Raw genomic sequence first — 45,049 nt, forward strand, 5'->3', positions numbered from 1 at the left:
GGGTCACGGTCTTGGTGGGCGGTGCGGGGGTGGCGGGCGGGGTCTGCGCGGCGCGGGTGGATGTGGAGTTGGCAGCGGCTGCCGGGGTGGCGATGCCGGGGTGCACCACGGCGTCGCGATCATTGAGCGGGGTATCGGCGCAGCCCACCAGGGCGATCGCACCTGCCACTGCAGCAGCGAACGCACACAGCCGGCTGCTGAGGAGGTCAGAGATTCGTCGGATCACGGGATCGTCTTGCTTTGGAGCGTAAGGGGTTGGCAAAGGTCTGCCATGATAGAGGAAACCCATGCGGCAAAGTTCCGAAATCTCCCGACTTAAGGGTTCTACCCGAAGTGAATGCATGCGGGATGTGCAGCAGAGTGCAGCACAGGGCAGCGTTTTGCCCGGCCGCACGGACCGCCCGGGGATGGCGGCGCGAGGGGTGATACACGCGTGAGACACGAGCGAGGCCGGCGCGGGTGCCAGTGAGGCCCGCCACGCAATGCGCGGCGGGCCTCCTGGTGTTCAGCGCCCTCAAAGGCGAAAACGCTGAATCCGCTCAGATCGTCTTGACGAAGGCCTTGAGGTCATCCAGCAGCGCGTTGAGGTCTGTCTTCAGCTTGCCGAAGCCCGCGTTGTGCACCAGGCCGACTTCGTCCATGTACAGCTTGCGGTTGATCTCAAGCTGCAGGCTGTGGCGCTTTTGTGCCGGCTGGCCCACCACGCGCACGATTTCCACGCCCTTGTAGGGGTGGTTGCGCCAGACGTCGTAGCCCATGTCCTTGAGCACGCCTTCCACGCGGTCCGTGAAGCGCGTATCGCAGGTGKTGCCGTCGCGGTCGCCCACCACGAAGTCCGGATGCTGCAGCCCGGGATGCTCGGTGGCGTACTGCGCCGCCTGGCTGGGCATCGAGTGGCAGTTGATGTGCCAGGCGCTGCCGTGCGTGGCGATGGCCTGGTCGGCCAGCTTTTGCAGTTGCGCGTAGTAGGGCAGGTAGTACTGCGTAATGCGCGCCTGCACCTCGGACACGCTCAGCTTGCGGTCGTAGATGGCCTCGCCGGTATCCAGCACACGCCACACCAGGCCCTTGCCAAGACGGGTCTTGGAGGTTTCCTGGCGCGGGCCGGGCCAGGGTGCGTCGAGCACGGCTTCGTCGATTTCCTCGATGCCGCGGTTGGCATCGAGGTAGCTGCGCGGGAAGCCCGCGCACAGCAGCGCAATGCCGCGTGCGGGAGCGTCGGCGTACAGCTCGTCGACGAAGGTGTCTTCGGCCTGGCGCAGCAGCGGCAGGGGCAAGCCGGCCGCCGGCCGGAAATCGGCCGGGTAGCTGGTAGCGCTATGCGGCGAATCGAGAAAGAGCGGGCTGCTCTCGCCTTGCGGCAGTTGCAGGAGGTAAGGGCTGAGCCCGGTCTTTCGGTCTGCTTCCGTCATGATGTGCGTCGTTTAATCCAGGGTGATCTTGGCTGCGGCGGCGATGCGCTTGTTCTTCGCCACTTCGGACTTGATCTGCGCGGCGAATTGCGCCGGCGTGTTGCCAACCGGCACCGCGCCCAGCTTTTCCAGCTTAGCCTTTACTTCCGGCAGCGCCAGTACCTTGACGGTGGCGTCGTGCAGCTTGGCTTGCACGTCGGCGGGCAGGTTGGCCGGTGCGATCAGGCCAAACCAGGCGGCGTCGTTGACTTCAGGCAGGCCGAGTTCGGCAAACGTCGGCACGTTGGGCAGGGCCGGCACGCGCTTGGGCGAGGCCACGGCCAGGGCGCGCAGCTTGCCGCCTTCGATGAACGGCAGCGAGGACGGCAGGTTGTCGAACAGCACCTGCACCTGGTTGGCCAGCGCGTCGTTGAGCGCCGGTCCCACGCCCTTGTACGGCACGTGCAGCAGCTCGGTCTTGCTGCTCATCTTGAACAGCTCGCCCATCATGTGCGAGACGCTGCCGTTGCCGGCCGAGCCGTAGGCCATCTTGTTCGGCTGGGCCTTGGCCAGCGCGATGAAGKCCTTCATGTCGTTGGCCTTCACCGCCGGGTTGATGCTCATCACGTTAGGCACCGAAGCCAGGTTGGTGATGGTGGTGAAGTCCTTGGTGGCGTCGTACGACAGGCGCGGGTACACGGCCGGGTTGATGCCGTGCGTGGAAGCGGTGGCGATGCCCAGGGTGTAGCCGTCCGGCGCGGCCTTGGCCAGGTAACCGGTACCGATGCTGCCGCCGGCGCCGCCGCGGTTGTCCACCACCACGGTCTGGCCCAGTTGCTGGCCGAGCTTGTCAGCCACGATGCGCGCCACGATGTCGGTGGTGCCACCTGCCGGGAACGGCACAACCAGCGAGATCGGCTTGGTCGGGTACGTGCCCTGGGCAGCGGCCGACAGCGACAGGCCGGCGGCGGCGGCGCCAGTGGCGGCGGCAAGGAGGCGGAGCATGTTACGGCGTTGCATGGTTCGGTTCCTGAATGGAGGGAGGAGAGGAGGAGAGAAGGAAAGCAACTAAAGCAGTGAAAGCGGGGAAAAGAACGGCTTCCCCGATTCTGCTTGTTCGTGCAGGCACACCGCAAACGAAATAAAATCGTGCGATCATTCCGTTTGGTAGTGAAGTAAGGGGTTATCTATGCGACGCTTATGTCCGTCGCTGACTGAATTGCAGGCCTTCGAAGCTGCCGCACGCTACAACAGCTTCACCACCGCAGCGCGGGAGCTCCACGTCACCCAGGGCGCCGTGAGCAAGCAGGTGCGCAGCCTGGAGGCCTTCCTCGGCGTGGAACTGTTCGAGCGCGTGCGCCAGCGCCTGATGCTGACCGATGCCGGCCAGCGCTACCTGGACCGCATCCGCCCGAGCCTGACCGAGATCGAGGCTGCMACGGTGGAACTGATCGCCAAGCAGGGCCGCGGCGGCACCCTGCATATCGCCAGCATGCCCACGCTGGGCGCCAAGTGGTTGATTCCGCGCTTGCCGCAGTTCTTCGAGAAGCATCCCGATGTCAGCCTTGAATTCGTGCCGCACGCGCAGGGCTACGATTTTTCCCAGCCCGATCTCGATGCCGCCATCCGCTTCGGCGACGGCATGTGGCCTGGCAGCCTTGCCGACTACATGACTGGCCGCGAAGTGCTGCCCGTGTGCCGCCCGGCCCTGCTGGCCGGCGAGCCGGAAGGCATGGCGCGCGTGCCCTCGGCGCTGCTGCGTTTTCCCCTGCTGCATCACACCACCGTGCCCGAAGCCTGGCCCGACTKGTTCGCCGAGCTTGGCGTGGCAACCCGCAAGGCGTGGAGCGGCGCGCGCTTCGACCAGTTCTCGCTGCTGACGCAGGCGGCGATGTCGGGGCTCGGCATCGCGCTGATCCCGCGCTGCCTGATCGAGGAGGAGCTCGCCACCGGCGTGCTGGTGGTGGCGCATCCGGCGCGGGTGCTGAGYAAGAAGGGCTACTACCTTTGCTATCCCGAGCAGAAACAGCATCTGCCGGCGCTGCAGACCTTTCGCCAGTGGGTGATGGAAGGCGTCGACGTGGTGGCGTGAGCCGCGCGCCGCCGCTGTAATCAAAACTTACGTTTTTCCGCGACGGTTTTTTCCGCCCGCCTGCGTTTAAGAGACATGACAGACATGACAAGCCTGCGTGCAAGCCGCGCCGGGCTGTGGATTGTGGACTGGAGGTTCTCATGCGCAGATCAGTGCCCCTCTCAGCTAGCCTTGCCCGCCTGGGCGTCGCCGTGACGGCGGCGTTCGCGCTGGCGCCGGCATTCGCACAAACCATCGTGATCGCACCCACGGCGCCCCCGCCGATGCGCCGGGAGGTCCTGCCGCCCGCGCGCGGCGGCTATGTCTGGGATCCGGGCCACTGGCAATGGCGCAATGGCGCCTACGTCTGGGTGGGCGGCCACTGGCGCCCGGCCAGGGCGGGCTACCGCTGGGTGCCGGGGCACTGGCTGGCGCGTGGCCCGCAATGGCGCTGGGTCGAAGGGCATTGGGCGCCGTGACCGGCACGACCGCCGTGAGCGGCATGACATGCTTCAAGTGCGATGGCAGTAACCACAGCAAGGGGTAACCGATGAAAAGCCTTCTGATCGCGGCGCTTGTCGCCGTCACGTTGTCTGGCTGTGTGATCGTGCCGGCCCGGCCTGCCTACTACCACTATCGCGCGCCGGTTTTTGTTTACTGACGAGGCAAGCCGCACCCGCCCGGGGGCGCGCGGCTTGCGAGAAGGACGAACCGGCAACGCGGAACCACACCCATTGAGCGACACAAGCGACACAGATCCGGACGATGCGCTGCTGGCGCGGGTCGGCAGGCAGGATGCAGCCGCGGTGCGCGAAATGGTCTCGCGCAAGCTGCCGCGCGTGCTAGCGCTGGCCACGCGCATGCTGGGCGACCGCGGCGAAGCGGAAGACGTGGCGCAGGAAGTCTTCGTGCGGTTGTGGAAGCAGGCCGCGCGCTGGCAACCCGGCCGGGCGCGCTTTGACACCTGGCTGCATCGTGTGGCGCTGAACCTTTGCTACGACCGCTTGCGCGGCGCGCGCGAGCAGGCCATGGAGCCGGTGCCCGAGCAGGCGGCGCCCGGGGCCGGGCCCGAGGAAGCGCTGGATGCGGCGGCGCAGGGCGTGCGCGTAGGCGCGGCGCTGGCGAAGCTGCCAGCGCGCCAGCGCGAGGCACTGGTGCTGCAGTATTACCAGGAGTTGCCTAATGGCGAGGCCGCCGCGCTGATGGGCATCAGCGTCGAGGCGCTGGAGAGCTTGCTTGCGCGCGCGCGCCGCAACCTGCGCGATTTGCTCATGCAAGACGGCCATCATGAGGATTTGCGATGACACCTGAGAGATTTCGCGCACTGACCGAGAGCTATGGTGCCGACCCCGCACGCTGGCCCGAAGGGGAGCGAGCCGCGGGCCAGGCCATGGCTGCCGCGCCCGGGCATCTTGGCGCGCTGGCCGAAGCCGCCGCGCTCGACCGCTTGCTGGCCGCGCATCAGGTGGCGGCCCCCGATGCGGCGTTACAGCGCCGCATTGCGGCGAGCGCGAGCGCGCCGCGTGCGCCGTGGTGGTGGTCCGGGCTGGGCCTGGCCGGCGTCGGCCTGGCCGGCACCTTGGCGGGCGCGCTGCTGGTCTCGGCCGTGCTGGCCACGGTACCGGCGCCGGCCGCTATCGATCTGCCCTACGCCCCGACCGGCTTCGGTGGCATGGCGCATAACGGGAGCGAGGAATGAACGAGCGTACGCTGAAGCGGCTCAAGGTAGCGCTGGCGGTCTCCGTGCTGGTCAACGTGTTCCTGCTGGGCGCGATTGGCGGTGGCGGCTATCGCTGGTACACCGTGGAGCGCCAGGCGGMCGCGCAGCCGCGCGGCCTGCGTTTTGCCGCCGACGGGCTGGAGGCCGAGCAGCGCAGGCAATTCCTGCAAGGCTTGCGCGCGGCGCGACGTGCCGCGGCGTCGGACGTGGACGCCGCGCGCGACGGACGCCACCAGGTCGAGCAATTGCTGCGGCAGCCGCAGTTCGAACGCGACGCGCTGGCGGCGGCATTGGCCCGCACGCGCGAGGCCGATGCCGCGGTGCGTGCCCGGCTGGAAGGCAGCGTGGTGGATTTCGCCGCCACGCTGTCGCCCGAGCAGAGGCAGATCCTGGCCGACGCACTGGTCCAGCGCGGCCCGCTGCGCACCGGCCAGGCGCGGCCTGCGAAGGCGGCGCCATGATGCAGCAATCGACAACCACAACCACAACCACAACGATAGCGATAGCGATAGCGATAGCGACAAAGCCAACAGGTACTTCCCAGGGGAGCGACGCATGACAAACACCGCCATGACGGCCGCGGCTGTCGCGGTCAACCGGTTCGGGCTGGGCGCGCGCCCGGACGAGCCGCTGCCGGCCGATCCGCGTGGCTGGCTGCTGGCCCAGTTCGAGCGCTACGAGGCCAGGCCCGCGGCCTGGAGCGCGCAGCCGGACACGGCCGCGCTGGCCGGCGAGTTCGGCGCCCAGCAGCGCGAGGTGCGCCAGGCGCAGGCCGATGCGAAGACCGCGGCGCGCCAGCAATTGCAGCGCGAGACGCGCGAGGCCTATCGCGATGCCGTCGACGCGCGCGTGACCAGTGCGCTGGTCACGCAAGCGCCGTTCGTCGAGCGGCTGGTGCATTTCTGGTCYAAYCACTTCGCGGTSTCGGTSGAGAAGCCGGCSGTCGCCRCGCTGGCCGGCGCMTTCGAGGCCGAGGCGATCCGYCCSCAYGTGCTYGGRCGCTTCGAGGACATGCTGGTCGCGGTGGAGCGCCATCCCGCCATGCAGGTCTTTCTGGACCAGGTCCGCTCGATCGGCCCCGACAGCGTGGCCGCGCGGCGCGCTCCCGAGCGCCAGCTCGGATTGAACGAAAACCTCGCGCGCGAAATCATGGAGCTGCATACGCTCGGCGTGCGCAGCGGCTACCAGCAGGCCGACGTGACCGAGTTCGCCCGTGCGCTGACCGGCTGGAGCATCGCTGGCCTGGGCGCGCGCGAAGACGGCGAGCCCGGGCGCTTCCAGTTCCGCGCGCGCGTGCATGAGCCTGGCACCCGCACTATCCTCGGGCGCAGCTACCCGCAGCAGGGCGAGGCGCAGGCGCTGGCCGTGCTGCACGACCTTGCGCAGAGCGAGGCCACGGCCAATCACCTGGCCACCAAGMTGGTGCGCCACTTCGTTGCCGATGCGCCGCCGCCCGCGCTGGTGGCGCGCTTGTCGCAGGCGTACCTGCGTAGTGGCGGTGCGTTGCCCGACATGTACCGCGCGCTGGTGCAGTCACCCGAGGCGTGGGCCAGCGAGCCGGCAAAATTCAAGACGCCGTGGGAGTGGACCCTTTCCTCCCTGCGCGGGTTGGGTTTGCGCGAGGCGGGCGCGCAGCACTTCGCGCCCATGCTGACCCAGCTCGGGCAGCCGGTCTGGCGCCCGGGCTCGCCAGCGGGCTACGACGACATCGCCGCAAGCTGGGCCGCGCCCGATGCGCTGGTGCGCCGGGTCGAACTGGCGCAACGGCTGGCGGCGCGCGTCGGCGACCGGATCGACGCGCGCGAGCTCGGCCCCAAGCTGCTTGCGGGCACGTTGTCGGCACCAACCGCTGCCGCCATCGCGCGCGCCGAAAGCGCGCAGACCGCACTGGCCTTGCTGCTGGTGTCGCCCGATTTTCAACGGAGGTGATTGCCATGTTTTCCCGCCGAGATTTCCTCCGCGTGACGGGCGGTGCCGCCGCCATGCTTGCGTTGCCGCGCCTCACGCTCGCCAGCGTCGATTCCGATCGCCGCTTCGTCTTCGTCATCCAGCGCGGCGCCGCCGATGGCCTGAACACGGTCATTCCCTACGCCGATCCCGGTTACGCCCGCCTGCGTGGCGCGCTGGCCATCGACGTGGCGCAAGCCACCAGGCTCGATGGCACTTTCGCCCTGCATCCCGCGCTGACGGAGACGGCACGGATGTACGCTGCCGGGCAGGCGTTGTTCGTGCAGGCGGTGGCATCGCCATATCGCGAGCGTTCGCACTTCGACGGCCAGAACGTGCTTGAGACCGGCGGCGCCKCGCCTTACCAGGTGAAGGATGGCTGGATGAACCGGCTGGTGAGCCTGCTGCCCAAGCGGCCCGAGAATGCCATCGCCTTCGCGCCCACGGTGCCGGCGGCGCTGCGCGGGCCGGTGGAGGTCGGCTCCTATGCGCCATCGGCACTGCCGTCAGCGCCTGATGACCTGCTCGCGCGCGTCGGGCAGCTCTACGAGATGGATCCGCAATTGCATCCGCTCTGGAACGCGGCCATGCAGGCACGCGGGCTTGCAGGCGACGCCGGTGCGCGCCAGGACCCGGCCAGCCTAGGCCGTCTCGCCGCCGGCTTCCTGGCGCGCGCGGACGGGCCGCGCATTGCCATGATCGAGACCGGCGGTTGGGATACGCACAGCGCACAAGCGCCACGCCTGGCGGGCCGCCTCAAGGCCCTGGACACCATGCTGGCCGCACTGCGCGACGGGCTGGGCCCGTCATGGGCGCGCACCACCGTGCTGGTGGCCACGGAGTTCGGGCGCACTGCCGCGGCCAATGGCACCGGTGGTACCGATCACGGCACCGGCGCGGCGGCGATGCTGCTGGGCGGCGGGGTCAAAGGCGGGCGCGTGCTGGCAGACTGGCCGGGGCTGGCGCAGGGCTCGCTTTACCAGGGACGCGACCTGGCGCCGACCACGGAACTGGATGGGTTGATCGCCGCAGCAGCGGCACAGAGCTTCGGGCTGGATGGCGAGCGCGTGGCGCGCACGCTGTTCGGGCGCGGGGAAGGGCGGAGGGACGGGGGCGAGCAGGGGGGAATGCTGGGCGGACTGCTGCGCGCCTGAAACACAGCGGCAGCAGTCCAGACCCGGTGGCGTTACTTGGAGAGCAGGCGCATCGCCTGCTCCAGTCCGCCGAGCGTGACCGGATACATGCGCGACTTCATGATCTGGTTGATCACCGTCACCGACTGCCGGTATTGCCATAGCCCTTCAGGCTCGGGGTTGAGCCAGACGAAGCGCGGGAACTGCTCGATCAGGCGGTTGAGCCATACCGCCCCGGCTTCGGGGTTGTTGTACTCCACCGAGCCGCCGGGTTGCAGGATCTCGTACGGGCTCATGGTGGCATCGCCGACAAAGATCACTTTGTAGTCCGGCGTGTACTTGTGGATCAGGTCCCACGTGGCGATCTTCTCCGCATGGCGGCGGCGATTGTTCTTCCACACGTAGTCGTACACGCAGTTGTGGAAGTAGTAGTACTCCAGGTGCTTGAACTCGGTCTTGGTGGCCGAGAACAATTCCTCCACGCGCTTGATGTGGTCGTCCATGGAGCCGCCGACGTCCATCAACATCAGCACCTTGACCTTGTTGTGGCGCTCCGGGCGCAGCTTGATGTCGAGCAGGCCGGCATTGGCGGCGGTGGAGTGGATGGTGTCGTCCAGGTCCAGCTCGGTCTCCGCGCCTTCGCGCGCGAAACGGCGCAGGCGGCGCAGCGCCACCTTGATATTGCGCGTGCCGAGCTCGACCTGGTCGTCGTAGTCCTTGTAGGCGCGGGTTTCCCACACCTTGACGGCGGTGCGGTTGCCCTTGGACGGGCCGCCGATGCGGATGCCTTCCGGGTTATAGCCGCCGTGCCCGAACGGCGAGGTGCCGCCGGTGCCGATCCACTTGTTGCCGCCCTCGTGTTTTTCCTTTTGCTCGTCGAGCAGCTGCTTGAGCCGCTCCATCAGCTTGTCGAGTCCACCCATGGCTTCGATCTTGGCTTTTTCCTCGGCCGAGAGTTCGCGCTCCAGCGTCTTTTGCAGCCAGTCCAGGGGGATGTCGGATTTCCAGTCGACCAGGCTCTCGATGCCCTTGAAGTAGGCGGCGAAGGTCTGGTCGAACTTGTCGAAGTGCTTCTCGTCCTTGACCAGCGTCATGCGCGACAAGTAGTAGAACTCGTCGATCGATGGCGTGATGACCTCGGCCTTGAGCGCTTCCAGCATGGTCAGGTATTCCTTGACCGAGACCGGCAGCTTGGCGTGGCGCAGCGAGAAGAAAAAATCGATCAGCATGGTGGGCTCGCTTAGAGTTTCCCGGAGCGGGTGCGGCGGTTTGCGTGCGGGTTCACGAGGCGCGCCCCGGCAGGTCCAGGCGGTATTGCAGGTGGCGCTTCACCGTCGGCCATTCGCTGGCGATGATGGAGAACACCACGGTATCGCGCAGCGAACCGTCTGGCATGCGCTGGTGGTTGCGCAGCACGCCGTCCTGCTTGGCGCCGAGCCGGGCGATCGCGGTGCGGCTCTGGTGGTTCATCCAGTGCGTGCGGAATTCCACGGCGATGCATGCCAGCTGCTCGAACGCGTGCGTGAGCAGCATCAGCTTGCATTCCGTGTTCACGGCGCTGCGCTGCACGCGCTGCGCATGCCAGGTATGGCCAATCTCCAGGCGCCGGTTGGCGCCGTCGACATTGAAGTAGCGCGTCGCGCCCACCACCGTGCCCGGCACGCCATCGCGGACCTCGCGGATCACGAACGGCATCGCGCCCTGCTGCTCGCGCATCTGCAGCGCGGTGTCGGTCCACGCGCGCACCTGGTCCGGCGCCGGCACCGAGGTGTACCAGAGCTTCCACAGCTCACCGTCGGCGACGGCGGCCTGTACCTCGGCCTCGTGCTCGGGGCGCAGCGGCTCCAGCAGGGCGTGCTGGCCGCGCAGGGTGACGGGTTCGATAAAGCGTGCCATGGCGCGGCGCTCAGCGGTTGGCGCGGTTCATGAAGACCAGGCGCTCGAACAGGTGCACGTCCTGCTCGTTCTTCAGCAGCGCGCCGTGCAGCGGCGGGATCGCGGCCTTCTTGTCCGGGCTCTTGAGCGCCTCGGGCGGGATGTCCTCGGCCATCAGCAGCTTGAGCCAGTCGATCAGTTCCGACGTGGAGGGCTTCTTCTTCAGGCCCGGCAGGTTGCGCATCTCGTAGAACGATTCGAGTGCCGCGGCCACCAGCTCGCGCTTGATGCCGGGATAGTGCACGTCGACGATGCGCTGCATGGTCTCCGCGTCGGGGAACTTGATGTAGTGGAAGAAGCAGCGGCGCAGGAAGGCGTCGGGCAGCTCCTTCTCGTTGTTCGAGGTGATGATCACCAGGGGGCGGTGGCGCGCCTTGACCAGCTCGCGCGTCTCATACACATAGAACTCCATGCGGTCGATTTCGCGCAGCAGGTCGTTCGGGAATTCGATGTCGGCCTTGTCGATCTCGTCGATCAGCAACACCACTTGCTGGTCGGCCTCGAAGGCCTGCCAAAGCACGCCCTTGATGATGTAGTTGCGGATGTCGTGGACGCGGTCGTCGCCGAGCTGCGAATCGCGCAGGCGCGACACCGCGTCGTATTCATACAGGCCCTGCTGCGCCTTGGTGGTGGACTTGATGTGCCACTGCAGCAGGGGCATGCCGAGCGCCGCGGCCACCTCCTCGGCCAGCATGGTCTTGCCGGTGCCGGGCTCGCCCTTGATCAGGAGCGGGCGCTGCAGGGCGCGGGCGGCATTCACGGCCAGCTTGAGGTCATCGGTGGCGACGTATTGCTGCGTGCCTTCGAAACGGCTTTGCTGGTTCTGGCTGGCGTTGGTGGTGTTGGACATGGGGCAACCTGAAGGGGTTTATGCGTGTCGGAATTGGCCAGTATAAAAGAGCTTTCCGGTTCGCGTGTGGCTCGCCGTGCCATGCTGGACTGCCGCGTGCAGCGTGCTGTACAATGCGGCGGTTTGACGCGCCCCCCACGTCCAAGACTCCACCCCCCTCGCTTTGTCCGCCTTGTCACTCCCGCGGTCCTTGCCGGGAGGCGGCGATGACAAGAGATGGTTACAGAATGAGGCGGAGACAACGCCGAGATGCACCGGCAGCGCTAACGACGGCGCTGCGGGTATCCGGCCTACGCTGGCAGCACCGCATCTACCCGCGGGCAGATACGGTCCGGCCGGACGCATTCTGAAGCCATTTCCGACCGGTTGGGCAGGTCACGCAGGGTTTAACACTTCCAATCAGCTACGACAATGAAAAAGCTCCTCACGATGGTGGTGCTGGGCGCGGCCGCAACGGCTGCGCAAGCCCAGGAAGTCAAGGGCAATGTGGACGCCGCCAAAAACAAGGTCGCGATGTGTATTGGTTGCCATGGGATTCCCGGCTATCGCGCCTCCTTCCCCGAGGTGTACCAGGTGCCCCTGCTCGGCGGCCAGAACGCCAAGTACATCGAAAATGCGCTCAAGGAATACCAGAAGGGCGACCGCAAGCACCCGACCATGCGTGGCATTGCCGCGACCCTGACCGACCAGGACATCGCCGACGTGGCTGCCTACTACGCGCAGCAGTCTTCCAGCACGCAAAACAACACCCAGAAGTAAGAGGACCCATCCATGAATACGCTTAAGACGCTTTCGCTCGCGATCGGCGCACTCGTGCTGGGCGCCTCGGCCATCACTGCCTCGGCTGCCGACCTCGCGCGCGGCAAGGCGCTGGTGGAGAAGGGCAACTGCGCGGCCTGCCACGGCGCCGGCCTGAATGCCCCGATCACCCCGGATTACCCGAAGCTGGCCGGCCAGCATGCCGACTACCTGTACCACGCGCTGGCTGCCTACCAGATCACCACCAACCCGCAGGTGGGCCGCTCCAACGCCATCATGGCCGGCCAGGTCAACGCCAACCCTGGCGTGACGGGCAAGGATGGCAAGCCGCGTCCCTTCACCCGGGATGAGCTGAAGGATATCGCCGCCTACATCGAATCGCTGCCGGGCGGCCTGGTCCTGAAGAAGTAAGCCAGCTGGCGCCGGCCCACGCCGCGCGCGGGTCCGGAACAAGAAAAAGCCGCTGATCCCAGCGGCTTTTTCTTTGTCCGCGCGGCCCGGTGGGCAAGCCCCGGGCCGCGTCGGGTGGCTCAGTTGCCGGTGCCCTTGGCCAGGCGGCGTGCCTTGACGGCGCTGGCCAGGGTTTCGAGCACCTTTACCGAATCGTCCCAGCCGATGCAGGCGTCGGTGACCGACTGGCCATAGGTGAGGTCTTCCACCGGCGTGCCCTGGACGTGGTCCTGGCGGCCGCCCACCAGGTGGGATTCCACCATCACGCCGACGATGCGCTCGTCGCCCGCAGCCAGTTGGCGGCCGATGTCCTCGCAGACCGGGATCTGGTTCTCGTGCTTCTTGCTGCTGTTGGCGTGCGAAGCATCGATCATCAGGCGCGCGGCCAGGCCGGCCTTGGAAATCGCTTCGCAGGCTTCCTGCACGCTGGCGGCATCGTAGTTTGGCGTCTTGCCACCGCGCAGGATGATGTGGCAATCCTCATTGCCCGAGGTCGACACGATGGCGGAGTGCCCGCCCTTGGTCACCGACAGGAAATGGTGCGGCTGCGAGGCGGCCTTGATCGCATCGACGGCGATCTTGACGTTGCCATCGGTGCCGTTYTTGAATCCGACCGGGCACGATAGTCCGGAGGCGAGCTCCCGGTGCACCTGGCTTTCCGTGGTGCGCGCGCCGATGGCACCCCAGCTGACCAGGTCGGCGATGTATTGCGGGCTGATCATGTCGAGGTATTCGGTACCGGTCGGCACGCCCAGTTCGCTGATGTTCAGCAGCAGCTCGCGCGCGGTGCGCAAGCCGTCGTTGATCTTGAAGCTGCCGTCCATGTGCGGGTCGTTGATCAGCCCCTTCCAGCCCACGGTGGTGCGCGGCTTTTCGAAATACACCCGCATCACGACCTCCAGCTCCCCGGCGAAACGGTCGCGCTGGACCTTGAGCAGCTTGGCGTACTCGAGCGCGGCGCGGGTGTCGTGGATGGAGCAGGGGCCGATGATCACGATCAGGCGGTCATCCATGCCGTGCAGGATCCGGTGCATGGACTGGCGCGCGCCGTAGATCACGTCGGACGCCTTTTCGGAGCAGCCGAACTCGCGGATCAGGTGCGCCGGGGGCAACAATTCCTTGAGTTCGCGAATGCGCAGGTCGTCGGTGTTCTTCAGCATGATGGCTCCGGATTTTGTAGGGTCGTGTGTTTGGGGTGTCTGGGCTAGAGCTGGGTGCGGGCCGGTATAAAAAAAGCCGCCAGGTTCGCTGGCGGCTTTTTTTTGAATTCTGGAGGCACTTACGATCGTCCCTCTCCATCCGCCAGCGGTGCGAGATCGCTAAAAAAGTAAAAATAAAACTTAGCGGACATGGATGGGATGCGGCTCAAATGGCGTCGGTTATTTGCGGCAACGCGTCACGAGATGGCAGAAAATTGCGCTGGCCTTGCCAATTCTGCCGGCTGAGGCCGTTGACCATCGAGTAACGAAGCATCTTTATAGCGCGTTTTAAGGGGCTTGGCAAGCGTCCGGCATCGGCCCGGCCACAATTTCCGGCCGTTCCATGGCGGGGCCCGGATCCAGTTCCAGCCCGCGCATCACGGCGGCGGTGCGGTTTTCCACGCCTAGCTTCACGTACACATGCTGCAGGTGCTTTTGCACCGTGCGGGCGCTGATACCGAGCATGCCCGCGATTTCGCGGTCGGTCTTGCCGTGCGCCAGCCAGCGCAGCACCTGCTGCTCGCGCGCGGTCAGCCTGGCGAGCATGGAGAGCGCCTGGCCATCCTGGCAGCGGCTGGATGTGAGCATTGCGGCGGCCTTGGGTGGCGCGCAGCTACGCAATGCTGCGTATTGGCGCCATCCCGTGCGTGAACCAACATGAATGAGGCCAGTATAGGCGTCGCCAGCGCGCACCGCAGTGCGGCGGCGGCACCTGCACGGGTTTGCCCGGGGGAAAACAGGCGAACGCGGCGTGCCGGGCAGCTCAGGCACGCGGGGCTGAGGCGAGGGGGAGGGAAGCATCATGGCGATCGATGAGGGGAGGCTAAACGCCTTCATGGGGCAGTTCGTCCAGGATCTGGGCGCGGTGATGCATGCTGCCACCATCGTGGTCGGCGATACGCTGGGCCTTTACAAAGCCTTGGCCGAGAAACCGATGACAGCGCAGGTGCTGGCCGAGAAAACCCATACCGATGAGCGCTACCTGCTCGAGTGGCTGTCCGCGCAGGCGGCCAGCGGCTATGTCGCGTACGATCCGGCCACCGATCTGTTCAGCCTGACCGAGGAGCAGGCCTTCGCGCTGGCCCAGGAGGGCAGCCCTGCCTTTATTCCCGGCGCCTTCCAGATCGCCGTCGCGCAGTTCAAGGCGATTCCCAAGATCGTGGACGCCTTTCGCAATGGGCGCGGGCTGGGCTGGCATGAACACGATCCGTCACTGTTTCACGGCACCGAGCGGTTTTTCCGCCCGGGCTATGCGGCGCACCTGACAGCGGAATGGATTCCCGCGCTGGAGGATGTGCAGGCCAAGCTGCGGGCCGGCGCTCGCGTGGCCGACGTGGGCTGCGGGCATGGCGCCTCTACCATCATCATGGCGCAGGCGTATCCGGCATCGGAGTTCTACGGCTTTGACTACCACGAGCCGTCGATCCGCTTCGCCACCGAAGCGGCGGCGCGCGCCGGCGTGCAGGACCGCGTGCATTTCCAGGTGGCAAAAGCCAAGGAATATGGCGGCAAGGATTACGACCTGGTGGCCGTGTTCGACTGCCTGCACGATATGGGCGATCCGGTCGGCGCCGCCGCGCATGTGCGCGAGACCTTGCGCCCGGATGGCACCTGGATGATCGTCGAGCCTTTCGCCAACGACCGGCTCGAAGACAACCTGAACCCGATCGGGCGGGTCTTTTACTCGGCCTCGACCTTCATCTGCACGCCAGCGTCTCGCTCGCAGGAGGTGGGCCTGTGCCTGGGGGCCCAGTCGGGCGAGGCACGCATGCGGTCGGTGGTGCAGCAGGGCGGTTTTTCGCGTTTTCGCCGGGCGGCGCAAACGCCGTTCAACCTGATCTACGAGGCGCGGCCCTGAACGGCAAGGCGCCGCGCCCGACGTGCGGGACCTGCGGGACGGCAATCAGGCCGTGCCGCCCACCGTCATGTTCTCGATGCGCAGGGTCGGCTGGCCCACGCCCACCGGCACGCTCTGGCCTTCCTTGCCGCACACGCCCACGCCCGAGTCCAGGCGCATGTCGTTGCCGATCATGGTGACGTCCTTGAGCGATTCCGGGCCATTGCCGACCAGGGTGGCGCCCTTGACCGGGGCGGTGATCTTGCCGTCCTCGATCAGGTAGGCCTCGCTGGCGGAGAAGACGAACTTGCCGTTGGTGATATCGACCTGGCCGCCGCCGAAGTTGACCGCGTAGAGGCCGCGCTTGACGCTGGCGATGATCTCCTGCGGGTCGCGGTTGCCGTTGAGCATATAGGTGTTGGTCATGCGCGGCATCGGCAGCGCGGCGTAGCTCTCGCGGCGCGCGTTGCCGGTCACCGGCATCTTCATCAGGCGCGCGTTGAGCGTGTCCTGGATATAGCCCTTGAGGATACCGTCCTCGATCAGTGTGGTGCACTGAGTCGGGTTGCCCTCGTCGTCGAGGTTGAGCGAGCCGCGGCGGTTGGCCAGCGTGCCGTCGTCCACCACGGTCACGCCCTTGGCCGCCACGCGCTCGCCCATGCGGCCGGCGAAGGCCGACGAACCCTTGCGGTTRAAGTCGCCTTCCAGGCCGTGGCCGATGGCCTCGTGCAGCAGCACGCCGGGCCAGCCCGGGCCGAGCACGACGGTCATGGCACCGGCCGGAGCCGGACGCGCCTCGAGGTTGACGAGCGCCGAGGCCACGGCCTCGTCCACGTACTGGCGCAGCAGCTCATCGGTGAAATAGCCGTAGGCATAGCGCCCGCCGCCGCCGGAGGAGCCGATCTCGCGGCGCCCGTTCTGCTCGGCGATCACCGTGACCGAGACCCGCACCAGCGGGCGCACGTCGGCGGCGATCACGCCGTCGCTGCGCGCCACCAGTACCACGTCGTACTCACCGGCCAGGCCTGCCATCACCTGCACCACGCGCGGGTCCTTGGCGCGGGCCATGCGTTCCACGCGCTCGAGCAGCGCCACCTTTTCGGCGGCGTCCATCGAGTCCAGCGGGTCATTGGGCGAGTACAGGTTGCGCCCGCCCTGGGAGGCCATCTTGCTCGCCACCTTGACGCGGCCGCTGCCGGCGCGGCCGATGGTGCGGGTCGCGGCGCCGGCCTTGAGCAAGGCGTCCAGGCTGATGTCGTCGGAGTAGGCAAAGGCGGTCTTGTCGCCGGACACGGCACGCACGCCAACGCCCTGGTCGATGCTGAAGCTGCCCGACTTGACGATACCTTCTTCCAGGCTCCACGCCTCGTTGCGGGTGTACTGGAAGTAGAGGTCGGCGTAGTCGACCTTATGCGTGAAGATGTCCGCCAGCACGCGCTGCAGGTTGGTTTCGTCCAGGCCGTAGGGCGCCAGCAGCAGTTGCTGGGCGGTGGCGAGGTTGCGGATTCCGAGGTCGCCGGCGTTCATGGTTGTCCTTTATCGTCGTGCCGCGGTGGCGAAATGGCGCCGCCGCATAAAAATCTGGGATGCTGGCGATTCCGGGGAATCGGCCAGGTCATTGCTTGTACATGCTACAGCACCCGATGGCGCAGCGCAGGCAGGTTCTGCCGCACCTCGTCCAGGCGCGCGGGGTCGATCAGCCCGCTCACCACGCCTTCGCCTTCCGGCAGCACCCCCATCACCTCGCCCCAGGGATCGATCAGCATCGAGTGGCCCCAGGTGCGCCGTCCGTTCTCATGCTTCCCGCCCTGTGCGGCAGCCAGCACATAGCACTGGTTTTCGATAGCGCGGGCGCGCAGCAGGATCTCCCAGTGCGCCTGGCCGGTGGTGTAGGTGAAGGCGGCCGGCATCAAAATCAAGCTGGTGCCGCCGCTCTCGGCGAGCTGGCGGTAGAGCTCCGGGAAGCGCAGGTCATAGCAGACCGACATGGCGACCCGTCCACAGGGCGCCTCGAAGCTGACCGGGGTCTGGCCGGCCAGGATGGTACGCGATTCGTCGTAGCTTTCAGTGCCGCGCGTGAAGCCGAACAGGTGGATCTTGTCGTAGCGCGCCACGCGTTCGCCGCGCGGGTCGTAGACGAGCGACGTGTTGTAGACGCGGGCCTCGTCCTCGCACCACAAGGGCAGGGTGCCGCCGACCAGCCAGATCCGGTGGCGGCGCGCGGCATCGGCCAGGAATGACTGGATCGGCCCGTCGCCGTCGCGCTCGCGGATCGCCACCTTGTCGCCTTCGCGCAGGCCCATCATGCAGAAGTACTCCGGCAGCAGCACCAGCTCGGCGCCGCCCTTGGCGGCCTGCGCGATCAGCGCGTCGGCGCGGGCCAGGTTGGCCTCGGGCGAAACCCCGCTGATGGTCTGGATGGCCGCGACGCGAAAAGGGGTCGCGCCGGGGGCCGCGCTGGGTGCTGATGCGGAGGCGTTTGCGGTCATGAAGCGGTTTCCTTGGCTTGCGGCGGCTGCGCGGCGGGGCTCGGACGGCAGGGCCAGTCGCGGTTATGGCGCCGGGTAGACATGATTGAACAAACCCTGCACGGGCGGCGAGTCGGATTTATTCTCCCCCACTTTGGTGATCTGCGGGTTCGCCCAGCCACCGCTGATACGGAAGCGGCGGCTGAAGGCCTTGGAGAATTCGTCGGCGAACAGCAACTGGGCCGCCAGTGTGCCGATGCCGAGCGCGGGATTGATGAACGCCGCAGCCACCGAGGCRGAGGTGGCGTTGATGCGCGGCACTACCGTCACGTCCAGGTCCTGCGTTTCGCGCGGGATGTTCGCGCTGCCGGTCATCGAGGCGCGCAGCTGCCCGCCCTTGAGCGCGAAGTCCTTGGTGCTGGCCACGCCATTCTCGATCGTGCCGGTGCTGGTGATCTCGTCGAACACCATGCCCTGGCCCGCCACGCCGCGGAAGTCGAAGGTGGCCAGCCGCATCAGGCCTTGYAGGCTAAGCACGCCCAGCAGCTTGGCCGCGCCCGGGTCCACGCTGAGGATCTGGCCGTTCTCCAGCTGCAGCTTCATCCGGCCCGACAAGGTGGGGTAGTCGATCGACAGCGGCGAGCCGCGCCATGCGATCCGGCCTTCGAAGGTGCCGTGGCCATCAGCCAGCATATGGGGCAGGCCCATGCGTTCGAGCACCTGGCCGCCATTGCGCACGTCGAGCTTGAAGTCGAGCAGCGTGCGGCGCTCGGCGGCAGCGCCTTCGCGCATCCGGCGCGGCAAGCGCCAGCTGCCGCTGCCGGTGAATGTCGCGCCCGGCTGCTCGATGACCAGACGGTCCAGCGTCCACACGGGCTCGCCGCCGTCTTCGCTGGCGCGCGCCTTGACCCATGGTCCCCGCCACTTGGCGGGACTCGATCTGCATGTCCCAGCCAGCGCTTTCGCGGGTGGCCTCGAGCACGACATCGTCGAGCTCGCGGCCAAAAGCGTGCAGCGTGCGCGTGCGCGCGGAAATGCGCTCGGGCAGGTAGGCGGACACCGGCGCGGCATTGCCTGCACTGGCCTTGCCGGCTTCCGCCAGCAGCGTGCGCCACGCGTCCAGGTCGAAGCGGCTGGCCGTAAGCGCCGCGGTGACGCCGCTGGCGGGCTGCGGCGCGGGCTGCTCGATGCCGATCCCGCCAGCCTGCACTTCCACGGCGTCGCCATTGCGGCGCAGCAGGTAGCGCGCATTGAGCACGTTGCCATACTGCACCAGCATTTCCTCGCTGCCGGCGCGGGCGGCGGCCGGGCGCAGCTCAAAGTGCGATGGCACGGCCTGCGCCGCGCTCTTGGCCATCGGCGCGGGCAGGTTCAGCGCCAGCCCGGCCAGCTCCGACGCGACCGTGATCACGGGCTGGTGATCGCGCACGCTGATCACAGCGCTGTAGGCGGTGCTGCCTTCCAGTTTCTGTACCAGCCCGGCCGCGGGCGAGGCGCCAAACGCCTCGCGGATGCCCTGCGAGGTAAGGTTGCCACCGGCATTGACCCGGATCGTGCCGTCGGGCTGGCTGCCCCCGCCGGCGCGGATCTCGCCGCCCAGGAAGCGGGCGCGCAGGTCGTTGAGCTGGAAGCCGTGCTCGTTGAAGGCGACGACGCCCGTGGTGCCGGCCAGCACTGGCAATTGCGGTATCAGCACCACCTCGTTGCCGGGCAGCCGGAACTGGCCGTCGACCTTGGTTGCCTGCGCCTCGGTGAGGGGCAGGTCAAGCTTGAGCCGAAGCTCGCCGTTGCCCTGGGCGCGCATATCCGTCAGCACCTGGCCGGTCCAGTCGCGCACCGGGCTGGCGGCGACGAAGCGCAGGAAGCCTGCCATCGACCCGCTGGCGCTGCCGTCCAGCACCAGGCGGCCATGCTCGCCGAGGTCGGCGATGCGGCCATTGACGTCCTGCAGCGTGACGCCGGTGGCGCCTTGCACGCTGGCGCGCTGCGCGACGAACGACAGGCCGCCGCGCTCGAACAGCAAGTGGCCGCTGATGTCGGTGAAGTTAGGCCAGGCCTTGCCGCCATTGCTGGCGCTGGCGGCGCTGCCCGCCGGCGCGCTCACATGGGGCGCGATCTGGTAGCTGACATGCCGGATTGGCACCTCGACCCGGAAGTCGCCGGCGCCCTCGAACGGGCTGTGGAAGGGGAAGTGCTCCAGGTCGCCCTTGACCAGGAACTTGATGTCGCTGGCTTCGCCGCCGACCAGGGCGCCAGCCAGGTACTGGCGCGTGGAGGCGGGTATGCCCATGGGCAGGTAGCGCGGCACGCGGCTGACCTGGGCGCGGGTCAGTTCGCCGGTCAGGTCGGCAATGCCGCCGTGCCCGTCGCCACCGGCGTGCCATGTGCCCCGTACGCTGCCGGCGGTATCCGCGTTGGCGAATTGCACGCCGTCGGTGCGCACCGCCAGCTTGCCGTTGTCGTTGGTCCAGCGCACCTCGCCATTGATCTGGTCGAACGACAGGCGCGGATCCTCGAACATGCCCGGCAGCATCAGCGCGGCGTTGTTGCCTTCAAAACGGGCGCTGCCCTGGCGTTCGTCGAAACTGAAGCTGSCGGAGATCCGCGAAAAGCCCGGCACGCCCAGATGGGGCTTGCCATTCGCGCCGACGGGCGGGTTGGCGGGCTGGCCAAGCACCGAGACGCTGCGCAGCGTGCCCTGCACGTTGAAGTGGCGCTGGCCATCGCGGCGGCTCAGCATGCCCTGGCGATCCCGGGTCCAGTTCACGTCCAGGTTGTCGACATGGCCGGAGGGCTGGAGCGCGCGCAGCTGGCGCGACAAAGCGGTGTCGAGCGGCAGCGAGGTGGCCAGCGCGCGCACGGTGTTCAGGTCGAAGGTGGGTGCCTTGAGCGTGAACTTGCGCAAGGCGCCCTTGTTGTCGGTGGCCCAGCCGACCACTACCTTGCGCATGCCTTCGCGCCAGGCGCCTTCGCCGCTGGCCAGACCGGCAGCCCCGCTGGCGCCGCCGGGGGAGGCCGCGGCTGCGGAGGCCGCCTGCGCTTGCTGTGCCGGCGGCACGGCCGGCCCTTCCGCGGGCTCTGGCTGCCACAGCAGGGTGTCGATAGTGAGGATGTTGTCGCGGTCGCGCCCGGCGCGGTGCAGGACAAAGGCCTGGGCACTGGCGAGCTTGAGCGCCTCGGGCGCGCCGGAGAGCTTCAGGTCCACGCTGCTGGCGCGCAGCCGGGCCTGGCTGCGGGTGATCTGGCCACCGCGAAATTCGATGGTGCCGTCGGTGCTGAAGGTGCCGCGCGTGACCCGGTCGAAGACCGCGAGATAGCGTTGCAGCACCGGCAGTTCCAGCCGGCCAAGGTCCCAGCTGGCCTGCCCGTACCAGTTGTGCCAGTCGCCGGTGCGATGCAGGTATTCATGGCGGAAGTCCGCCTGCACCACGAGCGGGCGTGGCGCAAGCGTGGCCGACTGCGCTTCGAGCTTGAACGTGTGGCGCGAGCCGTGGCGCTGCACGCTGAGCTGAATGTCGCCCACATCCAGTTGCGGCAGCTTGTTCTTGTCGTCGAGCCAGCGCAGCTTGCCGTCGGTGAGCTCGACTTTGCCCTGGGCCAGCAGCCAGTCGAACAGCCGGTTGTCCTGCGGCTGGGCGCCGGTGGTGTCCACGGCCATGCCGGCTACCTTGAGCTTGCCGTCGGCGGAGCGGCGGATCAGCAGGTCGGTCCGGCTGGCGGAGATCCGCTGGAACAGCACGTCCATGCTGAACAGCGAGCGCCATGACAGCTTGCCGTCAAGCTCGCCCGCCGCCAGCAGCACGCGCTGCTCGGCATCGACGGCCTTGACGTCGCGGGCATGGAAAGCGGGGTGCCAGCCATCCCAGTAGGTATCCAGCTGGCCGATGCTCAAATGGGCCGCGAGCGCCACCGAGCCGCGCTGCTCGAGCCAGGTGCGGGCGGCCGAGGCCTGCGGCCAGAGCACGAAGCGGATCAGCAGCCCGGCGAGCAGCGCCAGCAGCACCAGCGCCAGGGCCAGGCGCACCAGCACGCGTCCCAGGCCGCGCCAGACGGGATGGCGCAAGCCTGCGAGCAGGGCGCGGCCGCAAGCACGCGCAAACGCAAGCGCGCGCAGGTTGCCTTGCTGCGATGGGGGGGAGCCTGCACCGGCGGCCCCTTCGAGTGCCGGCGTGCCGCCGGCGGTGGCGGCGGAKGGATCGGCAGGTGGGGTGGCGCGGCTGGACATGCGCAGATTATCCGACAATACTAGGCGCTCTCCAATTCGGTGCCTGACCGGCCGTGCATAACGCGCGCGCCGGCCCCGGGGCCGGCTCACGCGCTACCAAGTAACAGGAATGACTTCCACTGATCCGACGAGTTCCGCAGCCGCGCCCGATACCGCTGCAACCGATGGCGCTGCCAGCGAACATGCGCCCGGCAACACTTCCAGCGCTGCCAGGCAGGCTGTGGCCGACATGGCCACCGGCCCGTTCGCGGTGGTAGCCGCCGTGGAACTCGTGCCGGTCGACTGCGCCGGCATGGCATTGTACTCGCCCGCCTATTCCCATTACACCCGCCGCATGGTGCAGGCCCGTCCCGAGCTGGCCGAAATCGTCGCGCTCGCGCGCGACCAGCTGCTCACGCGCGCCTGGATGGAGGCGCGGCTCAAGGTCCTGCATGAGCCGTCGGCCGATGTGGACGACGCCGTCAAGCGCGCGCTGCGCCGCTTGCGTGCGGAAGTGATGTGCGTGGTGATCGAGCGCGATCTGCGCGGGCAGTCGACGCTGGGCGAAGTCACCGGTGCGATGACGGATCTGGCCGAGCTCGGCATCCAATACGGCCTGGCCATGCTCGAAGCGGACCTCGCCCCGACCTACGGCCGTCCAGTCGGGGAGAGCAGCGGGGAAGTCCAGGAGCTGGTGGTGGTCGGCATGGGCAAGCTGGGTGGCCGCGAGCTCAATGTGTCGTCCGATATCGACCTGATCTTCCTGTACGACGAAGACGGCGACACGCGTGGCGGGCAACGCAGCCTGTCCAATCACGAATATTTCATCCGCCTGGGACGGCGCCTGATCAACCTGCTGGCCGACGTGACCGGAGATGGCTACGTGTTCCGCGTCGACATGCGCCTGCGCCCCAACGGCGACGCCGGACCGCTGGCCTGCAGCTTCGGCATGCTGGAGCAATACCTGATGGTGCAGGGCCGCGAGTGGGAGCGCTACGCCTGGATCAAGGGCAGGGTGGTGTCGGCGCTGGATACCCCGCATGCGCAGCGTACCGCCGCGCAACTGGCCAGCCTGACCACGCCCTTCGTCTTCCGCCGCTACCTCGATTACGGCGTGATCGCGGCGATCCGCTCGCTGCACGCGCAGATCCGCGCCGAGGCGGCCAAGCGCAGCGGCGGGCTGGCGGCGCCAGGCGGCGGCCAGCGCGTCAACCAGCGTGCCTTCAATATCAAGCTCGGCCGCGGTGGCATTCGCGAGATCGAGTTCATGGCCCAGGTCTTCCAGCTGATCCGCGGCGGCCAGGACCCGGCACTGCGCATCCGGCCCACCCTGGAGGTGTTGACGGTGGCGGTGGAGCATGGGCTATTGCCTGCGGGCCAGGCCGAGCAACTGGCGCATGCCTACCGCTTCCTGCGCCAGCTCGAGCACCGCCTGCAGTATCGCGACGATGCCCAGACACACCACCTGCCAACCTCGGAAGAGGAGCAACTGGCGGTGGCGAAGATGATGGGCTGCGCCGACTGGCCGGCCTTGCTCGAGCGGCTGGCGTCGCTGCAGGATCCGGTGGCGCAACAGTTCGAGGCCACCTTCTCGGACCCCGATGAAGCGCACGCACCGTGCGAGGCGTTGTGGCCGGCGTTGATACAGGAAGAACAGGATGAACCGCCGTGCGAGCGCCTGGCCTCAGCCGGCTTCGGCGATTGCACCGGGCTGCTCGACCGCTTGCGCGCCATCGGCGCCTCGCTGCGCTACCGCGCGTTGTCCGAGCCCAGCCGCGTGCGCTTTGACCTGCTGGTCAACCGCGCGCTTGACCTGGCCTCGCGCCAGGAAGATGCCGACCGCACCATCGCCCGCTTTGTCGATTTCCTGGATGCCATCAGCCGCCGCGCGTCCTATCTGTCGCTGCTTTCCGAGTACCCGCAGGCGATGGCGCGCGTGGCCGACACGCTGCACGCATCGAGCTGGGCCGCCGCCTACCTGACCCGCCACCCGCAACTGCTTGACGAACTGCTCGACAGCGATGCCCTGGCGGGCGCGCCTGACTGGACCGGCTTTCGCAGCCGCCTGGCCGCGCGCCTCGACGCGGCCGACGGGCAGATCGAAGCGCAGATGGACATCCTGCGCCGMGAGCACCACGCCGAGACCTTCCGCATCCTGCTGCAAGACCTGCAAGGCATGCTGACGGTGGAGCAGATCGCCGACCGGCTGTCGGACCTGGCCGACGCCATGCTCGACGTGACCCTGCAGGCGGTCTGGCGCCAGCTTGCCACGCGGCACGCCGAGCAGCCGCGCTTTGCCGTGATTGCCTACGGCAAGTTGGGCGGCAAGGAGCTGGGCTATGCCTCCGACCTCGACATCATCTTCCTCTACGAAGACGAGCACGAGCGCGCGCCTGACGTCTATGCCGCCTACGCGCGCCGCCTGATCACCTGGCTGACCAGCCATACCGCCGCCGGCACGCTGTTCGATGTCGACACGCGCCTGCGCCCCAACGGCGAGGCCGGGCTGCTGGTGACCAGCTTCGAGGGCTTTCGCCGCTACCAGCAGCGCGAGGGCGACAACACCGCATGGGTGTGGGAGCACCAGGCCCTTACCCGCGCGCGTTTTTGCGCGGGCGACCCCGAGATCGGCGCGCATTTCGAAAGCCTGCGCGACGAGATCCTGCGCCAGCCACGCGACGCCGCCACGCTGCGCGGCGAGATCGTCGCCATGCGCCACAAGGTGGCCGATGGGCATCCCAACCCAAACGGATTGTTCGACCTCAAGCATGATCGCGGCGGCATGGTTGACATCGAATTCACGGTGCAATACCTCGTGCTGCTGCACAGCCACGATCATCCCGCGCTCACGCGCAATGCCGGCAATATCGCGCTGCTGCGCACGGCCGGCGAAATCGGCCTGATCGATGCCACGCTGGCGCGCGAAGTGGGCGACGCCTATCGCCTGTTCCGTGCCCGCCAGCACCAGTTGCGCCTGGACGGGCAGGTCCACGCACGGGTAGCGCCGGCCGCGGTGGCGCCGCAGGCGGAACACGTGCGCACCCTCTGGCAAGCGGTGTTCGGCGAGCCGGTTGCCGGCGGCGGCAAATGAACGCGCAGGCGGCTGGCGCGGCGCGCCAGCCGGGATGGCCGGGCGTGCTGGCCGTATTGGCGCTCACGGCCGCCCTGGGTGCCGCTTTTACCTTTATTCCGTGGCTGCACGCGCACGGGCTCTATCTGCGCGATGCGGTCATGGGCCGCGGCGTGGGGGGCCAGTGGTGGCGGCTGCTGACGGCAATGTGGGTCCACCTTGGCTGGCAGCATTGGCTGGCGGACCTGCTGGCAGCAGCGGGCCTGTTCCTGCTGATCGGCCGCGAGGCGCGCGCCGCCGCAATGCTGGCGGTCCTGCTCGCCTGCGGCGTCGCGGTGCAGCTGGCGTTATGCCGGGTGCCGTCGGTGGGCTGGTACGGCGGGTTGTCCGGCGCGCTGCACGGGCTGGCCCTGTGGGGCGGGCTGAGGCTGCTCTATGGCAGCGGCGTGTCGCGCGTGCTCGGCGTGGCGCTCTGCCTTGGCGTGTTGGTCAAGACCTGGCTTGAGCAGTCGTGGCTCGCGCCCGTGGTGTTCGACGCGCAGTGGGGGTTCGGGGTCGTGCGCATCTCGCACGCGGCCGGCGCGCTGGCCGGCCTGGGGCTATGGCTGGTGCAGGAGTGGTGGCAGCGCCGCCGGGGCGAGCCGCCGGCATAGGCGCGCGGGCAAGGGGCGCGGCCGGCGCAGGCCGGACGGTGCCCCGTGGTCGCCGCAAATTCAGCGCGGTCTTTGCGTGGTTTCGGCGTGTTTTCGGCGTGGTTTCAGCGCGACCGCGCCGGGCGCCGGGCGCCGGCGGCGTCCGACCCAGTTCAGCAGCAAGCCAAGCGCGCCCAGCCCGAGCGCGAGCGGCCACGAAATCGCGCCACCACCACCACCCGACGAGGCGGCGGGCGCGGCGGGCGCCGGCTGGACCACCTGCGTGCCGGCGGCCACGGCGGCATTGGCATCGAGCAGGCCCGCGCCGCAGATGCCGGCATTGGCTGCGGCCGTGCAATAGGTGCCAGCCGGATGGGGCCGCGCCGAACTCTTCAAGGTGGCAAGCACCTGGGCAGGTGTGAGGGCCGGGTTCGCGGCGAGCATCAGCGACACCACGCCCGATACCAGCGGCGCGGCAAAGCTGGTGCCTTGCGAGTTGATGACGTTGTAGTTGCCAAGCGAGGTGGTGCCGTCATTGGAGAGGGTCCGGATGAACGACTCCGCCACTGTGCATTTGCCCCCCGATACCTTGGAGTTGCCACAGCCGCCGCCGGGCGCGCTCAGCGCAACCTGCGGCCCCACGTTGGCATAGCTGGCGTTCTCGCCGTCATTGGCATGTGCCGTTACGGCGACCACGCCGGTGCAGTCGGCAGGCGCCTCGACCGCGCCGGCGCTGTTGCCCGTGGCGGCAACCACCACCACGCCATTCGCGGCGAGGTCGGCCACGGCTTGTTGCTCGATGCTGGAGCAGGTCCCGCCGCCCAGGCTCACGTTGATCACGCGCGCCGGGGTGGGGTTGGCCGGCGCATTGGGTACGGAGAGGCCGCCAGCCCAGCGCATGCCATCCACGGTGTCCGAGAGCAGCGCGCCGCAGCGGCCGGAGACGCGCACCGGCTGGATGCGGGCGTTCCAGTCCACACCGGCGATGTTCACCCCGTTATTGGTGAGTGCGCCAAGCGTGCCTGCCACGCGGGTGCCGTGCCAGCTATTGTTGGTTGCGGTCGTGGTCGCCGTGGTGGTGCCTGGGCAGATGAAGCCCGCCGGCACGCCGTCGCCGGCGTCGGTGGGATCCGCGTCCCRGCCATCAGGGTCGTTGGCGATCTTCGGGTCGGTAATGAAGTCATAGCCGGGCACAATGCGGCCGGCGAGATCGGGGTGCGGCAGGTAGCCGGTATCGAGCACGGCGATCACCAGGCTGCTGCTGCCGCGCGTGCGGTCCCATGCGGGGGGCAGGTTCACGCCGCCCACCACCTGGGCAGGGGTGCCGAGGTAGGGCTGGTTGAGCGCGAACTCGGGATCGTTGGGCACGGTGTCGTGCAGCCGCAGCCAGCGGTCCGGCACCACTTCCGCAATGCGCGGATCCTGGCGCAGCCGGGCGGCGGTGCCTTCCGGGTCGGCGGCATCGCTGCCGGAGACGCTCAGCAGTTGCAAGCTGCCGCCCATCTGGCGCTTGACCGAAAGYGCCACGCCGGTGCTCTGGCGCACGCTCAGCATGCGCTCGGACAAGCCGCTGGCAGCAGCGCGGTCGCTCGCGCTGGTGACGTTCGCGCCGGTGGTTGTGCTTGTGCTGCCGTCACGCCAGCGCACGATGAAGTTGCCGGTGTAATGCGGCGCGGGGCGCGCGGCGGGGTCGGGGGCCGCGCCGGCTGCGGCCGGCACACCCAGCCAGAGGGCGGCGCCCAGTGCCAGCAGCAGGGCGGCATGGGGCGCCACGCGCCGCGTTTCGCCAGATTGGAATTGACGCTGTTCCTGCATGTCTAGGTTCTCCCGTTGAGCCCGCTTCGGACTGACCGCGGTTACAGCATTCAACTTTCAGCCTTCAACCTTCAGCCTTCAACGTCCAAGCCATGCATTCCGACGACAGAAACCGGGCCACCGCCGGATTCAGCTCGGCGGCATGTCGCGGCCGATGGGCTGGGTGCGGTTCGGCTTGAGCACGCGGTCAGGTTCGGCCAGTTCGATGCGAGGGGTGCCGCGCAGCGTGGCAAGCGCCTGGTCGATCGTCGCATCGGCCGACGCGGAGATCGCGGTGACCAACCACACGCCGCCCGACATGGGCCGCTTGACGACGAAGCGGATCGGCCCGGCAATCGAGGCCAGCAAGCGATCGGCGTCTTCGGACACGGTGACCGGCGGCGCGGAGAACCGCACCATGATATCGCCGACGGCGCGATCGGCGCTGATGCTGTTGAGCGGTGGCGCCGACGGGCGCTGCTGCGCCTGGCAAGCGGTCAGGGCCAGCAGGGCCAGCAGGCCGCAGGCGGCGGTGATCCGCAGCGGGCGAGCCAGTGAGCGGGAGTGCGGCTGTTTGCCGAGTGACATGGGGAAACTCCTGAATGGTTACGGGCCAGGGCGCAGGCTATCAGCCTGCGCTGCGCCGCGAGCGGCGCGCCTCCCGGGCCGTGCCGGTGGTGCCGCGCAGGCCTTGCGCGAGCATCTCCTCGGCATGTTGCACTGTGGTGGCCGTCACCGTGGTCCCGCCCAGCATGCGTGCGGTTTCGACCACGCGGCCGGCGGCGTCGAGGGCACGGATGCGCGAGCGGGTGACCGAGCCTGTGCCGTCGCGCTGGCTGGTCTCCTTGCTGACCAGCAGGTGGGCGCCGGCCTGGGCGGCCACCTGCGGCAGGTGGGTCACGCACAACACCTGGCGGGCGCGGCCGAGTTCCTGCAGGCGGCGGCCCACTACCTCGGCCACCGCGCCGCCGATGCCGGTGTCGACTTCGTCGAAGATCAGGGTGGGGGTGGGCGCGGCTTCGCTGGTAATGACGGAAATTGCCAGGCTGATCCGGGCCAGCTCGCCGCCCGACGCCACTTTGGCCAGGGGGCGCGCGCTGACGCCGGCATGGCCTGCCACCAGGAACTCGACCTGTTCCAGGCCGTGGCTCTGCCCTTCGTCGAGCGGGTGCAGCGCCACCGCGAAACTGCYGCCCGCCATGGACAGGCCCTGCATGGCATCCGTCACGGCGGCCGACAGGCTTTCGGCCGCCACCTTGCGTGCGGCGCCGAGGTGCTGGGCGATGGTGAGGTAGGCGGCGCGGGCCGCGGCCTCGCGCGCCATCGCCTTGTTCAGGTCCTGGGCGGACTGGAGATCGTCCAGTTGCTGGCGGCGCGCCATCAGTTCGTCCGGCAACTGCTCGGGCGGCATCCGGTACTTGCGTGCGGTGGTGTGCAGCGCCTGCATGCGCGCCYCCACCACCTGCAAGCGTTCGGGGTCCAGGTCGATCCGGTCGACATAGCGGTTGAGCGAGTGCGCGGCCTCCTCGACCTGGACCAGCGCCGGGTCCAGCGCCGCCAGTACGTCGCCCAGCGCGGGGTCGACGTCGGCCATCTGCCGCAGGCGCTGCACCACGCTGTTAAGCCCGGACAGCACCGAGCCATCGGCCTCGGACAGCGCCTCGAGCGCGGCGCGGCTGCCCTCGATCAGCCCGGCGGCGTGCGACAGCCGGTTGTACTCGGCCTGGATGTCTTCCCATTCGCCGGGTTGCGGCGCCAGYTTCTCGAGCTCGCCGACCTGCCATTCGAGCCGCTCGCGTTCCAGCTGCATCTCGCGCGAGCGGTGCTCGACGTTTTCGCGCTGGCGCACGCACGCGCGCCACGAGCGCCAGGCTTCGGCCACCGCACCGGCTTGCGCGGTGAGCCCGGCATGGGCATCGAGCAGCAGGCGCTGGGCGTCCGGGCGCAGCAGCAACTGATGGGCATGCTGGCCGTGGATATCGACCAGGCGGTCGCCGATGTCGCGCAGCTGGCCCAGCGTGGCGGCGGCGCCATTGATAAAGGCCTTGCCGCGCCCGCTGGCGTCGACCGTGCGGCGCAGCAGCACCGTGCCTTCGTCGCCGGTGAGATCGTGTTCGGCCAGCCAGGCGTCGAGCCCGGCCGGGGTGGAAAAGGTGGCGCTGATGCTGGCCCGGGCGGCGCCTTCGCGGACCACGCCGGCGTCGGCGCGCTCACCCAGCACCAGGGCCAGCGCATCGATCAGGATCGACTTGCCGGCGCCGGTCTCGCCGGTGAAGACGGTGAAGCCCGGGGAGAAGTCGAGGTCGAGGGTATCGACAATGACGAAATCGCGGATGGACAGGCTGCGCAGCATCGTGGTCGACGGGTCGGGGCTGGGTGATGTCAGGGGACGGATCTGGGCCGGATCGGTGCGGGCCGGGGCGGATCAGAGCCGGTTGTCTTCGCTCGGGTACTCGTGCCAGTGCAGCTTCTTGCGCAGCGTGGCGTAATAGTTGTAGCCGATCGGGTGCAGCAGGTTGACGGTCTTGGCCGAGCGCCGCACCACGATGCGGTCGCCGGGCAAGAGCGAGGTCAGCGACTGCATGTCGAAGTTCACGCTGGCGTCACGCGCCGTGGCGACCTCGATCGACACCTCGGCATCGTGCGGCAGCACGATCGGGCGGTTGGACAGCGCATGCGGGGCAATCGGCACCAGCACCAGGCCCGACAGGGTCGGGTGCAGGATCGGGCCGCCCGCCGACAACGCATAGGCGGTCGAGCCGGTCGGCGTGGAGACGATCAGGCCATCGGAGCGCTGGTTGTACATGAAGTGGCCGTCCACCGACACCGCCAGCTCGACCATGCCGGAAATGCCGGAACGGTTGACCACGACGTCGTTGAAGGCCAGCGCGGAGAAGATCACGCCATCGTCGCGCACCACCTGGGACTCCAGCAGCATGCGGGTCTCGGACTCGTAGCGGCCCGCCAGCATGTCGGGCAGCACCGAGTGCACGTCCTGCAAGGGGATGTCGGTCATGAAGCCAAGGCGCCCGTGGTTCACGCCGATCAGCGGCACCGGGTAGCCGGCCAGCTGGCGCGCCAGGCCCAGCAGGGTGCCGTCGCCGCCGAGCACCACCGCCACATCGGCATGCTTGCCGATCTCGTCGGGCGCCAGCGCCGGATAGTCGGTCAGTCCGGTGGCCAGGGCCGTGTCTCGCTCGAACACCACATCCTGGCCGTTCCTGAGGATACAGGCGGCCAGCTCTTCCAGCGGGCCCTCGATGCCGGCTGTGGCGTACCTGCCGATCAGGGCGACGGTGCGAAATGGGGCGCGCGCGGCGCCGGGCTTGGGGAGCGAAGACATGCCGGGATTAGACCATACCGCCGTGACCATTGTCAGCAGGAGGGCGCTTGGCGCCGGGCCGGATCGCCGATGAGCCGCCCGAATGGTGAAAACTTGCGTAAAATCAGGAGCATCATGGATGAACGTGCGAAAACGCTTCTCAAAACCCTCATCGAGCGCTACATCGCCGAGGGGCAGCCCGTGGGCTCACGGACCTTGTCGAAGTACTCGGGGCTCGACCTGTCTCCGGCCACCATCCGCAATGTGATGTCCGACCTGGAGGAAATGGGGTTCATTGCCAGCCCGCATACCTCGGCCGGGCGCATTCCCACGCCGCGCGGCTACCGGCTGTTCGTGGACACCATGCTGACCGCCCAGCCGCTGGATGGCGCGCTCAACCTGGCCGAGCTGACCGGCAAGATCCGGGGCCAGCTGGAGGGCCRGCAGCTCGGGCCGCAGCGGATGATCACGTCGGCGGCGCACACCTTGTCCAACCTGTCGCAGTTCGCCGGCGTGGTGATGACCCCCAGGCGCGCCCAGGCGTTCCGCCAGGTCGAATTCATGCGGCTTTCGGACAAGCGCATCCTGCTGATCATCGTCACCCCCGAGGGCGACGTGCAGAACCGCATCATCCAGACCGAGCTGCCGTATTCCCCGTCGCAACTGGTCGAAGCCGCCAATTTCATCAACTCGCACTTTGCCGGCATGAGCTTCGACAATGTGCGCGACCACCTGCGCGGCGAGCTGCGGGCGCTGCGCATGGATATGTCGCAGCTGATGCAGGCCGCGGTGGAGGCGGGGAGCAATGCCATGGCCGAGGGGGAAGACGACCATGTCTTCATCTCGGGCGAGCGCAAGCTGCTGGAGGTGGAAGACCTGTCGTCCAGCATGGAAAAGCTGCGCCGCCTGTTCGACGTGTTCGAGCACAAGACCGGCCTGCTCAAGCTGCTCGATGTCTCCAGCCACGCCCAGGGCGTGCAGATCTTCATCGGCGGCGAGAGCAAACTGGTGCCGCTCGAAGACATGGCGGTCATCACCGCGCCCTATGAAGTCGACGGCCAGATCGTCGGCACGCTCGGGGTGATCGGGCCGACCCGCATGGCCTACGAACGGGTGATCCCGATCRTCGACATCACCGCGCGCCTGTTGTCCAGCGCGCTCAGCCAGAACTAGTGTTGGCTCGGCCCTGTCTTACAAACTGCCTGTTCCCCGCATCCTGTAAGCTCGGCGAAACCTGGCGGCCGCGCGTCCTGTGCCCGCGCCGCCCCGCCACACCGGAAATTACATGACGTTTACCCCTGAACCGGCCTACCAGCATGGCCAGGCGCCGCGCACGGCCATCCTGCTGATCAACCTCGGCACCCCGGATGCGCCAACGCCGAAGGCGGTCGGCAGCTACCTCAAGCAGTTCCTGTCCGACCCGCGCGTCGTGGAGATCCCACGCGCGGCGTGGCTACCGCTGCTGTACGGCATCATCGTGCCGCTGCGCTCGCGCGCTTCGGCGATGAAGTACGAGTCGATCTGGCTGCGGGAGGCGCATATGACGGGTTCCCCGCTGCTGGTGCACACCGAGCGCCAGGCTCACGCCTTGCAACTGCTGCTGAACCAGCAAGGCCATGAGGTGACAGTGGCGTGCGCCATGCGGTACGGCAATCCGTCGATCGGCTCGGTGCTGGAAGCGCTGCGCCGCCAGGGGACCGAGCGCATCCTGCTGCTGCCGCTATATCCACAGTACTCCGGCACCACCACGGCGACGGGCTTCGACGAGGTGTTCCGGGTACTCAAGCAGTGGCGAAACCAGCCGGAGCTGCGGCTGGTCAAGCATTTCCACGACCATCCGGCCTATCTTGCCGCCTTGCACCAGCAGGTGGGGGCATACTGGGCGCAGCATGGCACGCCGGATTTCGCGCGGGGCGACAAGCTGATCCTGTCGTTTCACGGCGTGCCGCGCCGCACGCTGGAGCTCGGCGACCCCTACCATTGCGAGTGCCTCAAGACCGGGCGCCTGCTGGGCGAGGCGCTGGGCCTGCAGCCCGGGCAGTACCAGGTCACCTTTCAGTCACGCTTTGGCAAGGCGGAGTGGCTGCAGCCCTATACCGCGCCCACCCTGCAGGAACTCGGCAAGGTCGGCACTGGCCGGGTAGACGTGTTTTGCCCGGGCTTTCCGGCCGATTGCCTGGAGACGCTGGAAGAGATCGCCATGGAAGGGCGCTCCGAGTTCCATGTGGCAGGCGGCAAGGTGTTCCACTACATTCCCTGCCTCAACGATTCGGAGAGCTGGATTGCCGGGCTGGCGGAGATTGGCTTGCAGCACTTGCAGGGCTGGCCGCTGCGGCTGCCGCATCCGCATGAGCTGGAGGCCCGCCGCACGCACGCGCAGACGCGTGGCGCCGCGGCATGAGCGTGGCGCTGCCCAACGGATGGAGGTGACGACATGAGTGTATCTTTCGAGGCCGATGCCCGCCTGCGCATCGACAAATGGCTGTGGTGCGCGCGCTTCTTCAAGACTCGCTCGCTGGCTGCCGAGGCGGTGGACCGTGGCAAGGTGCAGGTCAACGGCCAGGCATGCAAGAATTCGCGCGAGGTCAAGCCGGGCGACACCGTCGTCCTCGAGGCGCATCAGCAGCGCTGGGAAGTGGTCGTAAAAGGCATTGCAGCGGTACGCGGCCCGGCCGCGGTAGCCCAGACGCTTTATGCGGAAACCGAGGCCAGCGAGGCGCGCCGGCGGCAGGATGCCGAGAATCGGCGGCTTAACGTGGAGCCTGCATCGAAGCTGCAGGGGCGCCCGACCAAGCGCGATCGCCGCCAGATCGACGGCGTCAGGGGATGAGGCKGACAGCGATTCAGGCTGTACGGACTCCCCGGCCGGGTCAGCGAACGTAGGGAATGATGTAGTGTTTGAATACCGCCTTGCCACTGCCGTATTCGGTGTCTCGCGGCGTGAAGGCGCCGGAGAGGCAGATGAAGACTGTCATCACCGATAATGCGGCGAGAAGGAAGACCGTCAGAACAGGCAGCTTATGCATGGCTAACCTTTCGAGAGTGGCCCCACTTGAATTGCATCTTCGACCCCGTTATTTTTGTCATTTTTATACGGTTTCATCTTAGGGGGTGCGCTGCAGCAAAGCAATATGACCCCTATTTCCGTAGACCCCCTCTTTGTAACCTTGTATTTCACTGCACCGTCGCGGTGCGCACTTGAAAATCCGGGGGCCTGCCACCAATTGCAGGCTACATTTGCCGATTGACCACCCGGCGGCCTGCGCTAGACAGGCCGCGCCTTTGTTTGATACGGATCGACATGGAAGAACAGAAGCAGACGCCATCCACCACGCCGCCGCTCACGCCAGCCAGCGAGGAGCTGAACACCGCCCCGGCCGGCCAGGCCGATAACGCCGCCACCGTGGACGTGGCGGCCCAGTTGGCCGCGCTTGAAGCCAAGGCCAAGGAAAACTACGACATGTTTCTGCGGGCTACCGCGGAAGGCGAGAACATCCGCCGCCGTGCCCAGGAAGACGTCGCCAAGGCCCATAAATTTGCTATCGAGACCTTTGCCGACTACCTGCTGCCTGTGATGGACAGCCTGCAGGCGGCGCTGGCCGACGGGTCGGGCGATATCGCCAAGCTGCGCGAAGGGGTCGAACTGACAGCCCGCCAGCTCGTCAGCGCCTTCGAGMRGGGCAAGATCGTCGAGCTGAACCCGGTKGGCGAGAAGTTCGACCCGCACCGYCAYCAGGCCATTTCGATGGTGCCGGCGCCGCAGGAGCCGAACACCGTGGTCACGGTGCTGCAGCGCGGCTACACGATCGCCGATCGCGTGCTGCGCCCGGCGCTGGTCACGGTGTCCGCGCCCAAGTAAGCGCCACCTCTTTGCGGTCCGCCCGGCGGGCTGGCACAAGCAACGCCCGGTGCCGCTGGCCCGGGCGTTTTTCATTGCTGGAGATGTCCATGTCCACAGAGCCAGGCAACCCCGCCACGCCCGACACCGCCGTGGATCCGGCGGCGCACCTCGACCATCGCGCCTTCGACGCGTTCGGCATGCGCGAGGTGGACAGCGCCGGCATCGATGGCGCCATCGCTGCTGCTGGCGACGCGCTGGTCTGCGTTTTTTTCTGGGGCGTGGACTGCTTCAATTGCGAAATGGCGAAAAAAGCCATGCTGTCCAATCCAGACCCGGTGCGGGCGCTGGAGCTGCACTGGCTGCACGCCAATGTCTATGCGCACCCGGATATGGGCAAGCGATTCGGCCTGCACGGCATTCCGGTCTTCATGTTCTTCCACAAGGGCAAGAGGCTGGGGCGGGCCACCGGCTGGCATGGGCAGGGCCAGTTTGCCGCGGCGGTAGCCAATGCACGRCTGAAGGCTGGCGGCAAGCCGCTGGCCGGCTAGGCGCGTCCGCGCGTCAGCGTGACAGCGCGTATCCCAGCCGGAATTGCCAAGGCAGCTTGCGGTTGTAGTCCAGCAAGCTCTCGCCATAGCCGACGAAATAGCCTGCCATCAGGTAACCCGCCGTGCCGGGGATCAGCCTGGCCAACGGATACGTCACCGATGCGTCGACGCTGCCGTAATACTTCTGCGTGCCTTTGCGCAGGGTGGTAGCGAACTCCCATGAGTCCGGCTTGCCATAGGCCAGCTTCAGGTCCATGTAGCCGCGATAGCTGGCAATGTCAGTGTTGTCGTTCTTCTCGACGTAGTAGTACAGCTTGGGCGACACACTCCAGTGCCAGTTGCTCATGTCCCCCAGGTAAAACGTGGGTTTGACGAACACCATATTGATGCTGCGCGACTGGGCGCCATCGCGGCCATTCGACTCATGTTCCAGGCCAGCCGCAAGCGAGAGCCGGCTGATCACGCGGTTCTGCACGCCGGTATCCGGCAGGTAATAGAACAGGCTCGGGCGGTAGTTGGTGTCGCGGAACGGCCGTGAGTCGCTCGACAGATCCCACAGGGAAAACTGCGTGTAGCCGAAGTACAGGTTCTCGAGCAAACCGTGCGAAGCCGGATTCTCGCCTTGGTAGATGCGGAACTTGAAGCTGAACTGGAACTTGGCGTTGGCCCCGCCGTGCGCCCCGACCATGAAGTACATCGGATCGTTGAAGGTCAGCCGGCCCTCGTCTCGCAGGTCTGCCGGGACGGGCGACGCCTGGCTGGCGGCGGCGACCGGAATGACAGGGACAACCGGCACAGGCGAGGTGCTTCTTTCGGCGCTTGTGGTGGGTGCCGGGGTCGCCGCGACCTGGGCCGACGGCGGATCCTCGGCGCGCGGGGCGCGATTGAGCGTGACCAGCACGGGCGCGGCGTCGATGTCCACGGGATCCAGCCGGACCACGCCGCGCAGGTTGGGCGGCAATGGCGCACTGTACTCGACCGTGCGGTGCTCGCCCTTGCGCAACTTGATCGTCGAGGGGCCGGCGCTGACACGCTGCATGCTGAGCCTGACAGGGGCCTGCAGATCGGCCGAAACCGTGACGTCGATCGCCTGGGGGACCAGGAAGCTGCGGTTCGCACCGTCGGCGCTGAGCAACAAGGTCAGGGTCAGGGGCTTGGTGCCGTCGACCACCTTCGGCGGTTGCAGCAGCGCCACGGCAGCATGGCTCGATAGCGGCCCGGCGGCCAAGAGGGCGAGGGCGAGCAGGAGCGCGGGGGGCCTGGCCGTGGCGCGGCAGATCTCGGGCTTGAGCGTGCTGAGCAGCATGGGAGGCGGCAGCGCACCCTCGTGAAGAGGTGATGCGCACGCGGCAGGGTATTGCGACGCGGTACAGCCTATCACGTGCCTATCACGCCATGCGGCAGAATCTTGTGATGATTTGTACGCAGCCCGGGCAGGGCTGGGACGTCACCTAGCGGGTAGCGCGGCGCTGGATCGAGGCAATGTATTGCTCGCCATCCGGCGGCATGCCTGTGCGTTGCGCCTGCCAGAGCATTTCGCCGAGGCATTCCATGACCTGATGCTGCGCTTCGTGCGGTGAATCCAGGCGCTGCGCCAGGGATTCGTACGCGCGGCGGATGCCGGGGGGCTGGTCGATGGATACCTGCTCGGAGATCGACAGGTGCATGGCCAGGTGCAGGAAGGGATTGGTCTGGCCGCCTTCAGGCGTGTAGTCCTGAGCCAGCGCGCCTTCCGTGTCGGTGAGCAGGCTGTGATACTCAGGATGCTCGCCGATCCAGTCGACCGCAATGACTTCGAGCGGGGTGAGGACGCTGCCTGCGCGTTGCTTCTGCCAGGCTTCACAGAAAAAACGGCGGACTTCTTCGCGGGAGGGATTGAACATGATGGCGCTATTGTAAACGAGCGCTTCCACTGCTGCAGCGCAGCGCGAAGCGGCCCCCTCGCAAGCTGACCGAATCGGCCTGCCAGCCACTAGAATGCGGYGTTGCCCGGCGTCGCCGGGTCCATTTCCTGCCAGCGCGCCACCATGTCCGCTCCCCGTTCCTMCGCCGCCCGTGTCCGGCAGCCTCAGCAACACGCCCGCGAGCAACTCGCGGGCGTGTTGCTGATCGCCCTGTCGGCCAGCGCCTTTGGCGCCATGGCCATCTTCGCGCGCTTTGCTTACGACGCGGGCACCGATGTCTACGGCCTGCTGGCGGTGCGTTTCGTGCTGGCCGCGGGCGCCCTGGCGCTGGCGATGCGCCTGCGCGGCGTCAGCCTGCCGGGCTGGCGCAAGGTGTTGGCTCTGGCTGCCATGGGCGGCATCGGCTATGTTGGCCAGTCGTTCTGCTTTTTCACCGCGCTCAATCATGCCCAGGCCAGCCTGGTGGCCCTGCTGCTTTACCTGTATCCGCTCTTTGTCACCATCCTMGCCGCCGTTTTCCTCAAGGAACGGCTCGGCACCGCATCCGTGATCGCGCTCGTGCTGTGCTCGGTGGGTGCGGGGCTAACGGTGGGGGGCGGCCAGGGCTCGGCGCTGGGCATCGGGCTTGGCCTGGCCTCGGCCGCGATCTACTCGGTGTACATCATCGTGGGTGCGCGCGTGACGGCGGGCGTCAATCCGCTGGCCACTACCACCGTGGTGTGCAGTGCGGCCGCGGTGGTCTATGTCGTGGCTGGGGTGTTGCGCGCGGGCGCTGGCGTGCCGCCGCAGTTCCCGCTGAGCGCCGCAGGCTGGCTGGCGCTGCTGGCGATCGCGTTGCTGTCCACGGTCCTGGCGATCCTGACCTTCTTCGCCGGCTTGCAACGGCTCGGCGCGGCGCGGGCTTCGATGTTGTCCACCCTGGAGCCGGTGGTGACAGTGGTGTTGGCGGCGCTTTTGCTCGGGGAGCATGTCGGGATGACGCAGGCGTTGGGCGGCGGCTTGATCTTGGCGGGCGTGCTTTGGCTGACCAGCAAGGGTTCCGGCGCGCAGGATGTGCAACAGAATTGAACCCCTTGCTCAAATCGCTTGCGTGGCGAGGGCGGCGTCTTCGATACAATCCGCTTCTCACTTCTTGTTCAGGAACCGACCGCATGAAACCGATCGACCAGGTTGCAATCGCCCAGCTGTTTACCGAAGCGCGTACCCACAACGTGTGGCAAGACCGCCAGGTGGACGATGCCGTGCTTCACCAGATCTATGACGCGATGAAGTTTGGCCCGACGGCTGCCAACGGTTCGCCGGCCCGCATCGTGTTCGTCAAGAGCGCGGCGGAAAAGGCTCGCCTGGTCGAGTGCGTGTCCGCAGGCAACGTCGAGAAGACCCGCTCGGCACCGGTCACCGCCATCGTCGCATTCGATAACGCTTTCCACGATCAGCTGCCCAAGCTGTTCCCGCACGCTGATGCGCGTTCGTGGTACGCCGGCCAGCCGGAAAAGATCGCCCGCGATGCGCTGATGAACAGCTCGCTGCAAGGTGGCTATTTCATCCTGGCCGCGCGTGCCCTCGGCCTGGATTGCGGCCCGATGGCTGGTTTCGATGCTGGCAAGGTGAATGCCGCCTTCTTCGCCGATGGCAAGTGGTCGGTCAATTTCCTCGTGAACCTGGGCTATGGCGAGGCCGACAAGCTGTTCCCGCGCAGCCCGCGCCTGTCGTTCGACGAAGCCTGCCGCATCGTTTGAGCGCAAGCACTTCCAGATAGACAGAGACCCGCCTCGCGCGGGTCTTTTTTTGCCTGTCCGTTGTGCCTTTGCTCAGATGCGCGGCGCCTCGGTCTTCTCGCGGTATTCGCACAGCGGCTCGATCGCGCAGTGCCAGCACTCGGGCTTGCGCGCCTTGCAGACATAGCGCCCATGGAGGATCAGCCAGTGGTGCGCATCGTGCATGAACTCCTGTGGCACGGTCTTGAGCAGCTTCTGCTCCACCACTTGCACGTTCTTGCCGGGCGCCAGGCCGGTGCGGTTGGCTACCCGGAAAATATGCGTGTCGACGGCAATGGTGGCCTCGCCGAACGCGGTATTGAGTACCACGTTGGCCGTCTTGCGGCCCACGCCCGGCAGAGCCTCCAGCGCGGCCCGGTCGCGCGGCACCTGGCCGCCGTGCTGCTCGACCAGGATGCGGCAGGTCGCGATGACATGCTTGGCCTTGGTCTTGTACAGGCCGATGGTCTTGATGTACTCGATCAGCCCGTTCTCGCCCAGCGCCAGCATCTGCTCAGGGCTGTGCGCCACGGGGTAGAGCTTGCGCGTGGCCTTGTTCACGCCCACGTCAGTGGCCTGCGCGGACAGCAGCACGGCAATCAGCAGCTCGAACGGCGAGCTGTATTCCAGCTCGGTGACCGGGGTCGGGTTGACTTCGCGCAGTGTCTCGAACAGGGCGCGGCACTTGGCAGCGTTCATGAGTCCTTGGGGGCTGGGTTGGAGCCGGGCACGGCATCCGGATCGGGCTGGCACGGTGTGGCGGTGAGGCCGGCCTTGGCGCGGCGGGCCTCGGCGGCGTCGATCTGTGCCTGCACGGCAGGGGAGACGTTCTCGGTATTGCGTGGCTGCACCGCTTGTTGCTTCAGGCGCRCCCGCTCGATGGCGGCCTGGATGATGGCCTGCTTGCGTGCCTGCGCCGAGCGTTCCTCTTCACTTTGCGGGGCTTCGGCTTGCAGCGCCTGCAGTTTGGCGGCGGCCTTGGCCGCTAAGCGCGCATCGTTCTCCTCGCGCTCGCTCACGAGCCGCGAGCGGCGGGCGAGGTAGCGCGCGTGGGCCTCGTCCGCTTGCGCCTGCGACCAGGCGGCCCAGCCGGTGCGCTGCGCGCTGACGGGAACCATGGCAATGCAGTCGACGGGGCAGGGGGCCACGCAGAGGTCGCAACCGGTGCACCAGTCCGCCAGCACGGTATGCATCTGTTTGGGCGCGCCAACGATGGCGTCGACCGGGCAAGCCTGGATGCATAGCGTGCAGCCGATGCACAGCGCTTCGTCGATCACTGCCACCGCGCGCGCCTGCTCCACGCCCCGCTCCGGGTCCAGCGGCTGCAGCGGCGTGCCGAGCAGCGCCGACAGGCGGCGGATGCCCTCTTCCCCGCCCGGCGGGCAGCGATTGCAGGCTGCTTCGCCCGCTGCCATGGCTTCGGCATAGGGACGGCAGCCGTCGAAGCCGCACTTGGTGCATTGGGTMTGCGGCAGCAGGGCTTCGAGGCGATCGGCGAGGGTCTGGGAAATGGCGGTCACGACAGCTTTTGGGGTTTGCGGGTACGGCGCGGATGCCGTTCTCTTTTTTCCTGGCCGGAACGGGCACGCGGCAGGGATTATCCCCGATTTCGCCGCAGTGCAGAAACGCGCGATGATGCGCCCTTTGCCGGGGCCGCTGCGCGCAAGTTGCCCTGTGCCATAATCCGCGCAACGATTCACCAGCCGTCGCATGCGAAACGAAACCAGAACCAAGCGGGACCCCGAGGGAACACGCCGCCGCATCCTTGATGCAGCCACCGAGGAATTTGCCAAGGGTGGCCTGGCAGGGGCGCGCGTCGACCAGATCGCGCGCCGCGCCGAGACCAACGAGCGCATGCTGTATTACTACTATGGCAGCAAGGAAGGCTTGTTCCTGGCCGTCCTTGAAAAACAATATGCGGAGTTTCGCGCCGCTGAGGAGCAGTTGCACATCGTCGAGGAGGATCCCGTCGCGGCGGTCCGCACGCTGGCTCGCTTTGTCTGGGACTGGTACTACCGCAATCCCGAGTTCATCCGCCTGGTCAACAGCGAGAACCTGCACGAGGCGCGCCATCTGAAGAAGTCCACCCAGCTGCACCAGTTGATCAACCCCGTGGTTAACGTGCTTGCGGAAATCGTCAAGCGGGGCCAGCGGCAGGGCGTGTTCCGCGACAACGTCGATGTCTCGCAGCTCTACCTGACGATCTCCGCGCTTGGCTACTATGTGCTGTCCAACCGTTACACCATCAGCGCGGTGATCGGGCGCGACGTGGCGGCGCAGGATGAGCATGAGCGCTTTGCCGAATTGCACACCGATATGCTGCTGGCTTACCTGGAACGCCGCTGAGGCAACTTGCGGCCCCAAAAGAAAACGCCCGCGGCTTGCGGGCGTTTTTCATGGGTGCGGCATGCGGTTTAACCGCCGTGGCTCAACGATGCTTGAGCACGAAATCGCGCAGCTCCGGGTAAATCTCCTGGCGCCAGCGGCGGCCGGAGAAGATCCCGTAGTGGCCGCACTTGGCAGCCGTGATGTGTTGCTTGCGCGTTTTCGGAATGCCCGCGCAGAGCTCATGCGCGGCGGCGGTCTGGCCGGCGCCCGAAATGTCGTCCAGCTCGCCCTCGATCGTCAGTAGCGCGGTGCCCTTGATGTCCTGCGGGCGCACCGGCTGGCCATCGATCTCCCAGGTGCCGTTGGCAAGCCGGAATTCCTGGAACACTTCGCGGATGGTGTCGAGGTAGTACTCGGCGTCCATGTCGAGCACGGCGTTGTACTCGTCGTAGAAGCGCACGTGGGCTTCCGCGTCGTCGGCATCGCCCTCGACCAGGTTCAGGTAGTAATCGTAGTGCGAGGACAGGTGGCGGTCGGGGTTCATCGCCACGAAGCCAGCGTGCTGGAGGAAGCCCGGATACACCTTGCGGCCATGGCCCGGGTAATTCGCCGGCACCGTATAGATCACATTGTTCTCGAACCACTCGAACGACTTGTTGGTCGCGAGCGAGTTCACGGCCGTCGGGCTGCGCCGTGCGTCGATCGGGCCGCCCATCATGGTCATGGTCTTTGGCGTCTTCTCGCCAGCGGATGCCAGCAGGGAGATGGCCGCGAGCACCGGCACGGTAGGCTGGCACACGGAGATCACATGCAGGTTCTCAGCGCCGATATGGCGGATGAAGTCCTGGATGTAGTGGATATAGTCCGCCAGGCGGAAACGGCCGTCCTCGATCGGGACCATGCGGGCATCGATCCAGTCGGTCACATAGACCTTGTGGTCCTGCAGCAAGGTCTTCACGGTATCGCGCAGCAGCGTGGCATGGTGGCCCGACAGGGGGGCGCACACCAGCACCACCGGCTCATCCTTGAGCAGCTTGATGGTCTCCGGATCGTCCGCATAGCGCTTGAAGCGCACCAGCTTGCAGAAGGGCTTTTCGATGATGGTCTGTTCGACGATCGGGATGTCCCGGCCGTTGGAGCGTACCGACTTGATATCGAATTCGGGTTTTTCGTATTCCTTGCCGAGTCGGTACAGCAACTCGTAGCCGGCGGCGAGTCGCGTGGCGCCGGGCACCAGGGACATCGGGCTCAGGGGGTTGGTAAAGGTCTTGGCCGTAGCCTGCGCCCATGCGGTAAGCGGGTGCAGCATCGAGCGCTGGAATTCATGCAGCTGGTAAAGCATGACGTGGTCCCTATCAGGCTGGGGGCGAAGCTGGAATTCAACGCCTGGACAATACAAATACAACAAATACAGTTGCTAATGTGTTACCGATTATGCGCGTAATCGAACGATCGTGCGATGCAGCATATACCCTAAGGTACGCTCGCGTCGGAAAAAGACAATAGGACAAACACCGTACTTCTCGATGACAAATGCAAAAGAACGTGAAAAATTGCCATGAGATACGAAAAAGGCGACCGAAGTCGCCTTTTTGTGCACTTTTACGCGTTTTGCGTTACAGCACGGCGGCGATGGCGTTGACCACCGCATCGATGTTGCGGCTGTTCAGCGCGGCCACGCAGATGCGGCCGGTGCCCACGGCGTAGATGCCGTGCTCGTTGCGCAGCACGTCGACCTGGGCCGAGTTCAGGCCCGAGTACGAGAACATGCCGCGCTGGGACTTGACGAAGGAGAAGTCGCCCGGCACGCCCTTGGCGGCCAGCTTGTCCACCAGCGCATGGCGCATCAGCTTGATCCGGTCGCGCATCTCGCCCAGTTCCTGCTCCCACATGGCGCGCAGTTCCGGGCTGTTCAGCACGGTGGCGACCACGGTGCCGCCGTGGGTCGGCGGGTTGGAGTAGTTGGTGCGGATGACGCGCTTGACCTGCGACATCACGCGCTGGGCTTCTTCCTTGCCCGTGGTGACGATCGACAGTGCGCCCACGCGCTCGCCGTACAGCGAGAAGCTCTTCGAGAACGAGCTCGACACGAAGAAAGGCAGGCCGGATTCGGCGAACAGGCGCACGGCGGCGCCGTCCGGCTCGATGCCTTCCGCGAAGCCCTGGTAGGCCATGTCGAGGAACGGGATCAGGTTGCGTTCCTTGATCAGTTCCACGACTTGCTTCCACTGCTCGGCCGACAGGTCGACGCCGGTCGGGTTGTGGCAGCAGGCGTGCAGCACCACGATGGTGTTGGCGGCGTACGACTTGAGCGACTCCACCATGCCGGCGAAATTCAGGCCGTGGCTGGCAGCATCGTAGTAGGCGTAGTTGATCACGGGGAAACCGGCTGCCTCGAACAGGGCGCGGTGGTTTTCCCAGCTCGGGTCGCTGATGGCGACCTTGGCGTCCGGGTACAGGCGCTTGAGGAAGTCGGCGCCGATCTTCAGCGCGCCGGTGCCGCCGAGTGCCTGAGCAGTCACAACGCGGCCTTCGGTGATCAGCGGCGATTCCTTGCCGAACAGCAGGGTCTGCACGGCCTGGTCATAGGCGGCGATGCCTTCGATCGGCAGGTAGCCACGCGGGGTGGCGGTGGTCAGGCGGGCCTTTTCGGCTTCCTGCACGGCGCGCAGCAGAGGGATTTTCCCTTCGTCGGTGAAGTACACGCCAACACCCAGATTGACCTTGGTGGCACGGGTATCGGCATTGAAGGCTTCATTCAGGCCCAGGATCGGGTCGCGCGGGGCCATCTCGACGGCAGAAAACAAACTCATTTGGGATCTCGTGGTCAGCTATGTAACAAAACGGGAAGGCGTAGAATGCTCCGGACTGCGCTCGGGAGTGCGGGCGGCCCCCATCTTGATACCGGGCCGCCAACCCCAAGATTCTAGCGTATCTGCCCGTTTTCCTGAGGTTTTCCCCTACCAGCTTATGTCGAATCTCGTTGAAGTCGCGCCCGCGCTGGATGAAGAGAAGTTCGCGACCTTTCCCGGCTCGCCGTTCCAGCTTTACCAGCCCTATCTGCCGGCGGGCGATCAGCCCGAGGCGATCCGCCAGCTGGTCGAGGGGGTGGAGGACGGCCTGTCTTACCAGACCCTGCTGGGGGTGACCGGTTCGGGCAAGACCTTCACCATGGCCAACGTGATTGCCCGCATGGGCCGTCCGGCCATCGTGTTCGCGCCCAACAAGACGCTGGCCGCACAGCTGTATTCCGAGTTCCGCGAGTTCTTCCCGCGCAATGCGGTGGAGTATTTCGTCAGCTACTACGACTACTACCAGCCAGAAGCCTACGTGCCGCAGCGCGACCTGTTCATCGAGAAGGATTCCTCGATCAACGAGCATATCGAGCAGATGCGGCTGTCGGCCACCAAGAGCCTGCTGGAGCGGCGCGACACCATCATCGTGGCCAGCGTGTCGGCCATCTACGGTATCGGCAAYCCGTCCGAGTACCACAAGATGATCCTGACGCTGCGCACCGGTGACAAGATCAGCCAGCGCGATGTGATCGCACGCCTGATCGCCATGCAGTACACGCGCAACGASACCGATTTCCAGCGCGGCACCTTCCGCGTGCGCGGCGATACGCTGGATATCTTCCCGGCCGAGCATGCCGAGCTGGCGGTGCGCGTCGACATGTTCGACGACGAGATCGATTCCCTGCAGTTCTTCGACCCGCTCACCGGGCGGGTGCGGCAGAAGATCCCGAGGTTCACGGTCTATCCGTCGAGCCACTACGTGACCCCGCGCGAGACCGTGCTGCGGGCGATCGAGGACATCAAGGTAGAGCTGCGCGAGCGCCTGGACTTCTTCTATAAGGAGAACAAGCTGGTGGAGGCGCAGCGGCTGGAGC

General features: G+C 67.0%; 42 protein-coding genes and 2 pseudogenes. 21 read left to right on the plus strand and 23 right to left on the minus strand.

Annotated elements, in window-relative coordinates; genetic code table 11:
• The 3 genes and pseudogenes from AC1DS3_RS13205 to AC1DS3_RS13215 form a co-directional block, all read right to left on the minus strand.
• Nucleotides 1–226, minus strand: a pseudogene (locus tag AC1DS3_RS13205) (BspC domain-containing protein); the annotation flags it as partial.
• Nucleotides 227–539: 313 nt separating this feature from the next.
• The gene (locus AC1DS3_RS13210; RefSeq protein WP_477127332.1) at nucleotides 540–1,412 is read right to left on the minus strand and encodes an N-formylglutamate amidohydrolase; all 873 of its coding nucleotides are present in this window, start codon (nucleotides 1,410–1,412) and stop codon (nucleotides 540–542) included.
• A gap of 12 nt (nucleotides 1,413–1,424) precedes the next feature.
• A complete protein-coding gene (locus tag AC1DS3_RS13215) occupies nucleotides 1,425–2,411 on the minus strand; it encodes a tripartite tricarboxylate transporter substrate binding protein BugE (RefSeq protein WP_477127333.1) in 987 nt (328 codons plus the stop codon).
• A 169-nt stretch (nucleotides 2,412–2,580) separates the two neighbouring features.
• Between AC1DS3_RS13215 and gcvA the strand changes: the two genes are divergently transcribed.
• The 7 genes from gcvA (at nucleotide 2,581) to AC1DS3_RS13250 (ending at nucleotide 8,283) form a co-directional block, all read left to right on the plus strand.
• Complete coding sequence (gene gcvA, locus AC1DS3_RS13220; protein WP_477127334.1) at nucleotides 2,581–3,483, plus strand: transcriptional regulator GcvA; 903 nt, start codon at nucleotides 2,581–2,583, stop codon at nucleotides 3,481–3,483.
• 140 nt (nucleotides 3,484–3,623) lie between these two features.
• A complete protein-coding gene (locus AC1DS3_RS13225) occupies nucleotides 3,624–3,941 on the plus strand; it encodes a YXWGXW repeat-containing protein (RefSeq protein ID WP_441633561.1) in 318 nt (105 codons plus the stop codon).
• Between the two features lie 255 nt (nucleotides 3,942–4,196).
• On the plus strand, nucleotides 4,197–4,766 hold the full coding sequence (locus tag AC1DS3_RS13230; protein ID WP_441633563.1) for an RNA polymerase sigma factor: 570 nt from the start codon (nucleotides 4,197–4,199) through the stop codon (nucleotides 4,764–4,766).
• Complete coding sequence (locus tag AC1DS3_RS13235; RefSeq protein ID WP_441633565.1) at nucleotides 4,763–5,161, plus strand: hypothetical protein; 399 nt, start codon at nucleotides 4,763–4,765, stop codon at nucleotides 5,159–5,161. The genes AC1DS3_RS13230 and AC1DS3_RS13235 overlap by 4 nt, the downstream gene beginning before the upstream one ends.
• A complete protein-coding gene (locus AC1DS3_RS13240) occupies nucleotides 5,158–5,643 on the plus strand; it encodes a periplasmic heavy metal sensor (RefSeq protein WP_477127335.1) in 486 nt (161 codons plus the stop codon). The genes AC1DS3_RS13235 and AC1DS3_RS13240 overlap by 4 nt, the downstream gene beginning before the upstream one ends.
• Before the next feature lie 94 nt (nucleotides 5,644–5,737).
• A complete protein-coding gene (locus AC1DS3_RS13245) occupies nucleotides 5,738–7,111 on the plus strand; it encodes a DUF1800 domain-containing protein (protein ID WP_477127336.1) in 1,374 nt (457 codons plus the stop codon).
• A 5-nt stretch (nucleotides 7,112–7,116) separates the two neighbouring features.
• Nucleotides 7,117–8,283: a DUF1501 domain-containing protein gene (locus AC1DS3_RS13250; RefSeq protein WP_477127337.1), complete on the plus strand. Its 1,167-nt coding sequence runs from the start codon at nucleotides 7,117–7,119 to the stop codon at nucleotides 8,281–8,283.
• A 32-nt stretch (nucleotides 8,284–8,315) separates the two neighbouring features.
• On the opposite strand, the gene AC1DS3_RS13255 is transcribed toward AC1DS3_RS13250, so the two are convergent.
• The 3 genes from AC1DS3_RS13255 to AC1DS3_RS13265 are packed head-to-tail and all read right to left on the minus strand — an operon-like array spanning nucleotide 8,316 to nucleotide 11,047.
• Nucleotides 8,316–9,491, minus strand: coding sequence for a vWA domain-containing protein (locus AC1DS3_RS13255; RefSeq protein ID WP_441633573.1), 1,176 nt, complete (start codon nucleotides 9,489–9,491; stop codon nucleotides 8,316–8,318).
• Nucleotides 9,492–9,543: 52 nt separating this feature from the next.
• Nucleotides 9,544–10,158, minus strand: coding sequence for a GNAT family N-acetyltransferase (locus tag AC1DS3_RS13260; RefSeq protein ID WP_441633575.1), 615 nt, complete (start codon nucleotides 10,156–10,158; stop codon nucleotides 9,544–9,546).
• Nucleotides 10,159–10,168: 10 nt separating this feature from the next.
• Nucleotides 10,169–11,047 (minus strand): AAA family ATPase, encoded by an 879-nt coding sequence (locus AC1DS3_RS13265; protein ID WP_045238101.1) that lies wholly within the window; start codon nucleotides 11,045–11,047, stop codon nucleotides 10,169–10,171.
• Nucleotides 11,048–11,458: 411 nt separating this feature from the next.
• Here AC1DS3_RS13265 and AC1DS3_RS13270 point away from each other — a divergent pair, with 411 nt between their 5' ends.
• Together AC1DS3_RS13270 and AC1DS3_RS13275 are read left to right on the plus strand one after the other, a co-directional pair.
• Nucleotides 11,459–11,806, plus strand: coding sequence for a c-type cytochrome (locus AC1DS3_RS13270; protein WP_043344837.1), 348 nt, complete (start codon nucleotides 11,459–11,461; stop codon nucleotides 11,804–11,806).
• A gap of 12 nt (nucleotides 11,807–11,818) precedes the next feature.
• Nucleotides 11,819–12,217: a c-type cytochrome gene (locus AC1DS3_RS13275; RefSeq protein ID WP_441633577.1), complete on the plus strand. Its 399-nt coding sequence runs from the start codon at nucleotides 11,819–11,821 to the stop codon at nucleotides 12,215–12,217.
• A gap of 119 nt (nucleotides 12,218–12,336) precedes the next feature.
• On the opposite strand, the gene aroG is transcribed toward AC1DS3_RS13275, so the two are convergent.
• Both aroG and AC1DS3_RS13285 read right to left on the minus strand, forming a co-directional pair.
• Entirely contained in the window at nucleotides 12,337–13,416 is a 1,080-nt protein-coding gene (gene aroG / locus AC1DS3_RS13280) for a 3-deoxy-7-phosphoheptulonate synthase AroG (protein WP_441633579.1), read from the minus strand.
• 327 nt (nucleotides 13,417–13,743) lie between these two features.
• A complete protein-coding gene (locus AC1DS3_RS13285; RefSeq protein WP_441633581.1) occupies nucleotides 13,744–14,043 on the minus strand; it encodes a helix-turn-helix domain-containing protein in 300 nt (99 codons plus the stop codon).
• Between the two features lie 214 nt (nucleotides 14,044–14,257).
• On the opposite strand from AC1DS3_RS13285, the gene AC1DS3_RS13290 reads away from it, so the two are divergent.
• Nucleotides 14,258–15,313: a class I SAM-dependent methyltransferase gene (locus AC1DS3_RS13290; RefSeq protein WP_441633583.1), complete on the plus strand. Its 1,056-nt coding sequence runs from the start codon at nucleotides 14,258–14,260 to the stop codon at nucleotides 15,311–15,313.
• Nucleotides 15,314–15,358: 45 nt separating this feature from the next.
• On the opposite strand, the gene tldD is transcribed toward AC1DS3_RS13290, so the two are convergent.
• The 4 genes and pseudogenes from tldD to AC1DS3_RS13310 form a co-directional block, all read right to left on the minus strand.
• A complete protein-coding gene (gene tldD / locus AC1DS3_RS13295) occupies nucleotides 15,359–16,819 on the minus strand; it encodes a metalloprotease TldD (RefSeq protein WP_043344843.1) in 1,461 nt (486 codons plus the stop codon).
• Between the two features lie 104 nt (nucleotides 16,820–16,923).
• The gene (locus AC1DS3_RS13300; RefSeq protein WP_441633586.1) at nucleotides 16,924–17,781 is read right to left on the minus strand and encodes a carbon-nitrogen hydrolase family protein; all 858 of its coding nucleotides are present in this window, start codon (nucleotides 17,779–17,781) and stop codon (nucleotides 16,924–16,926) included.
• A 63-nt stretch (nucleotides 17,782–17,844) separates the two neighbouring features.
• Nucleotides 17,845–18,831 (minus strand): YhdP family phospholipid transporter, encoded by a 987-nt coding sequence (locus tag AC1DS3_RS13305; protein WP_477127338.1) that lies wholly within the window; start codon nucleotides 18,829–18,831, stop codon nucleotides 17,845–17,847.
• A pseudogene (locus AC1DS3_RS13310) lies at nucleotides 18,731–21,985 on the minus strand (YhdP family phospholipid transporter); the annotation flags it as partial. The pseudogene AC1DS3_RS13310 and the gene AC1DS3_RS13305, both read right to left, overlap by 101 nt.
• A gap of 229 nt (nucleotides 21,986–22,214) precedes the next feature.
• Between AC1DS3_RS13310 and glnE the strand changes: the two are divergent.
• A complete protein-coding gene (gene glnE / locus AC1DS3_RS13315) occupies nucleotides 22,215–25,055 on the plus strand; it encodes a bifunctional [glutamate--ammonia ligase]-adenylyl-L-tyrosine phosphorylase/[glutamate--ammonia-ligase] adenylyltransferase (protein WP_477109254.1) in 2,841 nt (946 codons plus the stop codon).
• A complete protein-coding gene (gene rrtA / locus AC1DS3_RS13320; protein ID WP_441633590.1) occupies nucleotides 25,052–25,687 on the plus strand; it encodes a rhombosortase in 636 nt (211 codons plus the stop codon). Before glnE ends, rrtA begins: the two co-directional genes overlap by 4 nt.
• A gap of 60 nt (nucleotides 25,688–25,747) precedes the next feature.
• On the opposite strand, the gene AC1DS3_RS13325 is transcribed toward rrtA, so the two are convergent.
• The 4 genes from AC1DS3_RS13325 to AC1DS3_RS13340 form a co-directional block, all read right to left on the minus strand.
• A complete protein-coding gene (locus AC1DS3_RS13325; RefSeq protein ID WP_477127339.1) occupies nucleotides 25,748–27,481 on the minus strand; it encodes a S8 family peptidase in 1,734 nt (577 codons plus the stop codon).
• Between the two features lie 129 nt (nucleotides 27,482–27,610).
• Nucleotides 27,611–28,048 carry a hypothetical protein gene (locus tag AC1DS3_RS13330; protein ID WP_441633594.1) on the minus strand — a complete coding sequence of 146 codons (438 nt, stop codon included), beginning with the start codon at nucleotides 28,046–28,048 and terminating at the stop codon, nucleotides 27,611–27,613.
• A gap of 40 nt (nucleotides 28,049–28,088) precedes the next feature.
• A complete protein-coding gene (recN, locus tag AC1DS3_RS13335; protein ID WP_477127340.1) occupies nucleotides 28,089–29,813 on the minus strand; it encodes a DNA repair protein RecN in 1,725 nt (574 codons plus the stop codon).
• A gap of 72 nt (nucleotides 29,814–29,885) precedes the next feature.
• The gene (locus AC1DS3_RS13340; RefSeq protein ID WP_174422855.1) at nucleotides 29,886–30,803 is read right to left on the minus strand and encodes an NAD kinase; all 918 of its coding nucleotides are present in this window, start codon (nucleotides 30,801–30,803) and stop codon (nucleotides 29,886–29,888) included.
• Between the two features lie 114 nt (nucleotides 30,804–30,917).
• Here AC1DS3_RS13340 and hrcA point away from each other — a divergent pair, with 114 nt between their 5' ends.
• The 3 genes from hrcA (at nucleotide 30,918) to AC1DS3_RS13355 (ending at nucleotide 33,612) form a co-directional block, all read left to right on the plus strand.
• Nucleotides 30,918–31,955 (plus strand): heat-inducible transcriptional repressor HrcA, encoded by a 1,038-nt coding sequence (gene hrcA / locus AC1DS3_RS13345; RefSeq protein ID WP_477127341.1) that lies wholly within the window; start codon nucleotides 30,918–30,920, stop codon nucleotides 31,953–31,955.
• Nucleotides 31,956–32,067: 112 nt separating this feature from the next.
• On the plus strand, nucleotides 32,068–33,183 hold the full coding sequence (gene hemH, locus AC1DS3_RS13350; RefSeq protein ID WP_441633600.1) for a ferrochelatase: 1,116 nt from the start codon (nucleotides 32,068–32,070) through the stop codon (nucleotides 33,181–33,183).
• 33 nt (nucleotides 33,184–33,216) lie between these two features.
• On the plus strand, nucleotides 33,217–33,612 hold the full coding sequence (locus AC1DS3_RS13355) for an RNA-binding S4 domain-containing protein (protein ID WP_441633602.1): 396 nt from the start codon (nucleotides 33,217–33,219) through the stop codon (nucleotides 33,610–33,612).
• A gap of 40 nt (nucleotides 33,613–33,652) precedes the next feature.
• On the opposite strand, the gene AC1DS3_RS13360 is transcribed toward AC1DS3_RS13355, so the two are convergent.
• On the minus strand, nucleotides 33,653–33,808 hold the full coding sequence (locus AC1DS3_RS13360) for a hypothetical protein (RefSeq protein ID WP_006160162.1): 156 nt from the start codon (nucleotides 33,806–33,808) through the stop codon (nucleotides 33,653–33,655).
• Nucleotides 33,809–34,083: 275 nt separating this feature from the next.
• Between AC1DS3_RS13360 and grpE the strand changes: the two genes are divergently transcribed.
• Nucleotides 34,084–34,641, plus strand: coding sequence for a nucleotide exchange factor GrpE (grpE, locus tag AC1DS3_RS13365; protein ID WP_477127342.1), 558 nt, complete (start codon nucleotides 34,084–34,086; stop codon nucleotides 34,639–34,641).
• An 89-nt stretch (nucleotides 34,642–34,730) separates the two neighbouring features.
• A complete protein-coding gene (locus tag AC1DS3_RS13370; protein ID WP_441633604.1) occupies nucleotides 34,731–35,171 on the plus strand; it encodes a thioredoxin family protein in 441 nt (146 codons plus the stop codon).
• Between the two features lie 13 nt (nucleotides 35,172–35,184).
• On the opposite strand, the gene AC1DS3_RS13375 is transcribed toward AC1DS3_RS13370, so the two are convergent.
• Together AC1DS3_RS13375 and AC1DS3_RS13380 are read right to left on the minus strand one after the other, a co-directional pair.
• The gene (locus tag AC1DS3_RS13375; RefSeq protein ID WP_441633606.1) at nucleotides 35,185–36,477 is read right to left on the minus strand and encodes a phospholipase A; all 1,293 of its coding nucleotides are present in this window, start codon (nucleotides 36,475–36,477) and stop codon (nucleotides 35,185–35,187) included.
• 145 nt (nucleotides 36,478–36,622) lie between these two features.
• Nucleotides 36,623–37,054: a DUF1841 family protein gene (locus AC1DS3_RS13380; protein ID WP_441633608.1), complete on the minus strand. Its 432-nt coding sequence runs from the start codon at nucleotides 37,052–37,054 to the stop codon at nucleotides 36,623–36,625.
• A gap of 144 nt (nucleotides 37,055–37,198) precedes the next feature.
• On the opposite strand from AC1DS3_RS13380, the gene AC1DS3_RS13385 reads away from it, so the two are divergent.
• Nucleotides 37,199–38,143, plus strand: coding sequence for a DMT family transporter (locus AC1DS3_RS13385; protein WP_477127343.1), 945 nt, complete (start codon nucleotides 37,199–37,201; stop codon nucleotides 38,141–38,143).
• Between the two features lie 83 nt (nucleotides 38,144–38,226).
• On the plus strand, nucleotides 38,227–38,814 hold the full coding sequence (locus tag AC1DS3_RS13390) for a malonic semialdehyde reductase (RefSeq protein WP_043344864.1): 588 nt from the start codon (nucleotides 38,227–38,229) through the stop codon (nucleotides 38,812–38,814).
• A gap of 72 nt (nucleotides 38,815–38,886) precedes the next feature.
• Here the strand turns inward: AC1DS3_RS13390 and nth are convergent, their stop codons facing one another.
• Nucleotides 38,887–39,531 (minus strand): endonuclease III, encoded by a 645-nt coding sequence (gene nth / locus AC1DS3_RS13395; RefSeq protein WP_441633612.1) that lies wholly within the window; start codon nucleotides 39,529–39,531, stop codon nucleotides 38,887–38,889.
• Nucleotides 39,528–40,352 (minus strand): electron transport complex subunit RsxB, encoded by an 825-nt coding sequence (gene rsxB, locus AC1DS3_RS13400; protein ID WP_477127344.1) that lies wholly within the window; start codon nucleotides 40,350–40,352, stop codon nucleotides 39,528–39,530. Before rsxB ends, nth begins: the two co-directional genes overlap by 4 nt.
• 190 nt (nucleotides 40,353–40,542) lie before the next feature.
• Between rsxB and AC1DS3_RS13405 the strand changes: the two genes are divergently transcribed.
• The gene (locus AC1DS3_RS13405) at nucleotides 40,543–41,178 is read left to right on the plus strand and encodes a TetR/AcrR family transcriptional regulator (protein ID WP_441633616.1); all 636 of its coding nucleotides are present in this window, start codon (nucleotides 40,543–40,545) and stop codon (nucleotides 41,176–41,178) included.
• Between the two features lie 82 nt (nucleotides 41,179–41,260).
• Here the strand turns inward: AC1DS3_RS13405 and AC1DS3_RS13410 are convergent, their stop codons facing one another.
• Nucleotides 41,261–42,502: a polyhydroxyalkanoate depolymerase gene (locus AC1DS3_RS13410; RefSeq protein WP_441633618.1), complete on the minus strand. Its 1,242-nt coding sequence runs from the start codon at nucleotides 42,500–42,502 to the stop codon at nucleotides 41,261–41,263.
• Nucleotides 42,503–42,776: 274 nt separating this feature from the next.
• Nucleotides 42,777–43,973, minus strand: a complete 1,197-nt coding sequence (locus tag AC1DS3_RS13415; RefSeq protein WP_043344875.1) for an amino acid aminotransferase — start codon at nucleotides 43,971–43,973, stop codon at nucleotides 42,777–42,779.
• 157 nt (nucleotides 43,974–44,130) lie between these two features.
• Here AC1DS3_RS13415 and AC1DS3_RS13420 point away from each other — a divergent pair.
• Nucleotides 44,131–45,049: DEAD/DEAH box helicase family protein (locus AC1DS3_RS13420; protein ID WP_477127345.1), on the plus strand; the 919-nt coding region annotated here is incomplete at its 3' end.

It is taken from the genome of Cupriavidus sp. 01L46 (assembly GCF_056399905.1).

Coding starts and splice junctions, on each gene's coding strand:
- AC1DS3_RS13285 (WP_441633581.1), bottom strand. CDS start 14,043: ATGCTCACATCCAGCCGCTGCCAGGATGGCCAGGCGCTCTCCATGCTC.
- AC1DS3_RS13405 (WP_441633616.1), top strand. CDS start 40,543: ATGCGAAACGAAACCAGAACCAAGCGGGACCCCGAGGGAACACGCCGC.
- rrtA (WP_441633590.1), top strand. CDS start 25,052: ATGAACGCGCAGGCGGCTGGCGCGGCGCGCCAGCCGGGATGGCCGGGC.
- hemH (WP_441633600.1), top strand. CDS start 32,068: ATGACGTTTACCCCTGAACCGGCCTACCAGCATGGCCAGGCGCCGCGC.
- AC1DS3_RS13290 (WP_441633583.1), top strand. CDS start 14,258: ATGGCGATCGATGAGGGGAGGCTAAACGCCTTCATGGGGCAGTTCGTC.
- AC1DS3_RS13275 (WP_441633577.1), top strand. CDS start 11,819: ATGAATACGCTTAAGACGCTTTCGCTCGCGATCGGCGCACTCGTGCTG.
- AC1DS3_RS13235 (WP_441633565.1), top strand. CDS start 4,763: ATGACACCTGAGAGATTTCGCGCACTGACCGAGAGCTATGGTGCCGAC.
- AC1DS3_RS13265 (WP_045238101.1), bottom strand. CDS start 11,047: ATGTCCAACACCACCAACGCCAGCCAGAACCAGCAAAGCCGTTTCGAA.
- AC1DS3_RS13270 (WP_043344837.1), top strand. CDS start 11,459: ATGAAAAAGCTCCTCACGATGGTGGTGCTGGGCGCGGCCGCAACGGCT.
- AC1DS3_RS13355 (WP_441633602.1), top strand. CDS start 33,217: ATGAGTGTATCTTTCGAGGCCGATGCCCGCCTGCGCATCGACAAATGG.
- AC1DS3_RS13390 (WP_043344864.1), top strand. CDS start 38,227: ATGAAACCGATCGACCAGGTTGCAATCGCCCAGCTGTTTACCGAAGCG.
- AC1DS3_RS13330 (WP_441633594.1), bottom strand. CDS start 28,048: ATGTCACTCGGCAAACAGCCGCACTCCCGCTCACTGGCTCGCCCGCTG.
- AC1DS3_RS13225 (WP_441633561.1), top strand. CDS start 3,624: ATGCGCAGATCAGTGCCCCTCTCAGCTAGCCTTGCCCGCCTGGGCGTC.
- AC1DS3_RS13260 (WP_441633575.1), bottom strand. CDS start 10,158: ATGGCACGCTTTATCGAACCCGTCACCCTGCGCGGCCAGCACGCCCTG.
- AC1DS3_RS13300 (WP_441633586.1), bottom strand. CDS start 17,781: ATGACCGCAAACGCCTCCGCATCAGCACCCAGCGCGGCCCCCGGCGCG.
- AC1DS3_RS13410 (WP_441633618.1), bottom strand. CDS start 42,502: ATGCTTTACCAGCTGCATGAATTCCAGCGCTCGATGCTGCACCCGCTT.
- nth (WP_441633612.1), bottom strand. CDS start 39,531: ATGAACGCTGCCAAGTGCCGCGCCCTGTTCGAGACACTGCGCGAAGTC.
- AC1DS3_RS13375 (WP_441633606.1), bottom strand. CDS start 36,477: ATGCTGCTCAGCACGCTCAAGCCCGAGATCTGCCGCGCCACGGCCAGG.
- AC1DS3_RS13415 (WP_043344875.1), bottom strand. CDS start 43,973: ATGAGTTTGTTTTCTGCCGTCGAGATGGCCCCGCGCGACCCGATCCTG.
- AC1DS3_RS13360 (WP_006160162.1), bottom strand. CDS start 33,808: ATGCATAAGCTGCCTGTTCTGACGGTCTTCCTTCTCGCCGCATTATCG.
- AC1DS3_RS13340 (WP_174422855.1), bottom strand. CDS start 30,803: ATGTCTTCGCTCCCCAAGCCCGGCGCCGCGCGCGCCCCATTTCGCACC.
- AC1DS3_RS13380 (WP_441633608.1), bottom strand. CDS start 37,054: ATGTTCAATCCCTCCCGCGAAGAAGTCCGCCGTTTTTTCTGTGAAGCC.
- AC1DS3_RS13255 (WP_441633573.1), bottom strand. CDS start 9,491: ATGCTGATCGATTTTTTCTTCTCGCTGCGCCACGCCAAGCTGCCGGTC.